This is a genomic window from Methylosinus sp. PW1, assembly GCF_000745215.1.
Taxonomy (GTDB): domain Bacteria; phylum Pseudomonadota; class Alphaproteobacteria; order Rhizobiales; family Beijerinckiaceae; genus Methylosinus.
The window spans coordinates 1,288,694-1,345,738 of record NZ_JQNK01000009.1 but is presented as its reverse complement, the minus strand read 5'-3'; the positions used below and the strand labels follow the sequence as shown (position 1 = coordinate 1,345,738).

The window sequence follows — 57,045 nt, the reverse complement described above, 5'->3', positions numbered from 1 at the left end:
CGCCTCTTGGGACTGCGGGATGTGGCGTCGGGCCGAAAAGGGATTGAGACCGCGTGCCCCCCGGCTTCGATTAGCTAGTAAGACCGGGAAAGCCGCGGATCGCGAGGACGGAGTTCAATGGGCGCTTGCATCTTCCGTCCTCCTCCTGCTGGGCTACAATGACCGCAGGCTCGCACGCGCAGTGGAGCCCGGTCAAGCTGGAACTATCGCGAAAAGCTCGCGCTCCGGGGCACCAATCAAATGCTAAGTAAGAGGCGTCTAGCCTTCGGACCAACGTCCGCACCTGGCGCATAGCCGAATTCAAACTGACCCGCCCCCAACATTCGGCGGCGCACGTCTGACTCATTGGATCATATTTTCCGGTTGCTTTGACTGACTCATTGGAGTAGCATCCTTCATGGCTCGAACCGCTCCGATCAGCGGTGTCGAAACGCCGGAATTCCTGTCGGCGATCCGCAAGCTCATGAGCGACGAGGAACGGGCGCTTCTGGTGGATTATCTCGCCTATAATCCGACGGCCGGCGATCTGATCCCCGGAACGGGCGGCGTGCGGAAGCTGCGCTGGGGATTGGAAGCGGGGCGCGGGTGATCTATTTCCACCACGACGTTGGCATGCCGCTCTTCGCGCTGACGGCCTTCGCCAAGAATGAGCGGGCCGATTTGAGCCAGCAGGACCGCAATGACTTCCGGCAGCTTACGACGCTGCTGGTCGAGGCATTCAAGAGGAGAACGCCATGAGCAAGGTTGCCGACAGCATCCGACGCGGGCTCGAGGAAGCGGTGACCTATGCCGAGGGCGGGGTGGATGAGAGCGCCTATCGCGTCCATGTGCCGGAGAAGATCGACGTAAAGGCGATCCGCACACGCCTGGACATGACGCAGGAAGAGTTCGCGGGCCGGTTCGGGTTCAGCGTCAACACGCTGCGTCATTGGGAACAAGGCTCGCGACAGCCGGAAGGACCGACCAGAGCCTATCTTCTGGTGATCGAGCGCGCGCCCAAGGCAGTCCAGAAGGCTTTGCGAGCCGTGTGATGCGTGTAGAGTGTTTTGGACACCTACGCCAGAACCGCCGTTCGCAGGTATTTTTGCGCTACAGAACGACCAACGGATTTTCTATCTTCTCATCCTGAACTTGTCGCTGCTTCATGCCCGTTTGATTTCGGAAAGAAAGCGAGCGACGGCATGGCGGATGACACGGAATCCGAGCCGGACGACCTCATACCGGCCAACGACAATCCCGGTCCTGATGGCAAACGGGAGGAACCGGACGGGGAAACGCGGCGGCAGTTGAATCAGGTGGCGCTGACCATCGCGCGGCTGATCGGACGACAGATAGCACGAGATCAGTTCGCGGCGCTCACCGCCGCGAACGACAACAGGCCCGAGGACGCACAGAGCGCCGAGGACGAGGAATAGAAGGAACGGAGACCGCCCATGACCCGCGTCGCGCTCTATGCCCGCTATTCGTCGGACAACCAGAGCGAAAGCTCGATCGAGGACCAGTTCCGCCTTTGCCGGGAACATGCGGGGCGCGAACGATGGAAGATCGCGGGCGCCTATCACGACGCCGCCATCTCGGGTTCGAGCGTGATCCTGCGGCCCGGCATCCAATCGCTGTTGCTGGATGCGCAGCGCGGCCAGTTCGACGTCGTGCTGGGCGAGGCGCTGGACCGGATTTCCCGCGATCAGGCGGATATCGCCACGCTGTTCGAGCATCTGCGTTTCGTCGGCGCTTCTATTATCACTCTCGCGGAGGGTGAGATCAGCGAGCTTCACGTCAGCCTGAAGAGCACGATGAACGCCCTGTTCCTGAAAGACCTCGCGATGAAGACCCATCGTGGTCTGCGCGGCCGTGTGGAAAAGGGCAAGGCGGGCGGCGGCCTCTGCGGCATTCCCGGCCCCGTTGGACCGGGCCTGGGGCGACACGAGCATTCGAGGCCACGTTTCGCGCGGCTCCGGCATCCTCAATAATGAACGCTATGCCGGCGTGCTGGTGTGGAACCGGCAGCGTTTCGTCAAAGACCCGGCGACCGGCAAGCGCGTCTCGCGGCCGAATCCGGAAAGCCAGTGGATCAGGACCGAAGTGCCGCATCTCAGGGTCGTGGACGATGCGCTTTGGCAGGCGGCGCGAGATCGGCAGCAGCAAATCTCGGCGATCTTCGGCCCCAACCCTGCGACCACGCGGGAAGGGCGGGAATACAACATCGCCGAGCACGCCTCCCGAGCGCGCCGCGGACCGCAATTGCGCTCGACGTGGTCCCGAGGAGCCTCCCGTCGTCTGGCGATGACCGCAGCCTTCGTCCTCATTCACTGTCCGAAAGGGTCGCTGCGCTCGCGAGCGCAGCAGCTTCGCGCCTGTCATGTGTTTCAGGACAGGGCAGGGAAGTCGTGCCGCTGCGGGTCGGGGCCGGAGGCAAGAAGATATTGCGCGACCTCGGCCGAAGGATCCGAAGGAATCGTGGGCGCTTGCCTCGATGATTCACCGAACGAACATTGATGTGCTTCAAATTCTCATGAAAGCGAAAAATGTCGACGCCTGAGCGATGGAACGGGGAGCCGCTACAGACTTCCTGACGTTCCGTATCTCACGACTCGCGCCGCACTGACGCGCGCTATTGACGCGGGAAACAAAGACGCCCGCCCCAGGTTCTGGGGCGGGCGCAATTTACCGTCGAAGGACGATCGTCAAGCGAGGAGATCGCCGACCACCTTGCCATAGACGACCGTCGGACGTTCGGCGCGCCCGGCGCGCAGATACACCGTCTTCAGATGATCGAGGCCGAGCAGCTGCAGCACGGTCGCATGCAGATCATAGGTGTCGACCGGGTTCTCGACCGTCTTGAGACCGATCTCATCGGTCGCGCCATAGGTCAGGCCGTGCTTCAAGCCGCCGCCAGCGAGCCATTGCGTGTAGCCCCAGGGATTATGATCACGGCCGTCGCCGCTCTGACCGTAGGAAGTGCGGCCGAACTCCGACGTCCACACGACGAGCGTCTCGTCCAAAAGTCCGCGCGCCGCGAGATCGGCGAGAAGCCCGGCGATTGGCTTGTCGATCGCCCGCGTGTTCGCTCCATGGTTCTCCTCGAGCTTGCGATGCGCGTCCCAGTTCTTATTGTCGTCGGCGATGGCGTCGACCGGCCCGGAGACGACCTGAATGAAACGCACGCCGCGCTCGACCAGACGACGGGCGCGCAGCAGCGTGGTGCCGTAGTCCTTGGTGGCGTCATTGTCGAGACCATAGAGCGCCTTGGTGGCCGCCGTCTCCTTGGAGAGGTCGACCGCTTCCGGCGCCGACGTCTCCATGCGATAGGCGAGCTCATAGGAGCGCGTGCGGGCCTGCAGCTCGGTGTCGGACGGCTGCTCGCCGGACTTGTGCTCATTGAGCTTCTGCAACAGATCGAGATTGTCGCGCTGCTGAGCCGCGGCGATCAGCTCCGGCTTGTCGAGATTGAGGATCGGCGACGCGCCGGGACGGAAGGCCGTGCCCTGATAGACCGCCGGCAGGAAGCCGGAACTCCAGTTCACCGAGCCGCCGCGCGGCTCGCGTTTGCCGCTGTAGAGCACGACATAGGGCGGCAGGTCCGGATTGGCGGAGCCGAGCGCATAAGTAACCCAGGCGCCGAGCGACGGCCGACCGGGCGTGACGTCGCCGGTGTTGAGCTTCAGGATCGAAATGTCATGCGTCGCGCCGACCGTGACGCTCGACTTGACGAAGGTGATCTTGTCGGCGTGCTGCGCGAGATTGGGCAGCAGGTCCGAGAACCACGCGCCGCTCTGGCCATATTGCTTCCATGTGCGCTTGGAGGCGAACAGCTTGCCGGCGCCGCCGGAGGTGGTGACCTGGAGCCCTTTCAGGAAGGACTCGGGAACCTCCTGGCCGGCGAGGCGCACCAGCTCGGGCTTATAATCATAGAGATCGAGCGTGCTCGGCGCGCCGTCCATATGCAGCCAGATGACCGATTTCACCTTGGGCGCGAAATGCGGATCCTTCTTCGTCAGCGGATCGACGAAGGTGGCCGCCGCCTGGGCGAGCGGAACCGAGAATACGCCGCCGCCCGGCATGAAGCCGTTCAGCGCCACACCGCCGAGGCCATACCCGGCGTTGAACAGCCATTCTCGACGCGTCTTGCTCATGATGACGTTCCTTTCTTCCAGATGATCGATGCGATTGTCAGAAGCGGTAGATGAACTCATTGGAATTCGCGACCGTATGCACGAGGTCGACGAAGGCGGAGGCGCGGATCGGATTGGTGATGCTCACGTCTTTTCCGGTCGGCACGGCGATCGAGAACTTGCCGTCGGAAGGCTTGGATCCGATGAGCTTCTCATGCTCGTCGAGAAAGGCCTGGAGCAGCGTTTTCTCGTATGCGTCCGGGCTGCGCGAGAACAGGATCTGATAGAGCCGTTCCAAGCGCGCGCCCTCGTCGGCTCCCGCCTCGCGAATGACGCGGCCGGCGAGCGCCTGCGACCATTGGAAGACGAGATCATTATTGACGAGCGTCAGCGCTTGCAGCGGCGTCGTGGTGACGTCGCGCTTGCTGTGCGCCTGCTGCGGATTGTTGAGGTCGAAGGTCTCGAGCAGCGGATAGGGAACGCTCCGCCGCGCGAAAATATAGAGGCTGCGCCGGTTGATCTCGTGCGGATCGTTGGACGCCTCCCAAGCCGGGCCGACGTTGAGATTGGCCGGCAGCGGCGGATACACCGCCGGACCCCCGATCGCGCCCTCGAGACGGCCGGACGCCTGCAGGAAGGAGTCGCGAATCTGTTCCGCGTCGAGTCGCTTGCGCGGGAAGACGGCGAGCAGCTTGTTCTCCGGATCGGCCGCCGCGACATCGTCGCGATGCGCGGAAGATTGCCGATAGGCGCTCGACAAGAGAATCGCGCGGTGCAGCTTCTTGACGCTCCAGCCGCCATCGACGAAGCTATTGGCGAGATAGTCCAGCAGCTCGGGATTGGTCGGCTTGTCGCCGGCCTTGCCGAAATCGCTGACCGTGCCGACGATGCCCTTGCCGAAATATTCGTTCCACACGCGATTCACGAAGACGCGCGCGGTCAGGGGATTGCTCGGGCTGGTGAGCCAATTGGCCAGCGCCGTGCGGCGGCCGGAGGAAGTGGCCGTCGGCGTGATCGCGGGGGTCTCGCCATTGGCGAAAGCCTCCGGGAAGGCCGGCTGCACTTCGTCGAGAGGACGCTCGTGATTGCCGCCGAAGTAGATGTATGTGGGCGGCGCGTCGGAATGCCCGAGCTCGGTCGCCGCGGTGAATGTGTTCGCGCCGCGCGTCGGCTTGAGCTTCTCGAACTTCTTCAAGTCCTCGGTCAGCTTCCTATATTCTTCCCATCTCGCCACGGCCTCCGGGCTGTGTTCCGGAATTTGCTTGTCTTGCGCCGTCTCGCGCAGATAGCCGGCCAAAGCCGTCTGGTCGGTGACGACATCAGCTCGATAATTGACCCAGCGGTCGAGCGCGTTCCACTCGCTCTTCGGCTTGAAGATCGATGCGCGCGCGTCGGGATTATAGCGCTCCTTATAATAGGTCGAGGCCTTTTCTCGGACAGACTCGATGATCTGCTTCTGCCTGTCGAGAATATCCTTGGCCGCGGTCTCGTATTTGGCGAGCGCCTTCTCATAGGCGATCTCCTGCTCGCCCTTGGCGGCGGGGATTTTCTCGTCGAAGGCGGTGTTGGCGAAAAAGGCCTGCAGCGAGAAATAATCTTTCTGCGTGATCTTGTCGGACTTGTGATTGTGGCAGCGCGCACAGCCGACCGTCGTGCCGAGGATCGCCGTTCCGATCGTGTCGGTGATGTCGGTCGTGATCTGATATTTGCGGCCGATGAGGTCGCGGGCATTGGGGTTGTCGGTGTAGCTCGCCAGGAAGCCAGTGGCGACCAGCGCCTTCTGATCGCCGGGCGCGATCTCGTCCGCCGCGATCTGCTCCTGAATGAAGCGCGAATAGGGCTTGTCCTCATTGAAGGACTGGACGACGTAATCGCGATAACGGAAGAAATTGGGCCGCGTCACATCGCCTTGAAAGCCCGCGCTGTCCGCATAGCGCGCGAGGTCGAGCCAGCGGCGCGCCTGCCGCTCGCCATAGCGGGGCGAGGCCAGCAGCCGATCGATGAGCTTCTCATAGGCGTCCGGCGAGGCGTCGTTCACAAAGGCTGCGACTTCCTCCGGCTCGGGAATGAGGCCCAAGACGTCCAGCGTCGCGCGACGAATGAACGCGGCGCGGTCGGCGTCCTGCGACGGAGAGAGCTTCGCCGCTTCGATCTTCGCGAGAATGAAAGCGTCGATCGGCGAGCGCACCCATGCTTTGCGCTCCACCTCCGGGATCGCCGGACGCTGCACGGGCTGATAGGCCCAATGCGGACGCGACGCGCCGCTCGAACGCGTCGCAGGCGCGACATCCGCCGCGACGGCGATCGTCGCCGTGGACGCGCCGAGCATCAGCGCCAACAACACATGCTTCAGTGGCTTTTTCATTTCGTCACCCCCAACGGCAATTCGTTTCGGCGATGTGGCCCCGACAGACGCCTCGGACCATCGGCCGGCGAGGGGATCGAGCCCTCGATTGGCCGGATGCATATTCCTACTAGGATGATATGTTTTTAACAAGCGCTGAATCTCGAAAATCTCTAAATTATGTGACAGTCAAATTAGCCGCGTCGATAATCATCTATAAAACCCTCCGGAAAGAAGGGAATGTCGCTGTCCGCGACCGATGCGTCGTCGTCTCGATCGAGATGCGAGCGCGCTTTTGCAGGCGATGTCATCCCTCGACAGCCGCCGATGAGCGGCGCGCGTGATCGCCTGGAGTAGGATGTGGCAGAGAAACCTTCCGATCTCGATTAGTGTGCGGAAGGCGGGGACGCGCGACGACCACCGATTTGCGAATCACGCGATAATGGCGGCGTCGATTCGACGGCGATTGCGAAGGTCTTCTCGATCAGGGTCGGTCCGCGACGGGCCTGAGCCGGCAATCCAGGGCGATCGCCTGAAGAAGTAGGCGACAGATCGCTCTCGTGCTGAATCAGTCGACCTCCTGTGATTCGGGCAGGAGGTCAGGTCGATGGACGAGAACGGGTCGGATTGCGCGGCTTTGGCCGAGACGACGGTGTTCCTGCAATATTTCAACGATATGCCGGACGGACGGCAGCCCGGCAAGGTGATGTATCCGCTCGACGAGATCTTGCTCTTGTCCCTGCTCGCCGTGTTGGCCGTGGCGGAGGCCTTCAGGAACAGAGCCCGGTCGAGTCCGCGTGAACTCTGATAATCCACATCCTCGACGCTGGCCGGATGGCGCAGCCGACGGGAGAGCTCCTCGGTCTCATAGAGCGCGTCCGGCGCGACGGCGGGCTCTATGACCTCCTCGGGCGCGTCGCCGGGAACGAAATATTTGGCCTCGCTGTCGCGGCGGCGGGCGAAATCGCGCGAGAGATTGATGGCGATCTGCTTCAGAAATGCCGGCGGATCGGCGACATTCTCGAACTCGTCGCGGCGAATCGCGCGCACGAAAGTCTCCTGCAGCAGGTCGAGGCGTGGTCCGGTCCCGCGCGGCGCTGGAAATAGTCGAGCAGCGCGCGCTTGTTGCGGCGAAACAGCTCGCGAAGACGTTCGGATTTCTGAATGGGCATGATCGCCTTTCGGCGGCGGAGCGGCGCGGCTGGAATCGCATGCCGGTTCGGCGTTGCGAGCGCGTCGATGCGAGAGCTTGGAATCGTGTCGAAGGTGGGCGGCTGCGGGCCGGGAGAGCTCTGGCCGCCTGCTGACGCTCAGACGAGCGCCGGCGGCGCGCGCGAAAATTGCCGGAAGCCGGTCGCTCCGGCCACCGGCCGCGCGTCGATCTCCACCGCACGGCCCGTCGTCGCGGCGTCGCGCGGGAGGAGCAGGAGGAGCGTCGCCGCCGCCAGCGTCGGGAGCCCGGCGTCGCCATGGGCGCAGGAGAGCGGGCAGTAGAGGCAATGGCCGGGCCGGTCCGGCGCGGTCGGCGCATGGCCGCCGTCGGGCGCGGCGCCGCAGAGACGGCTCGCCGCGGCGAGCGCCGGCTCAATCGGCGTGGGACGAGTCTCGGAAAAGGCGTGGGCGACGATCTGAATCAGCAGCAGCGCCGCCATCCCCCTGGTGAAGAGGGCGCGCGCGAGCCGCCACAGGCCGGGCCGAAACTTCGCCATAGCGGCAGGGTCGGCAATGGCGGAAGGAGCGTCGAGAGGCAAAACTCCCCGCGGCTGGCGCGGGGAGTCGAATTTTGTCCCTCTGTCGCCGGGGGTGACACAGCCGCGCTTTCACCATTAGTTGCAGACGAGGGGAATGCCACGAAACGATAATGGCCGCGTCCAGCGCGGACGCGGCCATTACGATCTAAGTTTCTCTCTATGTCTCGGTTCTAAAGCGCCTTTTTCAAAGCGCGGAGACTTTCGGCTTGCCGGCGGCGGGCTTTCCCTCCGGCTTGGCGGGCGCCTTGGCGTTCTCCCAGCCGCCGGGAGGCGGCGGCACGTCATTGGCGGCGTTGTCCGGCTGCTTGGGACGGAAGCCGTCGACGAGCGCCTTGGCGGCCGCCATGTCCTTGCTGTCGAGACGGGCGCGGACCTCGTCGCGTTTTTTGCCGGCGTCCTCGTCGCCCTGAGTGGCGGCGGCCGAGAACCACAGATAGGACTGCGTCAGATTCTGCGGAACGCCGAGCCCACGGGCGTAGAGAATGGCCAGATTGAACTGGCTGTCGCGCACGCCATATTCGGCCGCCTTGCGGAACCATAGCGCCGCCTGGTCGTAATCCGGCTTGCCGTCGCCGCCGCCGGCGTGCAGCACGGCGAGGTTGTGCATGGCGCGGGCGTTGCCGGCGTCGGCGGCGCGCTTGTACCAGGTGAGCGCTTTGGCGTAGTCGCGCTCGACGCCCATGCCCTTCTCATAGATGGAGCCGAGCCGGTATTGCGCCGGGGCGAGGCCCTTTTCGGCCGCCTTCTCGAACCATTGGAACGCGATTTTCGGATCGCGCGGGGCGCCGCCGCGCCCCTCGGAGTAGCGCAGGCCGAGCTCATATTGGGCGCTGGCGTCGCCGGCTGCGGCGATCTCCTTGATGACGCTGAAAACGTCCTGTCGCGGCGCGGCGGGCGCATTGGCCGCCGGCGTTCCGATCGCGCCGACCGGCATGGGATCGACCGTCTGCGCGCCGAAACGTCCGGGCGCCGGAGCCTGCGGACCGGGAGCGAAGGAGCCGACGCCGGAGCCGCCGGGCGCGAGCGCCGGAAGCCCGATCGGCCTCGGCGCGGCGGCCGGCGCCTTGGCGGGCTCGGCGGCCGAAACCGTGGCGGGAGCAGGAGTGCTCGGCTCAACGGTTGCGGCGTCCTTGGAGGCGGCGTCCTTGGCGGCCGCATCCTTGGGCTCGGCGGCCGCGTCCTTGGCGGCAGGCTCGGTGGAGGCGGTCGCCTCGCTCGGCTCCGCCTGAATGGCGGAGGCCTGCGGAGCCGGATTGTCGAGCGTGACGCGCGCGATCTGATAGGCGCCGTAGAGCAGCACCAGCACGCCGACGCCGAGCAGCAGCGGCCGGCGGCGGGATTGCAGCGCCGCGCCGACGCCGCCGCCCGCAGCGACGACGCGCTCGGGCTCCTGCTTCTGCTCGGCGGCGATCTTTTTGGCCGCCTTGCCCTGCGCGGCCTTGCCTTGCGCCGCTGCGGCCTGGGCGTCGACAGCGGCCTGCTGGGCGGCGCGGCGCGCGGCCGCGATGAAATCCTGCTGCACGGAGCCGGAGCGATCGTCGTCGCGGGACACCATCGGCTCGCGGCGCGGGCGGCGGTCGCCCGGCTCCAGCAGAATATCCTCCACATCGCCGACCGGCGCCGCGGATTTCACGCGCGCGGCGCGGCGCGGCTCGGTCCCGTCCTTGGCGCGCTGCGGCTCCGCGGCTGCGCCCGGCTTGGCCTTGCGCAGATCGGTCAGCTCGTCCTCGAACATGGAGAGACGCTCGACGACGCGCTGCAGCGTCTCATGGACGGCGGCGAGCGTCTGATTGGTGCGATGGCCGGCCTCGTCCTGGAAATGACGCAGCTCGACCAGCTCCTTCTCCAGCGCGTCCTGCAGGCCGCCGTGAAGCGTCGCATCGCGCAGCGCATCCTGCGCCGCCTCGCGCGCGGCGATCTCGGCGACGCGCATGGTGGAGCTGCGCGTCTCCTCGACCTTGGTGGAGAGCGCGCCGAGCGCGCGCTCTATGGCGGCGAAGGAATCGGCGTTCATGTCGGAGCGGTCGAGCCGTTCCGCGAGCCGGCCGATCTGCTGCTCGAGCGCGCCGAAGGCGCTGCGATCGGCCTCCGGATCGAGCGCCGCATCCATCTTCTGCGCCAGCTGTCCGACCAGCTCCGCCAATTGCAGATTGGCGTCGTCGCCGCGCCGGCGCGCGGTCGAATCGATGCGCGCGGCGAGCTCTGCGTGGACATGGTCGATGCGCTCGGCCAGCTCGCGCAATTGCTCGGAGCCGGCGGATTTCTGCGCGCTGGCGGCGACGGGCTGGAGCCGCTGCTCCAGCTTCTCGATCTTGCGGCCGAGCTCGTCGAAGCCCGGATGAACGATTCTGGCCTCTGTCGCCGCGTCGATCTTCTCGGCCAGCGAGGCGAACAGCCGCTCGAACTGATTGGGGTCGACGCCGGAGCCGCCGCGCTTGCGTTTCACCTCCGCACGCAGCTCGTCCATATTCTTGGCGATCTCGCGCAATTGCTCCGCATCGGCGGATTGCTGCGCGGGAGCGGCGGGCTGGTGGAGCCGCTGCTCGAGCTTCTCGATCTTGCGGCCGAGTTCATCCACAGGATGGACGATCTTGGCTTCGGCCGCCGCGTCGATCTTCTTGGCGAAGGAGGCGAAGAGCTGCTCGACCTTGCTCGCGTCGACGCCCGAGCCGCTGCGCTCTATGCGCGCGGCGAGCGATTTATGGACCTGCTCGATGCGCTCGTTGATCTCGTCGAAGCGCTTGCCGCCGCCCGATTTCGTCGAGATGTTGTCGAGCTTGGCTGCGAAATATTCGAGTCGGCGCTCGAGTGCGGCGAAAGAGCCGCCGATCTCGGTCGAGACGATGGAGCGAATGCTCTGCACGAGCTCGCTCACATCCTTGGCCGTGGCGACATTGGCGCCGACAGCGCTCAGCTCGTCGACCTGCGTGGTCAGCGCGGCGATGCCGGCCTCGAGCTTCTCGATCGGCAGAGGGCGGCGCGAAACCGCCTTCAGCAGCTCGTGAATCTCGCGCGTCTCGCGCGTGATCGCGTCTATGGCGGCGCGATCGGCGCCGCCGGCGGCGTGATGCTCGGCGAGCTTGTCGTTCAGCGCGCGCACTTCCTCATAGAGGACGGCGACGATGCGGCTCGGATCGAGATCGCGCAATATGGAGGCGAGATCGGCGGTGAGCCGCTCGACCGGCGCCAGCACCATCTCCTCGACGCCATAGAGGCGCTGCGCCTCGACGCGCTCGGCCAGCTCGCGCAGCGCCGATTCGACGGCGGCGACGGAGGCGCGCGGCGCGAGATCGACGAGGGCGCGGGAGAGGCCTTCGAGATCGCAGCGCAAAAGGTCGATCTGGGCGACGATGGCCGCTTGCTGCTCGCCCTGCACGCTCTGCTCGGCGCGGGACGACATCAGCTGGCGCGACAGCGACTCGATCGATTCGGCGAGACCGTCGAAGATCGCCGGCCGCGACTCGATCGCCGCTCTGGCGGTGAAAGCGCCGCCCGCCTGCTCCTCGAGCGCGCGCTGGCGCTCGGTGATCTCGGCGACGGCCTCGGCGAGCGGACGCCGCGCGGCGGCGCGACGATCGCGCTCCTGCCGGCCGTCGCGCTCCTGCTTCTCGCGTTCTTGCTTCTCGCGCTCTTGGCGTCGTCGCTCCTCGGCTTCCTCGTCCAGCCGCGCCGCAATTTCGGCGAGCCGCTGATCGAGCGCGCCGAGCGCATTCTCGAACTCATAAGCGCGATCGTCGTTGGAGAGGCTGTCGATGCGCGCCTCGAGCCGGGCCAGCGCATTGCGGATCGGCCGCACGCCCTCATCCGGGCGGGTGGCGATGCGCTCTTCTATGCGGCCGAGCCGGTCCATCACCGCGCCGATATCGTCGCCGAGGCGGGCGCGGCTCGTGTGATTGCGGTCGATCAGCTTGGCGAGGCCGGAGAGGGCGTTGGCCGTCTTGCGCTCGCTCTCGGCGGAGCGCCGCTCGAAGAGGGCGACGGCGTCGTCGACGATGGCCTTGGCGTCGACATCGGCGCGGCCGCGCGGCGCGAGCGAGCGGAAATCGTCTTCCGGCTCCTCGTCGCGCAGGTCGCGTCGCGGCGCGGCGTCGCGGCGCATGCGGCCGCGATCATTGCGTCCGTAGAGACGCGAGCGCAGCGCGCGTCGGCGCGCCGGAGCGTTCGGCTCCTCGTCGTCGACCGCGTAAGACGGCTCGTCGAAATTGGCTTTTTCTTGGATCACGTCATCGAGCCAAGCGGAAAGGCTCTTGCCCGATCGTCGTGCGGCGGCGCGCGCGACATCGCGGGTTTCGTGATCTATACCCTTGAAGCTCCAGGGAAATGCCTCTGTCATCGGATATCCGGCGGGCTCGACCCGTGTTGGCCTGGGGAAAACTGGACGAGCGACGACTCGAGAGGCGCGAATCGCGCCGGAACGCTGTGAGGGCGGGGTACGCCGTCGCCGGGGACTTTCCTTCGAAGAAGGTAAATAAATGGTTAACGCTTGCGCGGAGCCGACCGTGTGGCTCCCCTATTGCGCAGGAAGGGCCGGCTCTCTACCTATTGCTGCGCAGGACGCACGCAACGAACCCCCGATTCGCACGCATTATGAACGACTTGTCTTTCCGCGTCCAAGCGCGTTCGACGTTGCGTTTTCGTAACCGGGGCAGGCGCATGATCGTCGACGAGCCGGCCGACCACCGGGAAAACGCCTATATCGAGATATCACCTAACCGATCCGCGCAGGGAGGGCTCTCATGCCGATCTACAAGGCCCCGGTGGACGACACTCTCTTCCTCTTGAATGACGTCCTGCATTTCGAGCGCTATGGCAATCTGCCCGGATTCGCCGACGCTGCGCCCGACATTCTGCCGCAGATCATCGGCGAGGCGGGCAAAATCTGCGAGGAGCGGCTGCAGCCCTTGAACCGCAGCGGCGATGCGGAAGGATGCCGGCTGGACGCTGCAGGCGCCGTCACGACTCCCGCGGGCTTCAAGGATGCCTATCGCGAGTTCGTCGCCGGCGGCTGGGTGGGGCTGGCGGTTCCGCCCGAATATGACGGACAAGGCCTGCCTTATACATTGGCCGTGGTGATGAATGAATTCGCCTCGGCGGCCAACATGTCCTTCGCAATGTATCCGGGCCTGACGCAAGGCGCGCTCGCCGCGCTGCTGCGGCATGGCAGCGAGGAGCAGAAGCGCCTCTTCGCGCCGCCGATGGCCGCGGGCCGCTGGACCGGCACGATGAATCTCACCGAGCCGCAATGCGGCACCGATCTCGGCCTGCTCACCACCAAGGCGAGCCCGCGCGAGGACGGCTCCTATTCCATTGCCGGGCAGAAGATTTTCATCTCCGCCGGCGAGCACGATCTCGCCGAGAACATCATTCATCTGGTGCTCGCGCGCATCGACGGCGCGCCGGCAGGGGTGAAGGGCATTTCGCTTTTCATCGTGCCGAAATACGAGGTGAATCCCGATGGGACGCTCGGCGCCCGCAACGCCGTGCGCTGCGGCGCGCTCGAGCATAAGATGGGCATTCACGGCAACGCCACATGCGTGATGAATTATGACGGCGCCAGGGGCTTTCTGGTCGGCGAGCCCAATCGGGGCCTCAATGCGATGTTCGTGATGATGAACGAGGCGCGGCTCGGCGTCGCCGTGCAGGGACTCGCGCAATCGGAGGTCGCCTATCAGAATGCGGCCGCCTACGCCAAGGAGCGCCTGCAAGGACGCGCGCTCACCGGCGCGAAGAACGCCGGCGGCGGCGCCGATCCCATCATCGTGCATCCGGATATTCGGCGCGGCCTCATGGAGATGAAAGCCTTCAACGAGGCGGCGCGCGGCCTCGCTCTCGCCACCGCGCTGGACAGCGATATCGCGCATCGATCAGAGGACGCCAAGGCGCGTCAGGCGGCGGACGATCGTCTCGGCCTGCTGACGCCGGTGCTGAAGGGCGTGCTCACCGATCTCGGCTTCGAGAGCGCGGTCAAGGCGCAGCAGATATGGGGCGGGCACGGCTACATAGACGAGAATGGCGTCGAGCAATTCGTGCGCGACGCCCGCATCACCATGATCTATGAGGGCGCCAATGGCATTCAGGCGCTCGATCTCGTCGGCCGCAAATTGCCCAAGGACAATGGCCGCGCCGCAATGGCCTATTTCGCCGAGGTGAGCGACTTCATCGCCCATGAGAGCTCCGACGAGATGAAGCCCTTCGTGGAGCCGCTGAAGGCCGCGCTCGGCGATTTGCAAAAGGCCACGATCTGGCTGATGCAGAATGCGCTCGCCAAGCCCGACAATGGCGCTGGCGCGTCTTATGATTACATGCATCTCTTCGGCCGCGTGGCGCTCGGCTACACATGGGCGCGCATCGCCCGCGCCGCGCTCGACAAGAAGAAGGAGAGCGCCGGCGACGGCGCATGGCTCGACGCCAAGCTGACGACAGGCAGATTCTTCATGGAGAAGATGCTGCCCGAGACGAGCTTTCGTCTGGCGCGCATCACGGCGGGAGTCGATACGCTGATGAGCCTGCCGGCGGAGATGTTTTGACGAAGCGAATAGCGAATAGGGAGTAGCGAATAGAGAGAGACGAGCTATTCGCTACTCCCTATTCGCCACTCGCCCATCAACGGAGCTGCTTCATGCCCGAAGCCTATATCTACGACGCCGTGCGCACGCCGCGCGGTCGCGGCAAGCCCGATGGCTCGCTGCATGAGGTGTCGAGCCTCGGCCTCGCCGTCACCGCTCTTTCAGCGCTGAAGGAGAGGAACAATCTCGACGGCGCGCCGGTCGACGATGTGATTCTCGGCTGCGTCGATCCCGTCGGCGAGGCGGGCGGCGACATCGCCCGCGCCGCGGCGATCTCCGCCGGCTATGGCTATGGCGTGCCCGGCGTGCAGATCAATCGCTTTTGCGCGTCCGGTCTCGACTCGGTGAATTTCGCGGCGGCGCAGATCATGTCCGGTCAGCATGAGCTGACCATCGGCGGCGGCGTCGAGAGCATGAGCCGCGTCGGCATCGGCGCCTCCGGCGGCGCCTGGCCGGTCGATCCGACCATCGCCATTCCCTCTTACTTCATGCCGCAGGGCGTCTCCGCCGATCTCATCGCGACGAAATATGGATTTTCGCGCGATGAAGTCGACGCTTACGCCGTGCAGTCGCAGCAGCGCGCCGCCCGCGCCTGGGAGGAGAAGCGCTTCTCGAAATCCATCGCGCCGGTGAAGGACGTCAACGGCCTCACCATTCTCGATCGCGACGAGCATATGCGCCCCTCGACGGATATGCAGTCGCTCGCCGCGCTGAAGCCGTCATTCGCTTTCTTCGCCGAGCAGGCGGGCTTCGATGCGGTCGCCATTCAGGCGCATCCCGATGTCGAGAAATTGACCCATGTGCATCACGCCGGCAATTCCTCCGGCATCGTCGACGGCGCCGCGGCGGTGCTGCTCGGCTCGCGCGAGGCGGGCGAGCGCCATGGCCTGAAGCCCCGCGCCCGCGTGCGCGCCTTCGCCAATATCGGCTCTGAGCCGGCGCTGATGCTCACCGGCCCGGTGGATGTGACGAAGAAGCTGCTCGCCAAGGCCGGCATGAGCCTTTCCGACATCGACCTCATAGAGGTGAACGAGGCTTTCGCCGCCGTGGTGCTGCGCTTCATGCAGGCTTTCGGCCTCGACGATTCCAAAGTGAACGTCAATGGCGGCGCCATCGCCCTCGGCCATCCGCTCGGCGCCACGGGCGCGATGCTGGTCGGCACGGCGCTGGACGAATTGGAGCGCAGCGGCAAGTCCACGGCGCTGGTGACGCTCTGCATCGGCGCGGGAATGGGAACCGCGACGATCATCGAGCGCGTGTGAATTTCAAGCCTGCGGGAGCGACCCGATGAACCTCGTCAATTTCCGTTTCGAGACCGGCGCCGACGGCGTCGCTCTTCTCACCTGGGACAGCCCCGACCGCTCGATGAACGTCATCACCTTCGAGGTGATGGACGAATTGGAAAAAGTCATCGACGAGGTGGCGAGCAATCCTGAGATCAAGGGCTGCGTGATCGCATCGGGCAAGCCGGCCTTCTCCGGCGGCGCCGATCTCTCCATGCTGCAGAAGAGCGCGGTGGAATACGCCAAGGCCGTGCGCGAGCAGGGCGAGGAGGCTGCGCTGAAGCAGTTCTTCGAAGGCGCGCGCAGATTGTCGCTGCTCTATCGCAAGCTCGAGACCAATGGCAAGCCATTCGCCATCGCCATTCACGGCGCCTGTCTCGGCGGCGCTTTCGAGCTCGCGCTCGCCTGCCATTATCGCGTGCTCTCCGAGTCCGACAAAACCAAGGTCGGCCTGCCGGAAATCAAGGTCGGCCTCTTCCCCGGCGCCGGCGGCACGCAGCGCGTCGCGCGGCTGATGCAGACGGGCGACGCTCTGCAATTGCTGTTCAAGGGCGAGCAATTGAAGGCGTCCAAAGCCAAGGCCGCCGGACTCGTTCACGAGCTCGCGCCGGAGAATGAGATCGTCGAGCGGGCGCGCGCGTGGATCGTCGATGGCGGCAAGGGCAAGGCGCCCTGGGACGTCGAAGGCTTCAAGCCGCCGTCGGGCCGTGTGTTCTCGCCGGGCGGCATGATGGTGTGGCCGGCCGCCAACGCCATCTACCGCCGCGAGACCTTCGACAATTATCCCGCCGCCAAGGCGATATTGCACAGCGTGTTCGAGGGGCTGCAATTGCCCTTCGATCTCGGCCTGCGCGTCGAGGCGCGCTGGTTCGCGCATATTCTGCGCTCCAAGCAGGCCGCGGCGATGATCCGCTCGCTGTTCCTCTCCAAGAACGAGCTGGAGAAGGGCGCGCATCGGCCGAAGGAAATTCCGCCGGCGAAATTCGCCAAGATCGGCGTGCTCGGCGCCGGCTTCATGGGCGCGGGCGTCGCTTATGTCAGCGCGCTCGCCGGCATAGAGGTGGTGCTGATCGATCGCGATCAGGAGAGCGCCGACAAGGGCAAGGCCGTCATAGACAAGCTCGTCTCAGGCCAGGTCTCGCGCGGCCGCGCCACGGCGGCGGACAAGGAAGCGCTGCTTTCGCGCATCACGGCGACGCCCGATTATGAGAAGCTCGCCGGCGCCGATCTCATCGTCGAGGCCGTGTTCGAGGAGCGCGGCGTAAAGGCGGAAGTGACGAAGAAAGCGCAAGCGGTCGTGGGGCCGGATGTGATCTTCGCCTCCAACACCTCCACTCTGCCCATCACCTCGCTCGCCGAGACATCGCTTCGCCCCGAGAATTTCGTCGGCATTCATTTCTTCTCGCCGGTCGAGAAAATGCTGCTCGTCGAGGTGATCCGCGGCAAGAAGACCAATGATCGCGCCGTGGCGACGGCGCTCGATTTCGTGCGCGTGCTGAAGAAGACGCCGATCGTCGTCAATGATTCACGCGGCTTCTACGCCAATCGCTGCGTGCTGAATTTCGTGCGCGAAGGGCAGATCATGCTCACCGAAGGCGTGCCGCCGGCGATGATCGAGACCGCCGCGCGCATGGCCGGAATGCCGGTCGGCCCGCTCTCGCTCAATGACGAGATCGCGCTCGATCTCGCCTGGAAGATTCATCTCGCGACCAAGAAGGATCTCGGCGCAGCCGCCGTCGATCCGACGCAGGAGCGCGTGCTGCATTTCATGGTGGAGCAGGAAGGGCGCCTCGGCCGCAAGAACGGCAAGGGTTTCTATGATTATCCGGCGAGCGGAAAGAAAAGCCTGTGGCCGGGCCTCTCTGCGCTCGCCGACGAGAAGCTCGATCCAGACTCCATAGATGTTGAGGAGCTGAAGCAGCGCTTCCTCGTCGTGCAGGCGGTGGAGGCGGCGCGCGTCTTGTTCGACGGGGTCGTCACCGATCCGCGCGAGGCCGATGTCGGCTCGATTCTCGGCTTCGGCTTCGCGCCCTTCACCGGCGGCACTTTGTCATACATCGACGGCGTCGGCACGGCGGCCTTCGTCGCCATTTGCGACGAGCTCGCACAGAAATACGGCGAGCGCTTCGCCGCGCCCGCCGAGCTGCGCGAGATGGCGAAGAAGGGCGAGAGCTTCTACGGCAAATATGGCGCGCAGGCGAAGGCGGCGTGATGCGTTACAATCAGCTCGGCCGCACAGGCCTTTTCGTCTCGGAAATCTGCCTCGGCGCGATGACGTTCGGCGAGGCGGGCGGCGCCGGCATCTGGGGCGCGATCGCCGATGTCGATCAGCAGGCGGCGACGCGTATCGTCGAGCGCGCTTTTGCGGCGGGCGTCAATTTCATCGACACGGCCGATGTCTATTCCTTCGGCCGCTCGGAGAAGATGGTGGGGCAGGCGCTCGTCGATCTCGGCGTGAAGCGCAAGGACGTCGTCATCGCCACGAAATTCTATGGCGAGACCGGCGCCGGTCCCAATGATCGCGGCGCCTCGCGCGGGCATATAATGGACAGCGTCGAGGCGAGCCTCGAGCGCCTGCAGACCGATCACATCGATCTCTATCAGATCCACGGCAATGATGCGGTGACGCCGATAGAGGAGACATTGCGCGCGCTGGACGATCTCGTCTCGCGCGGGCTGGTGCGCTACATCGGCCTCTCCAATTGGCAGGCGTGGCGCATCGCCAAGGCGCTCGGCGTTTCCGAGCGGCTCGGCTTTGCGCGCTACGAGACGGTGCAGGCTTATTATTCCATCGCCGGCCGCGATCTCGAGCGCGAGATCGTCCCGCTGCTCCAGGAAGAAAAGCTCGGCCTCATGGTGTGGTCGCCGCTCGCCGGCGGCCTGCTCTCGGGCAAATATGGACCGGGCGCGCCGGAGGGCGCCGAGGGACGCCGCGTCTCTTTCGATTTCCCACCCGTCGACAAGGATCGCGCCTGGGCTTGCGTCGCGGCGATGCGCGAGATCGGCGCGAAGCATGGCGCGAGCGTCGCCGAAGTGGCGCTCGCCTATGTTCTCGCCAAGCCTTTCGTCACCAGCGTCATCATCGGCGCGAGGCGCATCGATCAGCTCGAGCAAAATCTCGCCGCGGCGAAGCTGCAGCTCGATGCGCAGGATATGGAGCGGCTCGACGCGGTGAGCGCGCTGGCGAAGGAGTATCCGGGCTGGATGCTCGAGCGTCAGGGCGCCTTTCGCCGCCCTGCGCCATTCGAGCCGAAATGAAGCGGTCATGACAGACGCGCCATCGCGCGCTAAGCTCGCGGCCATTCGCTGCAACCACGAGTCGTCATGCCAATCCTCGCGCTTCCCTTTCCGATGATCGATCCGGTTCTGATCGAGCTCGGACCGCTGCCCATACGCTGGTATGCGCTCGCCTATATCGCCGGGCTCGCGCTCGGCTGGCTCTATGCGCGCCGCCTCGTCTCGCGTGAGCATTTATGGGGAAAGGTCGCGCATCCGTCGCGCGAGAGCCTCGACGATCTGCTCGTCTATGTCGCGCTCGGCGTCATCATCGGCGGCCGGCTCGGCCATGTGCTCTTCTATGAGCGCGCCTTCTATTTCGCGCATCCCGAAGAGATCGTGAAAACCTGGAAAGGCGGAATGGCGTTTCACGGCGGGCTGATCGGCGCGATCGTGGCCATGACGCTGTTCGCGTGGCGCGAGAAGATTCTCGCGCTCACCGTCGCCGATATTTGCGCGACCGTCGCGCCGATCGGTATTTTCTTCGGCCGCCTCGCCAATTTCATCAAGCCGGAGATGTGGGGCCGCGAGAGCGATGTTCCTTGGGCCATGGTGTTTCCCGGCGCCGGCGACGCGCCGCGCCATCCGAGCCAGCTCTATGAGGCGGGGCTCGAGGGCGTGGCGCTCTATATTCTGCTCGCCATCGCCGCGCAGCGCGGCGCGCTGAAGCGGCCGGGCCTCGCCACCGGACTCTTCGGCGTCGGCTATGGCGCGGCGCGTATCGTCAGCGAATTCTTCCGCGAGCCGGATCCGCTGTCGGAGGCTTTGGACAATGGCCTCACAATGGGCATGGCGCTGTCCGCGCCGATGATCGTGATCGGCGCGGGATTGATCCTCTACGCGCTGCGCTCGCAGAAAGTCGAAGCATGAGCGCTCTGCGCGAAGACATAGTGGAGCTCATCGCGCAGGAGGGGCCGATCACGCTAGAGCGCTACATGACGCTCGCTCTGTCGCATCCCACCAAGGGCTATTACACGACGCGCGATCCTTTCGGCGCCGGCGGCGATTTCATCACCGCGCCGGAGATCAGCCAAATGTTCGGCGAGCTCATCGGCCTTTTCGCGCAAGAGGCGTGGCGCGCAGCGCGCTCGCCTGCGCCGCTGCGGCTCGTCGAGCTCGGTCCGGGCCGCGGCACGCTGATGGCGGATGCGCTGCGCGTCGCGCGCATCGCGCCGGATTTTCTCTCCGCGCTGGACGTTCATCTCATCGAGACGAGCCCTGTGCTCGAGGCGCGGCAGCGGCAGACGCTCGCCAATGCGCCGGCGCAAGTCTCCTGGAGCGCGGATGTCGCGCGCATTCCCGATGGGCCGGCGATCATCATCGCCAATGAGTTTTTCGACGCGCTGCCGGTGCGCCATTTCGTGCAGACGGAGCGCGGCTGGAGCGAGCGGCTCGTCGGCATGGACGAGCATGACGCGCTCGCTTTCGGCGTCGGCGAAAGCGTCGAGGCCGATCTCACCGTCGCGGCGCCGGAGGGCTCGATCATAGAGATCGGCGCGATCGGCGCGCGCATCATGCGCGATATCGCCGCGCGTCTTGTCGCACAGGGCGGGGCGCTGCTCGTCATCGACTATGGCTATGCGCAGACGGCGCTGGGCGAGACATTGCAGGCCGTGTCGCGCCACGCCTATGTCGATCCGCTGGAGGCGCCGGGCGAGGCCGATCTCACCACACATGTCGATTTCGCTGCGCTGGCGCGCGCCGCGACGGCGGCCGGCGCGAAAGTGCAAGGGCCGGTGACGCAGGGCGCGTTTCTACGCCAGCTCGGCGTCGTCGAGCGCGCCGAAGCTTTGAAGAAACGCGCGACGTCAGAGCAGCGCGCGGAGATCGACATTGCGCTCGCGCGTCTCATCGGCGCTGGCGATCCCAAGCGCGACATGGGCGAATTGTTCAAGGTCATCGCCGTGACGCATCCAGACATGCCGCTTCTGCCAGGGTTTTTCCAATGACCGAGACGATGGCGCCGCCGCGCGCGCTCGGCGCCGGCAATCTCGCTCTGCCGGGCATTCGCCACGCTTTCTTCACGCGCGCGGGCGGCGTGTCGGAGGGCGTTTACGCTTCGCTCAATGGCGGAGTCGGCTCCAGCGATGAGTCCGCGCGCGTCGCCGAGAATCGCGCGCGCATGGCGCGGCGCCTCGGCGCGGAGGCGCATCGTCTGCTCGTGCCCTATCAGATTCATTCGCACGACGCGCTCTATGTCGCGGAGCCTTGGGCCGAGACGGAGCGGCCGCGCTGCGACGGGCTCGTCACCAATGTCGAAGGGCTGGCGCTTGGCGTCACCGGCGCCGATTGCGGAATGCTGCTGTTCGCCGACGCAAGCGCCGGCGTCATCGGCGCCTGCCATGCGGGATGGAAGGGCGCGCTCACCGGCATGATCGAGGCGACGATCGCTCTGATGGAGACGCATGGCGCGCATCGCGCCGATATTCATGTCGCGCTCGGCCCGGCTATCGGCCGCGAGAGCTACGAGGTGGGCGGCGAGTTCGTCGAGCGGTTCCTCGCCGAGGATGCGAGCTTCGCGCGCTTCTTCGCGCCATCGACGCGCGAGGGGCATTCCATGTTCGATCTGCCATCTTTCATCACGCGGCGCGTCGAGGCGGCGAATGTCGCCTCTTTCGAGAATTTGCGCATCGACACTTATGCGGATGAGGCGCGCTGTTTCAGCTACCGCCGCAGCGTGCATCGCAAGGAGCCCGATTATGGGCGGCTGGTGTCGGCGATCGCGCTTCGGTGAGGGGCGGTCATCGCTACGCGTGTCAATCAGAAACAGGCTTTTTTCGTAAGGATTCGAGTTCCGCGCGGCAGACTTTTTCCAATGGTTGGAGGTCGCGCTGCGCGAGCTTCCACAGGACTGCGGCGGCGACTGTCTCGTAGCTATGCCGCAGCACATTGCCGATGCCGGCCACCTTGCGCCAGGGAATTTCAGGGTGACGCGCCTTCAGCTCGTCGTCGAGATGGCGGCTCGCTTCGGAAATGATCTCGACGCCTCGCTCGACGAGCCATTGCCGTCGCCAATCGGTTTCGAAATCCTCGAGCGAGGCCTCGGCCATGCACTCGTGAATATGCTCTATCGCTTCGATGATGTCCTGCAGGCGCGGAACATTCGAAGAGATCGCCATCAGAACACACGCAATGCGGTCTTTTCGATCCGCTCCCGCAACGCTTTGTGCAAGCTGTCGCGCGTCATGATGTCGACCGGGCTCCCCAGAAGGTCGTAAGCATAATCCTTTAGATCCATCAGCTCGAAAAGGCCGAGCTCGCCTTTTCGATAGTCGAAAAACAAATCGACATCCGATGTGGAGTCAGCTTCGTCGCGAGCGGTCGAGCCGAACAAATAGAGACTGAGCACGCCGAGCCGCCGCAACTCGGCTTCATGCGCTCTCAGTCGTTCTATGGCTTCGTCGCGTCTCATGGCTTTCTCTATCTGCTCACGCCCGCGCCTTCTCCATCATATCGACAAAGCGCGCGAAGAGATAATGGCTGTCCTGCGGGCCGGGGGAGGCCTCGGGGTGGTGCTGCACGGAGAAGGCCGGGCGGTCGGCCAGCGCAATGCCGCAATTGGAGCCGTCGAACAGCGAGCGATGCGTCTCGGCGACATTGGCCGGCAGGCTGTCGCGATCCACGGCGAAGCCGTGATTCATCGAGACGATCTCCACCTTGCCGGTGGTGAAATCCTTCACTGGATGATTGGCGCCGTGATGGCCCTGCGGCATTTTCTGCGTCTTCGCGCCGACGGCGAGCGCCATCATCTGATGGCCGAGGCATATGCCGAAGGTGGGAACCTTCGCCGCCAATAGCTCGCGAATGGTGGGCACGGCGTATTTGCCGGTCTCGGCCGGATCGCCCGGCCCGTTGGAGAGAAACACGCCATCGGGCGAGAGCGCGAGAATATCCTTGGCGCTGGTCGTCGCTGGCACGACGATCACCTCGCAGCCGGCCTCCGCCAGCAGCCGCAGAATATTGCGCTTCACGCCATAATCCACGGCGACGACGCGGAACTTCACGCCCTCGCGCTTGCCATAACCCGTGGCCTGCCGCCAGACGGTCTCGTCCCACTCATAGCGCGCGGGCGCGGTGACGGAGGGCACGAGGTCCATTCCGTCTATGCCCGGCCAGGCGGCGGCCTCGGCGCGCAGCGCGGCGAGGTCGAACACGCCGTCTGGCGCGAAGGCGATGACGGCGTTCTGCATGCCCTTCTCGCGGATCAGCGCCGTCAGCGCGCGCGTGTCCAGGCCGCAGAGGCCGATGATCCCCCGCGCCGCGAGCCATTCGCCGAGCGGCCGCAGCGCGCGATAATTGGACGGATCGCTCGAGGGCGCCGCGACGATCACGCCGCGCACGCCGGAGCTTCTGTCGAGATCGACGGTCTCGACATCCTCGTCATTGACGCCGACATTGCCGATATGCGGAAAGGTGAAGGTGACGATCTGCCCGGCGTAGGAAGGATCGGTGAGGATTTCCTGATAGCCGGTCATTGCGGTGTTGAAGCAGACCTCGCCGACGGCCGAGCCCACGGCGCCGAAGCCGAAGCCGAAAATCGCCTCGCCGCTGGCGAGGACCAGAACCCCCGTGTGGACCGGAACCGTCCAACCCGTCGCTGCGTCTTGATCCGGGCTCATCCGCGCTCTATGCCTCACCCTCATCCGCCGGCGCGCCGCCATCGGGCGCCCGCCATCCCTCGAAAAATCTAGATTGCCGCGATCCCTTCGGATCGCAAGCACGTCTAGAACATTTCACTGCGAAGTGGAAATACAATGCGCGAACGTTTCACGGCCGACCTCAAGGCGGCGATGAAGAGCGGTGAAAAGCAGAAGGTCGAGACGATCCGCATGATCACCGCGGGGCTCAAGGATCGCGACATAGAGGCGCGCGCCACGGGCAAGACGCTGGGCGACGACGATATTCTCGCTCTGCTGCAGAAAATGGTGAAGAGCCGCCAGGAATCGGTGGAAATCTACGAGAAGGGCGGCCGCCCCGAGCTCGCCGAGAAGGAGCGCGCCGAGATCGCCGTGATTACGGAATATCTGCCCCAGCAGCTCGGCGAGGCCGAGGTCGCCGAGGCGATAAAGGCCGCCATCGCCGAGACCGGCGCCGCCTCGATCAAGGATATGGGCAAGGTCGTCGCCGCGCTCAAGGCGAAATATACGGGCCGCATCGATTTCGGCAAGGCCAGCGCCGCGGTGAAGGCGGCGCTCGGGGGCTGAGGGCGATCACGGCGCTCGGCGGCTTCGCGCGGGGCGTAACGCTTTCACAGCGCACCGATTTTCTTCTTCGTGAAGAGTCGGGGCGCTGTTCTGCGTGAAAAATGTCTTCCATTATATTCAAAAGCAGTATTTATTTCGTAATCGGCATACGGTGTTCTTTTTATCGTAATTCGTGAGCGGGCGACGCGTATGGACCGCAAGAATGCAGCAATCGAAGAAATAAGAATCCTTCAAGGAATTATCGCGAGGCATGAGAACCTCGCATTTCGTGTCAAAGGGTTTTTTGGAACCGTTGTCGCTGGTTCCGCCGCAGCGGTCTACTCTCGATTTATCACTGTCGATAGGGTCGAGTTCGTCGAACTCGCCATCATGGTCTACGCCGCCTTTTCGATTTGGCTGCTCTACCACCGGGCGGTGGTGGTGAAGGCCGGCAAGCGGGTGGAAGCCATAGAGGCGGGCTTGGCGGCGACCGCGCGTGGCGACCCGGAAGCGCATGACTGGCAGCTCTATAAGACGCTGGGCTCGATAGGTCCTAAAGATATCGGTCCCGCGCTCGATTTTCAGGCGGCGGTTCCACTCGTTGCCGGCTTGGTCATCCTCGTCGTGTTCGTGTTGGTCGCCCCGGTGAGACCGTCCTCGAGCAGCGCCGTTCCGATCGAAAGTCCGAGATGTCCCGCGGTCGAATGCGTGCAGCGGAACGCGCCTTACTCGGGCGATCCTTACAATTTCGACGCATCCTTCGCGTTGACGCTCGCGTCGATTTTGACGGGAAGCGTCCTCATCGGATTGCGCAGAGGCGTCGCGCCGACGACGGCTGGATTCGCGCTATTCGCGATGGCGGGTGGCATCCAGGCGGCGGTCGTGAAAAATCTGAAGGTCGATAGTTTTCTGAAGGCGAATTTTGAAAATCTCGTCAAAGCGCAATTCGAATTGCAGGTCCCTGTCGAGTCCAAGACGGGGGATCGCTTTGTCTCTACTCGGTTGGGCGCGATAACGAATTTCAAGAAAGGCCGCGCCTCCTTCGATCACGAAGGGTTCGACGACGATGCTTTGCGCGCGGCAGAGCGCGAGCTCGAGAGCATTTGCGCGCGATGGAAAAGCGCCACGCCGCCGGATGGCGCTGGGGTCGTCTTGATCGTCGGGGCGACGGACCGTCTTCCTTTGTCAGGCGAGACGAAAGCGCGTTACGAGGCCAATGCCGGTCTCGCGCGGGCGCGCGTCGAGGCCGTGAGAGCGCGTCTCGACGAGGATTGTTGGAAAGCGGGCGCGAAGGCGCCCGATCGAGACAATATTATTGCGCTCGTCTCCGGCCCGCGCGTGACGCCGTCGTCCGCGGAGATTGCGCGAGCGACGCGGCCGCTCGGAGTTCCTTCCGACCGCCGCGTCGATATCTGGCTGATGACGAGCACGCCGGCCGCACGCGAGAAGGCGGACAATGGCGGAGGCTTCGATTTTTGATCGAGGCTACAGCCCGCGTCTCACTCCGCCGGCTCGGCCACGCGCGTCTCATAGTTGAGCACCGGCGCGAGCCAGCGCTCGATCTCGGCGGTGGAGACGCCCTTGCGCGCGGCGTAATCCTCGACCTGATCGCGCTCCACTTTGGCGACGCCGAAATAATGCGCCTGCGGATGCGCGAAATAGAGGCCGCTGACCGATGAAGCCGGCGTCATCGCGTAGCTCTCCGTCAGCGTGACGCCGGTGCGCTTCGTCGCCTCCAGCAGATCGAAGAGCGTCGCCTTCTCCGTATGGTCGGGCTGCGCCGGATAGCCGGGCGCCGGGCGAATGCCGCGATAATCCTCGCCGATCAGCTGTTCCGGCGTCAGCGTCTCATCCGCCGCATAGGCCCAGAACTCGCGGCGCACGCGCGCATGCATGCGCTCGGCGAAAGCTTCGGCGAGGCGATCGGCCAGCGCCTTCACCATGATCGCCCCGTAATCGTCATTGGCGCGGGCGAAGCGCTCGGAAATCTTCGCCTCCTGCGCGCCGGCGGTGACGACGAAGGCGCCGATGTAATCCGCCTTGCCGGAGCCCTCCGGCGCGACGAAATCGGCGAGCGCGACATTGGGCTTGCCGTCGCGGCGCGTGAGCTGCTGGCGCAGCGTGTGCAGCGTCGCCAGCCGTTCGACGCGTCCCTCGCCCGTGTAGAGCGCGATATCGTCGCCCACGGCGTTGGCGGGCCAGAAACCGATGACCGCCTTGGGATTGAACCAGCGCTCCTCGACGATGCGCGTCAGCATCGCCTGCGCATCGTCCAGCAATTGCCGCGCTGCCGGCCCGCGCTCGGGATCGTCGAGCAGAGCGGGATAGCGGCCCTTGAACTCCCAAGTCTGGAAGAAGGGCGTCCAATCGATATAGGGAACCAGCTCCGCGACATCATAGGAAGCGAAGACGCGCGCGCCGAGAAAGCTCGGCTTCGGCGGCTCGTAAGCGCTCCAATCGATCTTCAGCGCATTGGCGCGCGCGGATGCGAGAGAGACGCGCTGCTTGTCGGCCTGCGCGCGCGCATGGGCCTCGGCGACCTTCTCATATTCCACACGCGTCTTGGCGACATATTCCGCGCGAGACGATTGCGACATCAGCGCCTGCGCGACGCCCACGGCGCGCGAGGCGTCGGTCACATAGACCGCCTGGCCCTTGGTGTAATTGGGGCTGATCTTCACCGCCGTATGCACGCGGCTCGTCGTCGCGCCGCCGATGAGCAGCGGGGCGTCGAATCCTTCGCGCTCCAGCTCGGAAGCGACGAAGCACATTTCGTCGAGCGAGGGCGTGATGAGGCCGGAGAGGCCGATGATATCGACCTTTTCGGCCTTCGCCGTCTCGAGAATCTTGGCGGTGGGCACCATCACGCCGAGATCGATGATCTCGAAATTATTGCAGCCGAGCACGACGCCGACGATGTTCTTGCCGATGTCGTGAACATCGCCCTTCACTGTCGCGAGAAGAATCTTGCCGGCGGTGGAGCGCGTCTCCTTGTTCTCCTCCATGAAGGGCAGGAGATGCGCCACCGCCTGCTTCATCACGCGCGCGGATTTCACCACTTGCGGCAGGAACATTTTGCCCTGGCCGAAGAGATCGCCGACGACATTCATGCCGGCCATCAGCGGACCTTCGATCACATCGAGCGGGCGCGTGCTGGCGAGCCGCGCCTCTTCCACATCCTGCTCGATATAATCGGCGACGCCATTGACCAGCGCATATTCCAAACGCTTCTCGACGCTGGTCTCGCGCCACGCCGCGTCCTTCTCGGCTGTTTTGGCGCCCGCGCCTTTGAAGCGCTCGGCCATTTCGACGAGGCGCTCTGTCGCGTCGGGACGACGGTTCCGCACCACATCCTCGCAGGCCTCGCGCAGCTCGGGGTCGATCTTCTCATAGACGGCGAGCTGGCCGGCGTTGACGATGCCCATATCCATCCCCGCCGCAATGGCGTGATAGAGGAAGACGGAGTGCATCGCCTCGCGCACCGGCTCATTGCCGCGGAAGGAGAAGGAGAGGTTCGACACGCCGCCGGAGACATGCGCATGCGGCAGCGTCGTCTTGATCGCGCGCGCCGCGTCGATGAAATCGACGCCGTAATTGCTGTGCTCCTCGATGCCGGTCGCGACCGCGAAAATATTGGGATCGAAGATGATGTCTTGCGGCGCGAAGCCCACTTCCTCGACGAGGATCTTGTAAGCTCGGCCGGAGATTTCCACCTTGCGCGCGAAAGTGTCGGCCTGGCCCGCCTCGTCGAAGGCCATCACGACGACGGCGGCGCCATAGCGCTTCACCTTGGTCGCCGCCTCGATGAATTTCTCCTCGCCTTCCTTCAGCGAGATCGAGTTGACGACGCCCTTGCCTTGCAGACATTGCAGGCCGGCCTCGATCACCTCGAATTTCGACGAATCCACCATCACCGGCACGCGGGCGATGTCGGGCTCGGCGGCGAGGAGATTCAAGAATTCGACCATCGCCTTTTTGGAGTCGAGCAGGCCTTCGTCCATATTGACGTCGATGACCTGCGCGCCATTGGCGACCTGATCGCGCGCCACATCCAGCGCCGCGGCGTAATCGCCGGCGGTGATGAGCTTGCGGAACTTCGCCGAGCCGGTGACATTGGTGCGCTCGCCGACATTGACGAAGGGAATGTCCTTGGTGAGCGTGAAAGGCTCGAGGCCGGCGAGGCGCAGCAGCGGCGCGATCGTCGGAACAGCGCGCGGCGCGACGCCCTTCACGGCGCCGGCGATGGCGGCGATATGCGGCGGCGTCGTGCCGCAGCAGCCGCCGACGACATTGACGAGGCCGGACTTCGCGAATTCGCCGACCAGCTCGGCCATATATTCCGGGCTCTCGTCATAGAGGCCGAATTCATTGGGCAGGCCGGCGTTGGGGAAGGCGCAGATGCGCGTGTCGGCGATGCGCGAAACCTCGGCGATGTGCTGGCGCATCTCGCGCGCGCCGAGCGCGCAATTGAAGCCGATGGAGAAGGGCTTCGCGTGCTGAATCGAGTTCCAGAAAGCGGCGGCCGTCTGGCCGGAGAGCGTGCGGCCGGAAAGATCGGTGATAGTGCCGGAGATCATCACCGGAAAGCGCGTGCCGACCTTCTCGAAAGCATCCTCCACCGCATAGATCGCCGCTTTGGCGTTCAGCGTGTCGAAGATCGTCTCGATCAAGAGAATATCGGCGCCGCCCTCCAGCAGGCCGAGCGCCTCCTCGAGATAGGCGGCGCGCAAATCTTCGAAAGTGACGGCGCGAAAGCCGGGATTGGAGACATCCGGCGAGATGGAGGCGGTGCGATTGGTCGGCCCCATGGAGCCGGCGACGAAGCGCGGCACGCCGGTCTCGCGCGCCACCTCGTCGGCCGCCGCGCGAGCGAGGCGCGCGCCTTCGTAATTGAGCTCATAGACGATATGCTCGAGCCCGTAATCGGCCTGCGCGATAGAGGTGCAGGAGAAAGTATTGGTCTCGATAATGTCGGCGCCGGCCTCGAGATAGGCGCGATGAATCGCCTTGATCGCCGCCGGCTGCGTCAGCGTCAGCAGATCATTGTCGCCGCGCAAATCCTTCGCATGATCCTTGAATCGCTCGCCGCGGAAATCGTCCTCGGTGAATTTATGGCGCTGAATCATCGTGCCCATGGCGCCGTCGAGCACGAGAATGCGCTCGCTCGCCGCCTTCTCCAGCGCCGCCTGAATCTTCGGTCCGTGGGTCTTGTCGAAACTCATGCTGCGGCTTTCTCGGTGACGGGGCGCACGCCCAGAAGATGACAGATCGCGAAGACGAGATCGGCGCGATTATTGGTGTAGAAGTGGAATTCTCTCACGCCATTCTCGGCGAGGCCCAGCACCTGCTCGGCGGCGACCGCTGCGGCGATGAGACGGCGCGTGACGGGATCGTCGTCCAATCCCTCGAAGCGATGCGCGAGCCAATTGGGCACGCTCGCGCCGGCCTTGCGCGCGAAATTCGCCGTCTGCTTGAAGTTCTGCACCGGCATGATGCCGGGCACGATCGGAATCTTTATGCCTCGCGCGCGCGCCTTGTCGAGAAAGCGCAAATAAATATCGTTCTCGAAGAAGAATTGCGTGATGGCGCGCGTCGCGCCGGCGTCGATCTTGGCCTCGAGCGCGTCGAGATCGTCGTCGATCGTGCGGCTCTCGGGATGGCCTTCGGGATAGGTGGAGACGGAAATCTCGAAATCGCCGATGGCGCGAATGCCGCGCACCAGCTCGGTGGAGCTGCGATAGCCTTGCTGATGCGGCTCGAATCGCGTGCCGACGCCGGTCGGCGGATCGCCGCGCAGCGCGACGATATGGCGAACGCCGGCGTTCCAATAATCGCGCACGATCTCGTCGATCTCCGCGCGCGCGGCGGAGACGCAGGTCAGATGCGCGGCGGGGAGAATGTCGGTCTCGGCGGCGAGGCGCGCGACGATATTATGCGTGCGCTCGCGCGTGGAGCCGCCGGCGCCGTAAGTGACGGAGACGAACTTGGGCTTCAAAGGCGCGAGCCGCGCGATCGACTCCCACAGCTGCGCCTCCATCTCCGGCGTCTTCGGCGGGAAGAATTCGTAAGAAATATCGAAATGGCCCGGAGGCCACAGGCTGCGATTGTCGGACATCATGCGGTCTCGAAGCTGGCTTTGGGCAAAGGATCGGCGATGACGCGAGGATCTTGCGCCAGCCATAGGGATACGGTGAGCTTCGCGCCGTCGTCGGCGGAAGGCGCGAGATCGCGATGGCGCAGAATCTCGAGCCCGGCCTGCTCCAGCAGATTCGTGACTTCCTGCTGCGAGAAGCCGAGGCGGCGATGCGCATGCTCGTCGCGCAAGGTCTCCTCGCGATGCGGCGCGAAATCGACGACCAGCAGACGGCCGCCGGGCGCGAGCGTGCGCGCCGCCTCGCGCAGCGCGCGGCCGGGATCGTCGAGATAATGCAGAACCTGATGCACGATGACGAGATCGCAGCTGTTGCGTTCTATCGGCAGCGCATACATGTCGCCTTGGCGCAGCTGCACATTGCGCGCGCCGGCTTTTTCCAGCCGTCCGCGCGCGACGCCGAGCATTGCGGAGGAGAGATCGACGCCCACGGCCTGCTCCGCCTGCGGCGCGAATAGTTCCAGCATGCGCCCGGCGCCGGCGCCGAGATCGAGCAGGCGGCGCAGCGGCGCCTCGCCCACCGCCTCGCGCATGGCGGCCTCCACCTGAGCCTCCGGCACATGCAGCGAGCGGATCGCGTCCCATTCGGGCGCATGCTCGGCGAAATACCGGGCGGCGGCGTCGGCGCGGGCCTGCCGCACCTCGGCGAGACGGGCGCGGTCGCCGGCGATGCGCGGGTCCAGCGGATCGAGCCAGGAGACGACGCTGCGGGCGATCTCGCCGGGCGCATCGGCGGAGGCGAGGCGGAAGAAGGCCCAGGCGCCCTCGCGGCGGCGCTCCACCAGGCCGGCCTCGACCAGCAGCTTCAAATGGCGGGACACGCGCGGCTGCGACTGGCCGAGAATGGCCACGGCCTCGCTCACCGTCAGCTCCGTCTCGGCCAGCAGGTCCAGCAGGCGCAGGCGCGTCTCCTCGCCCGCCGCATTGAGGGCGGCGAGCGCGGGCTCGAGAAGAAGAGGTCGCCTCACATCGGACATTTGGCGTCGGCCACGGGCTTCGCTGATTAGATATAAAGATATCTATATGCGTCGTCTCGCTGGAAATCAAGATGCCGCCCGCCCTGCGCGGCCGAGCTGGAAAAGCGAGCCGCCGGACATAGATGAGACCGCGTTGGGGTGAGCATGTGGCGTCGGCTAGGACATACGTCTCGAAATTCGGCGCCGCTGCCCGACGCCGCTTATGTCGAGCTGGTCGATATGGTGGCGCGGCCGGTCATGCCGGTGGCCTTCATGGGCATAGCGCTCGCCTGTGTCGGCCTGCTGCTCGCGTCGCGCAAGCAGGATTGGGCGTTGCTGGCGCTGACGCTCGCCGGCGTCGCTGTGGATATAGCGAGCGTTTTCCTGGTTCTCGCCTATCAGAGGCGCGCAGCGCAGGCGACGATTCTCGCCGATGAGGCGAGGGTCTGGGAGCGCCGCTACGCCATCGGCCTCTTCTCTTTCGCCGCTCTGCTCGGCGCGATCAATGCGCGCGCGCTCATGATGGCGCATCCCCCGGAATCGTCGCTGGTGCCGATGCTGACCTCGGGCCTCGCCTTCGTCTTCGCCGGCGGCGTCGTGTCCAATGTCGCCTTCCGTCCGCGTCTTTGCGCGGTCGGCCTCGCCCTGTCGGCGACGCCGACGGTCATCGGCCTCGTCGTTCGCGCGACGGAGGCGAGCGATATCCACATTCTCTTGGGCTTCGTCCTGCAGGCGGTGCTTCTTTCCGCCTTTGCCGTCGTCGGTCTCTTTTGGGCGGCCGAGACGCATGCGGCGACGCGCCGACAAATCATCTCCAAGCTCGATTTCGCGAAAATGGCGCGGCATGACGATTTGACCGGCCTCGCCAATCGCGTCGAGCTGCGCGAGCGTTTCGACGAGGCTTCGACGCGCCTCGGGCCGAATGAATATTTGGCGATTCACTGCCTCGACCTCGACCGTTTCAAGGCCGTCAACGACGCCTATGGCCATCTGACCGGCGATCTCCTGCTCTGCGCCGCCACCGCGCGCCTGCTGACCATGGTGCGGCGGGAGGATACGGCGGCCCGGCTCGGCGGCGACGAGTTCGTCGTCCTCCAGACTGGCGTCCGCCACCCGGACGAGGCGCTGCTGCTGGCGCGCCGCATCGTTCGCGTCCTCGGCGCGCCTTACGAGATCGAGGGCCGCAGCATTCAGATCGGCGTGAGCATCGGCGTCGCGCTCGCGCCGCGCGACGGGCTGACGCTCGAGCAGCTCGTCACGCGCGCCGATGCGGCGCTCTATCGGATGAAGCGCGGCGGAAGGGGAGGGGTCGTCTTCGCCGAGGAGCCGCCGCCGCCCTCGGCCGCCAATGATTCGTGAGCGCGGAAAAGGGCGCCGAAAGCTGCGGCGCCCGCCGCCCCGGCGGGATGCGTCATGCGGCAATTTCCGGCAAAGCGCCGCGCTTTCCGGCGCGTGCGATTGACAGGCCGGCGGCCGCATAAGCTAATCGCCCGTCGCCGCTTTCCCGGCGTCGCCCCGAGGAGGCGAAGCAGCTCCCGTGTCGATCAAGGTCGCGCTCCACCATCTCACCCATTACAAATATGACCGGCCGGTCGCTCTCGGGCCGCAGGTGATCCGGCTGCGGCCGGCGCCGCATTGCCGCACCCGCGTGCCGAGCTATTCGCTCAAGATCGCGCCAGCCAATCATTTCATCAACTGGCAGCAGGACCCGCACGGCAATTGGCTGGCGCGCCTCGTCTTTCCAGAGAAGGCGGAGGAATTTCGCGTCGAGGTCGATCTCCATGCCGAGATCGCCGTCTACAATCCCTTCGACTTCTTCGTCGAGCCCTATGCCGAGACCTTCCCCTTCGCCTATCCAGAGGAGCTGCGCGCCGAGCTCGCCTCCTGCCTCGAGGTGGAGCCGCTCGGGCCGCTGGCCAAGGCCTTTGTCGAGAGCGTGCGTCCGCGCGAAGACATCCGGCTGATCCCTTTCCTCGTCGAGCTCAACGCCCGCCTGCAGCGCGACATTCGCTATGTCATCCGCATGGAGCCCGGCGTGCAGACGCCGGACGAGACGCTCGTGGCCGGCACCGGCTCCTGCCGCGATTCGGCCTGGCTGCTCGTGCAGGTTCTGCGCAGCCTCGGCCTCGCGGCGCGTTTCGTCTCCGGCTATCTCATCCAGCTGAAGGCGGACGTCGATCCGATCGAGGGACCGACCGGAACCGATAAAGACTTTACCGATCTGCACGCCTGGGCCGAGCTCTATGTCCCCGGCGCCGGCTGGATCGGCATGGACGCCACCTCCGGCCTCTTCTGCGGCGAGGGGCATCTGCCCTTGTGCAGCGCGCCGCATTATCGCTCCGCCGCGCCGCTCTCCGGCGTCGTCGAGCCGGCGGAGGTCGATTTCGGCTTCGAGATGTGGGTGCAGCGCATTCGCGAGGCGCCGCGCATCACCGCGCCTTTCTCGGACGAATCCTGGGCGAGGCTCGACGCGCTCGGCGAGAAGGTCGACGAAGATATCCAGGCTCAGGACATGCGCCTCACAATGGGCGGCGAGCCGACCTTCGTCTCCATCGACGATTTCCAGGCGCCGGAATGGAACACCGCCGCCGTCGGCCCCACCAAACGCGCCCGCGCCGACGATCTGGTGCGGCGTCTGCACGACCGTTTCGCCAAAGGCGGCTTTCTGCATTACGGGCAGGGCAAATGGTATCCGGGCGAGAGCCTGCCGCGCTGGGCCTTCGCCATTTATTGGCGCAAGGACGGCAAGCCGGTGTGGCGCGATCCCGAGCTGGTGACGCGCATCGGCTCGACCAAAATCCCCACCGCGCAGCAGAGCGAGGCGTTCGTCACCGATCTCTCCGAGCGTCTGGGGCTGGGGCGGCGCTACGTCATCCCGGCCTATGAGGACCCGTCGCATTGGCTGCTGAAGGAAGGCTCTCTGCCCGTCAATGTCGATCCGCTCGATTCGAAGATCGACGATGCGGAGGAGCGCGTCCGCATGTTGCGGGCTTTCGAGCGCGGCCTCGCCAATCCGGTCGGCTATGTGCTGCCCGTGCAGCGCTGGAACGCCCGCGCCGAGCGGCGCTGGGTGTCGGAGCGCTGGCCCTTGCGGCGCGGCCGGCTGTTCCTCGCGCCGGGCGATTCGCCGATCGGCCTGCGCCTGCCGATCAGCTCGCTGCCCTGGATTCCGCCGAGCGCCTATCCCTATAGCTGGCAGCAGGACCCGACCGAAAAGCGCGGCCCGCTGCCGGACCCCGCGCATCTGCTGCAAATCTACGAGAGCCGCGCGCTCGACGATCGTCAGGAGGTCAGCGAGCAGTTCCAGGTCGAAGGCGCGGTGCGCACGGCCCTCGCCATAGAGCCGCGCGACGGCGTTCTCTGCGTCTTCATGCCGCCGGTTACGACGCTCGAGGATTACCTCGAGCTGCTGACCGCGGTGGAGGCGACCGCCAAGGCGATGAATCTGCCGGTTCACATCGAGGGCTATCCGCCGCCGGTCGATCCACGCCTCGAGGTCATCAAGGTCACGCCGGACCCCGGCGTCATCGAGGTGAACATCCATCCGGGCGACACATGGCGCGACGCCGTCGCCACCACCACGGGCCTCTATGAGGACGCCCGGCAATCGCGGCTGACGGCCGATAAATTCCTGATCGACGGCCGCCAGACTGGCTCCGGCGGCGGCAATCATGTCGTGCTCGGCGGCCGCACGCCTTTCGATTCGCCCTTCCTGCGCCGTCCGGACCTGCTCAAGAGCCTGGTGCTCTATTGGCAGCGCCATCCTTCGCTCTCCTATCTCTTCTCGGGCCTCTTCATCGGCCCCACGAGCCAGGCGCCGCGGCTCGACGAGGCGCGTCACGATTCGCTCTATGAGATGGAGATCGCGCTCGCCAATGTGCCGGAGGCGGGGACGACGAATTTCCCGCCCTGGATCGTCGATCGCCTGTTCCGCAATCTGCTCGTCGACGTCACCGGCAACACGCATCGCGCCGAAATCTGCATCGACAAGCTCTATTCGCCCGACAGTCCGACCGGCCGGCTCGGCCTCGTCGAGTTCCGCTCTTTCGAGATGCCGCCGGACGCGCGCATGAGCCTCGCGCAGCAATTGTTGTTGCGCGCGCTCGTCGCCTGGTTCTGGCGCGAGCCGCAGAGGGGCGGGCTGGTGCGCTGGGGGACGGCGCTGCACGACCGCTTCATGCTGCCGCATTTCGTGTGGCGCGATTTCCTCGACGTGCTCGGCGATCTGCGAGGGGCGGGCTACGCTTTCGAGCCGGAATGGTTCGAGGCGCAGAAGGAGTTCCGCTGTCCGCTCGCCGGCCGCGTCGAGCATGGCGGGGTGGAGCTCGAGATTCGGCAGGCGCTGGAGCCCTGGCATGTGCTGGGGGAGGAAGGCGTCGCCGGCGGCACGGCGCGCTTCGTCGATTCCTCGGTGGAGCGCGTCGAGGTGAAGGCCAAGGGCTTCGTCCCCGGCCGCCATGTGATCGCCTGCAATGGCCGCCGCGTGCCCATGACCAGCGCCGGCGCCTCGGGGGAGGCGGTGGCGGGCGTCCGCTTCAAGGCCTGGCAGCCGGCCTCCGGCATGCAGCCGACCATCCCTGTCCATTCGCCGCTGACCTTCGACGTCATAGACAGCTGGAGCGAGCGCTCGCTCGGGGGCTGCGTCTATCACACCGCGCATCCGGGCGGTCGCAACTACGATACGTTTCCGGTAAACTCGCATGAGGCGGAGGCTCGCAGGCTGGCGCGGTTCCAGGATCACGGCCATACGCCCGGCAGGGTGAGGCCGCCGCGCGAGGAGCCGGCGGGAGAGTTCCCGCTGACTTTGGACCTGCGGAGGAGTTGTGCCGGCTGAGCGGACGATTGATGCGACGACGGGAGAGGCGGCGCGCCGCGTCGCCGCCTGGATCGCCCGCTATGCGCCGCCGAAGGGCGTGCCGGACGAGCTGGTCGGCTCGGACGGACGCGTGCGTCCGCATTGGGCGAGCCTGCTCGACACGCTCGGGGGCCTCAGCCGCGAGGACATTGACGATCGCTTCGCCGCCGCCGGACGGCGCATCCGCGACATGGGCGTCTCCTATCGCGTGCTCGGCGAGACCAAGGAGCGCACCTGGCCGCTGAGCCGGCTGCCGCTGCTGCTGCCGCAGGCCGAGTGGCGGGAGATCGCCGCGGGCGTCGCCCAGCGCGCCGAGCTGCTCGACATGGTGCTGCGCGACGCCTATGGCGAGCAGCGCCTCGTCAAAGAGGGCGCGCTGCCGGCGGCGGTCATCGCCGGCTCGCCCGATTATGTCCGCGCCATGAGCGGCGCGACGCCGCCGGGCGGACGCTGGCTGCGCTTCTACGCCGCCGAGATCGGCCGCGGACCGGACGGGCGCTGGTGGGTGCTGGGCGATCGCGCCCAGGCGCCTTCGGGCGCGGGCTATTCGCTGGAGAATCGGCTGGTGATGGCGCGTACCTTTCCGCGCCTCTATCGAGACATGAAGGTCGAGCGGCTCGCGCCCTTCTTCCGCGATTTCCGCGGCGCCCTCGCCAAGGCCGCGCAGCAGAAGGACCCGCGCATCTGCCTGCTGACGCCCGGCCCGTTCAGCGAATCCTATTCCGAGCAGGTGAGCCTCGCGCGCTATCTCGGCTTTCTTCTGGTCGAAGGCGCCGATCTCGTCACCAGCGAGCGCAAGCTGCATGTGCGCACCATCGCCGGGCTGAAGCGCGTCGATGTGGTTTGGCGCAGGGTCGACGCCGATTGGTGCGATCCGCTGGAGCTGAACGCCGCGTCGCAGCTCGGCGTGCCGGGCCTGCTCGACACGATCCGCGAGGGCAATGTCACCATCGCCAACATGCCCGGCGCGGGCCTCATCGAATCGCGCGCTCTGCTCTCCTTTTTGCCGGCCATCGCCCGCCGGCTGCTCGGCGAGGATCTGCGCCTCGCCAATATCGCGACATGGTGGTGCGGCCAGGACGAGGCCCGCGACGCCGTGCTCGCCTCGCTCGAGGACCGCGCCGTCGCGCCCGCTTTCGGCGAGCATCTCGCCGGCTTTCCGGGCCGCCGCGTGGCGCTGGGCGCGGAGTTCGACGCCGCCGAGCGCGCGCGTCTCACCGAGGCGATGCGCGCCCGCGGCATGGATTATGTCGGCCAGGAGGTCGTGCAGCTCTCGACGACGCCGGTCTGGCAGGATGGCGCGCTGGTTCCGCGCCCATTTGCGCTCAGAGTCTTCGCCGCCGCCACGGCGGATGGCTGGCGGGTGATGCCGGGCGGCTTCTGCCGCGTTTCGGATCGTCTCGACGTGCGCGCCATCTCCATGGGGGCGGGCGCGCAATCGGCCGATGTCTGGGTGCTGGGCGATCGGCCGACCGACAATTCCACCCTGCTGCCGACGAGCGACGACATAGAGATCGTCCGCATGGTCGGCGATCTGCCGAGCCGCGCCGCCGACAATCTCTTCTGGATGGGCCGCTATTTCGAGCGCGCCGAGGCGACGCTGCGGCTGGTGCGCTCGCTCTGCAATCGCCTGACCGAGGCGGACGCCCCCAATTACAGCGGCCGCCAGCCGATCGAGCGGCTGGAGCGCGTGCTGCTCGCCTGGGGCGCCGCGCCGACGCGTGACCCGCGCCTCTCGGCGGCCGAGCTCGCTCTCGCCGCCGCCGGCGGAACCGAGACAGCCGGCTCCGCCCTCTCCATCGCCCGCGCCGCCAAGCATGCCGCCTCCATCGTGCGCGAGCGCCTGTCGCAGGACATTTGGCATCTCGTCCGCCTGCTGGAGGCGCGGCTCGACGATTTCTCGCAAGGCCCCGCCTCGGAGCCGGAAGTGCTCGAGGGCGTCGAGCAATCGCTGCATGTGCTGGCGGCGCTCTCCGGCCTCATCGACGAGAATTTCAACCGCGTCGCCGGCTGGTGCTTTCTCGATCTCGGCAAGCGCGTCGAGCGGGCGATCAACGCCTGCCGCTTCTCCCGCCAATTCGCCGATGAGGGCGCGACTATCGACAGTCTCGACACTCTGCTCGAGCTGATCGATTCGCAGATCACCTATCGCTCCCGCTATCTCGCCGGCGCCGCTCTCGCGCCCGTGCTCGATATGGCGGTGCTCGATCCTTATAATCCGCGCTCGGTCGGCTTTCAGGTGGCCAAGATCGAGGAGCATCTCTCCTCTCTGCCGACCCTGCGCCACGACGGATTGCTGGAGGCGCCGCGCCGTCTCGCCGTGAAATTGCGCGCCGAGATAGAGGTCGCGAACGCCGCCGAGCTGGACGCCGCCAAAATCTTCGCCATAGAGCAGCGCTTGATGAGCCTTGCGGATGCGCTCGCCGCCCGCTACTTCCTGCAGGGCTCCAATGCGGCGCATTTCGAAGAGCCGATCCGGTTAGCGTGATCTACGACATCACCCATGTGACGACCTACAGCTACGAGGCGCCCGTCGCCGCGGCGCGCTGCGCTTTGCGCCTATTGCCGCGCGACGACGCCGGCCAGCGCGTGGTCTTCGGCCGCATCGACATCACGCCTTCTCCGCACGACTGGCGCGAGCGCGTCGATTTCTACGGCAATCGCGTCGCCGAGGCGCAGCTCGACGCTCCCCATGTGAAGCTCGGCATTGCGATGAGCGCGCGCGTGCGCGTCGAGCGCGCCGCCCCGCCCGCAGAGGCGCTGACGCCGCCTTGGGAGGTCGTCCGCCGCCAAGCGCTGGAGGCGCCCTCGCTCGGCCCCGACGCGCCGGCGCATTTCATCTTTCCGAGCCGGCTCGCCCCCCTCTACGCGCCCGCGACGGCGTATGCGCGCGAGAGCTTTCCGCCCGGCCGCCCGATGCTGGCCGGCGCGGCGGAGCTGATGCGGCGCATCCATCGCGATTTTCTCTACGATCCCAACGCCACCCATGTCGCAATGCCGCTGGCGCAGGCCTTCGACAAGCGCAGCGGCGTCTGCCAGGATTTCACCCACATCATGATCGCAGCGCTGCGCGGCCTCGGCCTGCCGGCGGCCTATGTCAGCGGCTATATCCGCACCATACCGGCGCCCGGCGCCGCCAAGCTCGAGGGCGCCGACGCCTCCCACGCCTGGATTTCCGTCTGGTGCGGGCGCGAGTTCGGCTGGCTCGGCGTCGATCCGACCAACGCCATTCTGGCTATGAACGACCACGTCGTCATCGCGCGAGGCCGCGATTACGCCGATGTCTCGCCGATCGACGGCGTGATCTTCGCCGCCGGCAAGCAGAAGCTCGATGTGCGCGTCAGCGTCACGCCGATAGAAGAGGCCGCCTGACGTAATTTCTTTTTATTGGTGATCCCTATGGTTGAGAGTGGCATTCCACCGTTCAAATGGGCTCCCGGTTTCGCTGAAACCCTTGCTGAGATTGCCAACAATTGGGCTCATATTGAATTTGCAATGAACCAGTCGATTTGGATATTGAGTGGCCTTTCTAGTGAAGCTGGGGCGTGCATCACTTCGCAAATCTTCACATTGCAGGGACGCCTCGCGGCCGTAAAAAGCCTTCTCGAGTTGGTGGAGGCACCGAAGCCTCTACTGAAACAAGTCAACAAATTTTCAGAGAACGTGAGAGGGGCGACCGAAAAGCGAAACCGTGCGCTTCATGATATGTGGCTTGTTGATATTCGTGACGAAAATATTATGGCGCGTATGGAAATTACGGCGCCTGGACATTTAAGTTTCGAGCCAAAGCCTCATGACTTGTTAAAAATTCAGAATGACCTTGCAGTCGTCGCTGCGGCAAGGAAAGAGGCATTTGCTATTCGTAATGCAATTCAACAGCTTCCGACATTGCCGACGCGATCAAAATCAATACGCGATCCGATGGATGGCACTTATTAGGATTCGGACAGTCATGTCCTCTCGCTGCCCAATGCGAAGTCAATTGCAAATTTGCCTGAGCAGCCGGTCGATCTTCGTCAGCTCCGAGTGATGCAGCAGCAGCACCTCATTGGAGGCGGCGAGCTGCGCCGCGCTCGCCGTATAGCCCTTGGTGGCGACGACGATTCCACGCTCGGCCTCCTCATGGGCGATGGCGGCGACGATCTCCTGCACGGCCCTGTTGCCGACCGGCTTCGAATATTTCTTGCACTGGACGACGATCCTGCGCCCGCGTTTCTCCGCGACGATATCGACGCCCTGATCGCCGCTCAGCCGCGTGACCCGCGCGCTCCAGCGCGCCTCGCGCAGCAGGGCGGCGCAGAAATGCTCGTAATCCTCCGGGCTCATCGCCTCGCTATATTGCGGAAAGGCGATCTCCTCATAGGCCAGCACGGCGAGATGCAACACGCCGACAAAAGCGAGCGCCATCGCCCCGGCGCCGGCGACATGCGGCCAGAGCCAGCCTGCGGCGGCGGCGCAGACGATGATGAAGGCGAGGCATCGTCTCTTTCTGCTGCGCGTCATCGCTGTCGAGATCGCCTTTCGCCCGGCCGAAAAGGGCGGCGCCGCCATGCAAGGGGAGAAAGGTTAATTTGCCGCGAAGAGACAGTCCTCTCTGTTCAGAAGCCTTCTGTCTGAAATGACTTCCAGCTGAACGGCTCGGTGCATTCCTCCCTCTCCCCGCAAGGCGCCGCGAGCGGGGAGAAGGAAGGCGGCGAATGCCGCGCGAGCCAAGCAGCCGCCGTCTCGAAGGACATGGAAAGCGTCGCGCGCGGTCTAGGGGCGGGTTGCGCGTTTCCAGGCGCCGACGGGACTGCGCCCCTGCGACCCTCTCGCTCTGGACATGGCGCGTCATCCGAACCAAAGTGAGCCGGCTCCTGCACCGCACAAAGCCTTGGACGCCGCCTTGTCTTCCGCGCAGCCCTTCATCGTCGCCCGCGATCCGCTCGCCCCGCCGCCGGGGCTCGAAGGGGCGGTCGTCGCCATCGGCAATTTCGACGGGCTGCATCGCGGCCATCGCGGCGTCATCGCCCATGCGCAGGCGCTGGCGCGACAGCTCGGCAAGCCCTGCGCCGTGCTCACTTTCGAGCCGCATCCGGCCGATTGCTTCGCCGGAAAATCGGTGATCTTCCGCCTGACCCCGCCGGACGCCAAGGCCGCGCTGCTGGCCCGCCTCGGCCTCGACGGCATGATCATCCTCACCTTCGATCCGGCTTTCGCCGCCCGTCCGCCGCGCGAGTTCACCGAGGAGATTCTCGGGCGGAGCCTCGGCGTCTCGGCTGCGGTGGCGGGCTATGATTTCTGCTTCGGCGCCAAGCGCGCCGGCAATCCGGATTTTCTGCGCGCCGAAGGCGAGCGCCTGGGCTATCGGGTCGAGATCGTGCCGCGAATCACGCAGGACGAGGCCGGCAGCCTCGAGGCGGTCTCCTCCACCGCGACGCGCGAGGCGCTCGCCGCCGGCGACGTCGCGCTGGCGACCAAGCTGCTCGGCCATCCCTATTTCGTCGAGGGCGTCGTGACCCGCGGCCGCCAGCTCGGCCGCACGCTCGGCTTTCCGACCGCCAATATAGCGCTCGACCCCTCCAGCAAGCTGCGCCACGGCATTTACGCGGTGACGCTTGAGGCGGACGGCGTTGTGCGCGAGGGCGTCGCCAATTTTGGCCGCCGGCCGACGGTGGAGGCGGAGGGCGCGCCGCTGCTCGAGGTTTTCGTCTTCGATTTCGACGGCGATCTCTACGGCAAGACGGTGGAGGTCGCCTTCATCGGCTTCATCCGCGGCGAGGCGAAATTCCCTTCGCTCGACACGCTCACCGCGCAAATGCGCGAGGACGCGGCGAAGGCGCGCGAGATTCTGGCCGCGAGACCTACAGTCCCCGCGTCCTGATGCGAGGGGCTGGGCCATATCAGCCGAGCAGAGCGGCGAGAATCGTCTCGAATTCTTCGGCGAGCGGGCCGGTTGAAGGCTTGCGTCCGGCGCGGGCGTACCAATAGCCGGCGTTGCCGAGATCGCCTTCCGCGCGATGCAGAAACGCATGCACCCACATTGCGTCCGCCTCGCCGGACGTATCGACGCATTTATGCGCGCCGTCCCAGTCGCCTTTGGCGTTTTTCCACAGTGCGAGCAGCGGCGGCGAGAGGGCAGGGGGCGTCGCGGCGGCGAGGGAGGCGTGGAATTGGGCGGGGGTCATGGGGCCGACGCGGGCTCGGGGCGCCGCTCCTGCGAAAGAGCGGAAGCCGGCTCGGGAAAGGCGGCGAACGCCACGATGCATGCGGCGACTCCGCAAGCGGCGATAGCGGCGATCATCGGCAGAGCCGCGCCATTGGCCGTTGCGCCGACGATGAAGGAGGCGAATGTTCCGGCGCCGAATTGCAGCGCTCCCAGCAGCGCCGAGGCCGTGCCGGAAATCGCGCCATAGGATTCGAGCGCCATGACGCTGCAGATTGGCATGACGACAGCCCTGGCTGCGATGATGATGAAGAGCGACGCGGCGAGGGTGATGAGACTCGCGCCGCCGGCCATTTCGACCGCCGCCAGCAAGACAGCCGTCGCCGCATAGATCACGACAGAGGCGCGCACGATCGTTTGCGGCTGGAAACGGCCCATCAGCAGCGGCGCAGTCTGCGCGGCCGCCATCAGGCCGATAGAGTTGACGGCGAAGACAGCGCTATAGGCGGCGGGCGTCAGGCCATGCAGCGAAATGAAGACGAAGGAGGAGCCGGCGAGATAGGCGAAAAATCCAGCCTGCGAGAATGCCGTCACCGCCACATAAGGGAGAAAGCGGCGGCTGGCGAGAAGATGCACGTAGTTTCGGACGGCGTCGAGCGGGCGGCTGGCGGCGCGAAGCTCTTCCATGCGCGTCTCCGGCAATGCGATCCACACCAGGACGAGATCGGCGACGCCGAACAGCGCCAGCGCGCCGAACAGAGCCTGCCATGGCGCGACGGCGATGATCGCCGAGCCCAACAGAGGCGCGAGAATCGGCGCGACGCCGAAGACGAGCATCATCATCGCGATGAGCTTGGCGGCCGTTTGTCCGGTATACATGTCGCGCACAATGGCGAGGCCCATCACCATGCCGGCCGAGCCGCCGAGCCCATGGATGAAGCGCCAGGCGGAGAGCTGCTCGGCCGTCGCGGCGGTGATGCTGCCGATCGAGCCGACGATGAACAGCATGAGTCCGGCGTAGATGACCGGCTTGCGGCCGACGGAGTCGGAGATCGGGCCGTAGAAGAGCTGGCCGATCATGAGGCCAGCGAAGAAGGACATGAGGCTGAACTGCACCTGTCCTTCACCGATATTCAGACTCGCCGCGATCTGTGGCATGGCCGGCAGATACATATCGATCGACAGTGGTCCCAGAGCGCCGAGGGCTCCGAGAATAGGCGCTATGCGCCTGGAAGACGTGTCTCGCATGAGTGGCGTTTCACCTGTTCGCCCGGCGCTCGCTATGCGTTCGCGCCGAGCTCGAAGGCTCGAGGAGTGGATCGAGCCCGAAGGTTGAAGATGACGGATCGTCCCTATTTAGATCGATCTAAGATATATCTTAATGTCGGCGGTCGTCAAGCCTTTCATTCGAGCCCCCTACCACGGCGCCCCGAACGCCTGCTATCTCTCCGCCATGACCCTCATCTACAAGCTTCTCCCCGCTTCCCTCTGGCGTGAGGCCGAGGCGGCGGGCGTTTTCGCCGGCGCCGGGATCGATCTTGCCGACGGCTATATTCATTTCTCGACGCGCGCGCAGGCCGAGGAGACGGCGGCGCGCTATTTCAACGGCGTCGCCGATCTTCTGCTCGTCGCTGTGGAAGCCGAGCCTCTCGGCGATGCGCTGAAGTGGGAGCCCTCGCGCGGCGGCGATCTCTTCCCCCATCTCTACGGAACGCTGCCGGTCGCGCGCGTCGCGAAGGTCGCGGCTTTGCCGATGCGCGCGGATGGCGGCCATGATTTCGCGGGGCTCATCGAATGATCGAGGTTTTTTTCGGCGATCTCGCCACCGCGCTGTTTCGCCGACTGCCGCCGGAGACGGCGCATCAGGCGACGATCGCGGCCTTGCAGCTCATGCCGGCGCCGAAGCCGCCGCGCGACGATCCGCGCCTCGCCGTCAGCGCCTTCGGCCTCGATTTTCCCAATCCGATCGGCCTCGCCGCCGGCTTCGACAAAAACGCCGAGGTTCCCGACGCCATGCTGGCCATGGGCTTCGGCTTCGCCGAGGTCGGCACGCTGACGCCCAAGCCGCAGGCCGGCAACGCGCGTCCGCGCGTGTTTCGGCTGCCCGAGGATCGCGGAATCGTCAATCGCTACGGCTTCAACAATGTCGGCCATACGCTCGCCTATGAAAGGCTGCTGGCGCGGCGCTCGCGCGGCGGAATCGTCGGCGTCAACATCGGCGCCAATAAGGACGCCGCGGACCGCATCGCCGATTATGAGCGCGGCATTGCGGCCTTCTCCGAGCTGGCGAGCTATTTCACCGTCAATGTCTCCTCGCCCAACACGCCGGGCCTGCGCGATCTGCAGGAGAAGACCGCGCTCTCCGAGCTTTTGGCGCGCGTGCTCTCGGCGCGCGAGCGGGCGAGGCGCCGGCGCCCGGTTCTGCTGAAGATCGCGCCGGATCTCTCGCTCGCGCAGCTCGACGATGTGGTGAGCGTCGCGCGCGCGCGGGAGATCGACGGGATGATCGTCTCCAACACGACGCTGGCGCGGCCTCAGACTTTGGCCTCGCCTTTCGCGAAAGAGGCGGGCGGGCTCTCGGGCGCGCCGCTCTTCGATCTCTCGACGAAAATGCTCGCCGAGACGTTTCTGCGCGTCGAGGGGCAGTTTCCGCTCATCGGTGTCGGCGGCGTCGATTCGGCCGCTGCGGCGCTCGCCAAGATCGAGGCGGGGGCGAGCCTGGTGCAGCTCTATAGCGCGCTCGTCTATGAGGGGCCGGGACTGGTCGGGCGCATAAAGAGCGGGATTTTGGAGACGCTGGAGCGCGAGGGCGCGACGCTGGCGGCGCTCGTCGGACGGCGGGCGGGCGCGAAATAGCGGGAGCGCCCCCTCCCTCACCCTCCCCCGCTATTCGCGGGAGAGGGAAGGCGGCGGCGTTTCGCGTAATTTTGATAAAGGGCGGAATCTGCTCCCTCTCCCGCGATAGCGGGGGAGGGCTGGGGAGGGGGTCTTCCCGCGCTGATGGAGGCGAAGCATGTCGGCCGACGATCCCTTCGATCTACGCCGTTTCGTCGAGGCGCAGGCTTCCGTCATCGAGACGGCGATCGCGGAGCTCGCCGCCGGGCGCAAGCGAACGCATTGGATGTGGTTCGTCTTTCCGCAGCTCGAGGGGCTGGGCTCCAGCGCCATGGCGAAGCGCTATGCGATAAGCTCGGCGGCGGAGGCGCGCGCGTTTCTCGCACATGAGATTTTGGGCGAGAGGCTGCGCGCCGGCACGCGCCTCGTTCTCGCCGCGGAGCGTCCGCTCGCCGAGATTTTCGGCGCGCCGGACGATCTCAAGTTCAAATCCTCGATGACGCTCTTCGCCGAGGCGGCGCCGCAGGAGACGCTGTTCGCCGAAGCGATCGCGCGCTGCTGCGGCGGCGCGCGGGATGCGGCGACGCTGCGCCGCCTCGCTCAATAGGCGGCGCGGCCTGCGACAGGGCGCGGAGGGGCGCGCAGGGCGCCGTCCGCGCCGATCTCGATGATCGGGCAGGAATAAGGGTGCGAGGGCTCGAAGGCGGGCTCGTCCTCGCCGGCGCGATGGACGGCGATGCAGGCGAGTAGCGCGCCGCTCGTCAGCAGGCCGGCCGCGTCGAGATCGGCCATCGCCGCGCGCGGCGCGACGAGGCGCAGAGGGCCGAGCGCGTCGAGCGTCGCGAGGAAATCGGCGGCGTCGAAAGGCGCGAGGAAATGCAGCGCCGCGCCGGAGAGCAGCGCGGCGAGCGGCCCGGCGACGAGGCCGCCGATCGTGCCCGGGGAGACCAGCGACAGCAGCGGCGCCGAGCCATTGACATGCGCCTTGGCGATGAGGCCGAGGCCGCTGGAGACGAGCCCCGCCTGCTCGTGGAAATGCGGCGCGCCATATTGGTCCAGCGCGCCGATCAGCACTTTCTTGCCCGGCGCGGCGCGCGTCGAGGCGGGCGAATCATTCTCGCTGCGCGAGCGCGGACCGAAATCGACGGCCCCGTCTATGGTCCCGTCGAGCGATCCGATGAGCCTTATCGAAGGCGCTTGCGCGGCGACGCCGAAGACCAGCTCCTCGAGGCTCTCGCCGCCGATCGAGGCCGGCGCGATGAGCGCCGCGGCCGCGACGGCGCGCGCGCCGGCCGCCAGAGCGCCGACCGAGAGGCCGAGCGGCGCCGCCACCGGCTCGAGGCCGGCGGAGATGATTCCGATGAGCGCGATCAGCGTCGCGCTGCTCGGCGCGGCGAAGAGAATGATGCGCTCGCCGGGCTGAAAATCGAAGCTGCGCAGATCGGCGCGAAAGGCGGCGACGCGGCGGTCGAGCTCGGCGTGGTCGATCGCCGCGCCGGTCGAGGCGTCGGCGGCGGCGAGGCGCATGGGGCGCAGCCGCGCCGCGCCGGCGATCAGCGCGTCGAGGCCGAACATGGTCAGCGGATGCGCGCGCGAGAGCGCGCGGCCGGAGTTGTCGGCGAGCGTCACGGCTCCGTCCTCCACCATGTCTCGAGCGTGGCGCCAAACAAGGGAGAGTAGCGGGGCAATTTCGACGGCCTCGCGATTTTCGTCGAGTGAGCGATCCATTGCGTCGAGGAGTGATAGAGCGGCACGATGTAAAAACCGGAGAGTAGCGCGCGGTCGTAGGCGCGCACGGCGGCGACGAAATCCTCGCGCCCGCGCGCGGACAGCAGCGCTGCGATGAGCGCGTCTATCGCCGGAGAGGAGGCTCCCGCGAGATTATAGGAGCCTTCTTGCGCGGCGCTTGCGGAGCCCCAGCGCATGCGCTGCTCATTGCCGGGCGAGGCGGAGGCGGTCCAGGTTCCGAACATCACGTCGAATTCGAACTTCTGGCGGCGACGCTGATATTGCACCTCGTCGACGAGGCGTACGCTCGCGGCGACGCCGATGCGCTGCAGCGAGGAGGCGAAGAACAGCGCCAGACGCTCCTGATCGCGATTGGCGACCATGATCTCGAAGGAGAGCGGATCGCCATTCTTCATCAGCCGATTGTCGACGAGCCTGTAGCCGGCCTCGCCGAGCAGCTCCAGCGCGCGGCGGGCGGGCTCGCGGTCGCGGCCGCTGCCGTCATGCACGGGCGGGCGCCAGCGCCCTTCCAGAATGTCCTCGCGCACGGCGCCGGGGAAGGGGGCGAGCAGGGCGCGCTCCGCCTCGCTGGCCGGGCGGCCGGTGGAGGCGAGCTCCGATTCGTCGAAGAAGCTCTTGGTGCGCGTGTAGAGGCCGGAATAGAGATTGGCGTTGATCCATTCGAAATCGAACATCAGGCCCAGCGCCTCGCGCAGGCGCGTGTCCTGGAACATGGGCCGCCGCGTGTTGAAGACGAAGCCTTCCATGCCCTTGGGGCCGGGGCTCGGCAGAGTCTCCACGGCGACGCGCCCGTCGCGCACGGCGGGGAAATCATAGCCGCTGGCCCAGCGCGTCGTGTTGGACTCCTCGCGATAATCGACGACGCCGGCCTTGAAGGCCTCGAACAGCGAATTGGCGTCGCGGAAATAATTCACGTCGATCTGATCGAAATTATAGAGCCCGCGCTGCATCGGCAGGTCCTTGCCCCAATAGGACGGATCGCGCTTCAGCACGAGCCGCGCGCCGGGCTCGACCTCCTCGACCACATAGGGGCCGGAGCCGATCGGCGGCTTCAGCGTGGCGTCGGTGAAATGCTCGACATCGGTGGCGTGCTTGGGCAGCACGGGCAGAAAGCCGAGGATCAGCGGCAGCTCGCGATCATTGGCGCCGGTGAGGTCGAAGCTGATCGTCTGCGCGTCCGGCGTCTCGACGCGATTCACCAGCCCATAGGCGCTGCGCTGCTGCGGACGGCCCTTGGCCTTCAGCAGATCGAAGGAGAAGCGCACATCCGCCGAGGTGAGCGGCGCGCCATCGGAGAAGCGGGCGCGCGGGTCGAGACGGAAGGTCACATGCTCGCGCGAATCATCGACATCGATCGAGCGCGCCAGCACGCCATAGACGGTGAAGGGCTCGTCGAGCGAGCGCGCCATCAGCCGCTGAATGACATTGCCCTCCAGCCCTTGCGCGGTCGAGCCGGCCTTGAGGTTGAAAGGATTGAGGCTGTCGAAGGCGCCCTGCAGGCCGATTCGCAGCCGGCCGCCCTGTTTCGCCTGCGGATCGGCATAGGGCAGATGGTCGAAATCGGCCGGGAGAGCCGGCTCGCCATGCATTGCGAGGCCGTGGCTCTCGGCGGCGACGGCGCTCGCGCCTTGCGCCCCTGCGAAGAACAAGGGGAAAAGCGTGGCGAGAATTGCGGCGCGAATCGCTCGAATCGTCATGGGCAGACCATATTCAAGGGCGGGTGGACCGGGACAAGACGTCTTGGACGGACTCGGGGTATTCACATATGTTCTTGGAAATACGAGGGCTGCGCAGGCTTGGGCGTCTCGCCGCCCGGCGCGGGGCGGTCTCGCTCGAGGCTCGCGCAGGCCGCTGGAATTCGGCGCGTCGATTTTGTATGAGGCTCCGTCTACCTTTCGCCCCGTCCCAGGGCGAAGACCGAGGACGGGGAGGTAAGAGGCTCTTTCCTCGCGCGAATGACGCCCCGTGCGCCCACTCGATCGTGCACTACTCGAAAGGACGACTTATGCCAATTCAATTTCCGCGGATCGTCGCTGCGGTTCTGACGGGGGCTCTCCTCGTTTCGGCGGGCGTGGCGCAGGCTCAGCAGAAGCCGGCTCCCAAGCCTGCGGCGCCGGCTCCCGCCCCCGCGGCTCCGGCGCAACCGGCCGCGCCCGCGCAGCAGCAGGCTCCGCAAGGGCCGATCAAGGCCGATCTCGTCCCCGTGCAGCCGGAGTGGACCAAGGTTTGCGGCGCGGATCAGCAGTCGAAGAAGGAAATCTGCTACACGACGCGCGATTTCGGCGCTCAGGCCGATCAGCCTCTGCTGGCGCTCGCCGTCTATGATCCCAAGGGCGACGACAGCAAGATCATCCGTCTGCTGCTGCCGCCGGGCTTGCTGCTGAAGCCGGGCTTCCGCTTCGCCGTCGGCGCAGGCGCGTTGGACGCCGGCGAGTTCGAGATCTGCTTCCCCAATGGCTGCTTCGCGCAGGCCAAGGTCAAGACGGCGCTCATCGACCAGATGAAGAAAGCCGACAAGATGACCATAGTGGTCAAGAATCAGGTCAACAATGAAGTGACCTTCCTTCTGCCGCTGACGGGCTTCGGCAAGTCCTTCGACGGCCCGCCCGTCGACCCCAAGGTGCTCGAGGAGCAGCAGAAGAAGCTGCAGGAAGAGCTGCAGAAAAAGGCCGACGAAGAGCGCAAGAAGCTCGAGAGCCAGCAGAAGCCGGCCGCGCCCGCCGGGAAGTGACATTCGCAGGCGCCGGCGTTTCGATCTCCCGATGGGGGCGAGCGCCGGGGCTCGTCCCCTCGGCCGTCATTGCGAGAAGCGCAGCGATGAAGCAATCCAGGGGCCGCCCCGCGGCTCTGGATTGCTTCGCTTCGCCCGCAATGACGGAGTGGGTTCGAATTCGAGATGACGGCGTCATGCCCGGCAGGCCGCGGCCCGACCGGGAATTCAGAGCAACGACGCCTCTCTTGCGGCCGTCTCAGTGCCGCTTGGCCGATTTCACGCGATAATAGCCGTCGGAGGAGCGCTCGAAGGTCTCCTCGACCTGCGGATGGCGCACCGGATCGCCGGAATTGTCGGGCAGGAGATTCTGCTCCGAGACATAGGCGACATATTCCGTCTCCGAATTCTCGGCGAACAAATGGTAGAAGGGCTGGTCCTTGCGCGGCCGGACTTCCTCGGGAATGGACAGCCACCATTCTTCCGTATTGGCGAATTCGGGATCGACGTCGTAGATCACGCCGCGGAACGGATAGCGACGGTGCTTGACGACCTGCCCGATCGTGAATTTGGCGCTACATTCTCTCGTCATATCGATCGACGCCATCTGTTACGCTTCATACCGATAGAAACGGTAGCGCAGCGCCGCCATTGGCGTCAACGCTGTAAAGCGCGGGCGGCCGGCCGCCCGCGCGCAGGACTCAGAAACCGTAGATCGCCGCATAATCCGGATCATTGGCGGCGACCTGACGGGCGAGATCGACGACGACCTTGCACTGCTTCCAGGTGGCGTCGTCCTGCATGCGGCCGTCGATCATCACCGCGCCGGTGCCGTCCGGCATCGCCTCCAGCACGCGGCGGGCGAAGGCCACTTCCGCCGGATCCGGCGAGAAGACGCGCTTAGCGATGGCGATCTGCGTCGGATGCAGCGACCAGGCCCCCGCGCAGCCGAGCAGGAAGGCGTTGCGGAATTGCGATTCGCAGGCCGGCGAATCGGAGAAATCGCCGAACGGCCCGTAAAACGCCTTGATTCCCGCCGAGGCGCAGGCGTCGACCATTTTGGCGATGGTGTAATGCCACAAATCCTGCTGATAGGAGGGGCGCAGGCCCTGGCCCGGATCGGCGTCCGCCAGCACGCGATAATCGGGATGGCCGCCGCCGACGCGCGTCGTCTTCATCGCCCGCGAGGCGGCGAGATCGGCCGGGCCGAGGCTGATGCCATGCATGCGCGGGCTCGCCGCGGCGATGGCGTCCACATTCTTCACGCCTTCGGCCGTCTCCAGAATGGCGTGAATGAGAATGGGCTTGGTCACGCCATTGCGGGCCTCGAGCTGGGCGAGCAGCTGATCGAGATAATGAATGTCCCAGGGGCCTTCGACCTTGGGCAGCATCACCACGTCGAGCTTATTGCCGACGGCGGCGACGATCTCGATCAGATCGTCGAGAATCCAGGGCGAGTTCAGCGAATTGATGCGCGTCCACAGGCCGGTGGAGCCGAACTCCGTGGATTTGGCCATCTCGATGAAGCCTTTGCGGGCGGCTTCCTTGGCGTCGGCGGGAATGGCGTCCTCGAGATTGCCGAGCACCACATCCACTTGGCGGACGAGCTCGGGCACCTTGGCGCGCAGCTTCTCCAAATGGGGCGGCACGAAATGGATCATCCGCTCGACCTTGACCGGAAGCTCGCGCAAGGGCGCCGGCGCGCCGATGGCGAGCGGGCGGTAGAATTGATTGGGGAGTTTCATCGTGCGGCTCTTTCTCGTAAGGGAGTGGCCGCAGCGATAGCCGGTCTTTTCCGCGGAGGGAATAGGGCGCGCCTGCGCTCGCGTTCTCTCTAAGGCGCGGCTTTCGCCTCGATTTCCGCGAACTGCTAATTTTCTTCTACATGACACAATCTGCGCTTGACGCGGCGGTAACGCGCCATTAGGTTCCGCCCACTTTCGACAGGCAGTAAGTTCACGTCGTCGCAAGCGCCGCGCTCGCGACCCTTCGAACTTATACGCTGTCGGCCTCACCTGAGACTGCCAAGCAGTTGGTAATCATGGGGCGCGCGAGCGTCCTCCAGGAAGGCACGACCCCGGAAACGGGGTCCTCTGCATGAGGAGCGCCTTGGGCCGGAGGGCCGAGGGCGCTCAGCTCGCTTGCGTTCTAGCGAACGTGGGCGGGGTATTGATTATTCGCCAATTCGCCGGGCGCGCAAATCGTGCGTCTGATCTGGAGCGAAGGAACTGGAATGCCGACGATCAGCCAGTTGATCCGCAAGCCGCGGCAACCGAAGACCTACCGCGAGAAGTCCCGCCATCTCGGGGCCTGCCCCCAGAAGCGCGGCGTCTGCACGCGCGTCTACACGACGACGCCGAAGAAGCCGAACTCGGCTCTCCGCAAGGTCGCCAAGGTGCGCCTGACCAATGGCTTCGAGGTCATCGGCTACATTCCGGGCGAGGGTCATAACCTCCAGGAGCACTCGGTGGTCATGATCCGCGGCGGCCGCGTGAAGGACCTTCCCGGCGTGCGCTATCACATTCTGCGCGGCGTGCTCGACACGCAGGGCGTCAAGGACCGTAAGCAACGCCGTTCGAAATACGGCGCGAAGCGTCCGAAGTAAGGAGCGAGAGACATGTCGCGTCGCCATCGCGCCGAGAAGCGGGAAATCATCGAGGACGCCAAGTTCGGCGATTCCGTCGTCACCAAGTTCATGAACTCGATCATGTACGACGGCAAGAAGTCGGTCGCCGAGGCGATCGTCTACGGAGCCTTCGACATCATCGAGGCCAAGGCCAAGAGCGATCCTCTGCAGGTGTTCAAGTCGGCGCTCGAGAATGTCGCGCCGGCGATCGAGGTTCGCTCGCGGCGCGTCGGCGGCGCCACCTATCAGGTGCCGGTCGAGGTCCGCAACGAGCGTCGTCAGGCGCTGGCGATCCGCTGGATCATCACGGCGGCGCGCGCCCGCAACGACAAGACGATGGTCGATCGTCTTTCGGCGGAGCTGCTCGACGCCTCCAACAACCGCGGCAATGCGGTGAAGAAGCGCGAGGACACGCACCGCATGGCGGAAGCGAACCGCGCCTTCTCGCACTATCGCTGGTAACCCTTTTCGTCGCCCTCTGATCGAGGACATCTCAAATGCCCCGTAGCCATCCCATCGAAGACTATCGCAACTTCGGCATCATGGCCCACATCGACGCGGGCAAGACGACGACGACCGAGCGTATTCTGTACTACTCCGGCAAGAGCCATAAGATCGGCGAGGTGCATGAAGGCGCCGCGACGATGGATTGGATGGAGCAGGAGCAGGAGCGCGGCATCACGATCACCTCCGCCGCGACGACGACCTTCTGGAACGGCAAGCGCCTGAACATCATCGACACGCCCGGCCACGTCGACTTCACCATCGAGGTGGAGCGCTCGCTGCGCGTGCTCGACGGCGCCGTCTGCGTTCTCGACGGCAATCAAGGCGTCGAGCCGCAGACCGAGACCGTGTGGCGTCAGGCCGACAAATATGCGGTTCCGCGCGTCGTCTTCGTCAATAAGATGGACAAGATCGGCGCCGATTTCTATCGCTGCGTCGACGATATCGTCACCAAGGTCGGCGGCAAGCCGGTCTGCCTGCAGCTGCCGATCGGCTCCGAGAATCTGTTCAAGGGCATTGTCGATCTGGTCCGCATGAAGGCGGTGGTCTGGGACGACGAGGGTCTCGGCGCGAAATATCACGACGAAGAGATCCCGGCCGATCTGCTGGACAAGGCGAAAGAGTATCGCACCACGCTGATCGAGGCGGCGGTCGAGCTCGACGACGACGCCATGGCCGCCTATCTCGACGGCCAGGAGCCGAGCGAGGAGACGCTGAAGAAGCTCGTCCGCAAGGCTGTTCGTCAGACCGCCTTCCATCCGGTGTTCTGCGGCTCGGCCTTCAAGAACAAGGGCGTGCAGCCGCTGCTCGACGCGGTCGTCGACTATTTGCCGTCGCCGGTCGATCGCGAGGCGATCAAGGGCGTGGACATGAACACCGGCGACGAGCTGGTGCGCAATCCGTCCGACAGCGAGCCTTTCTCCATGCTCGCCTTCAAGATCATGGACGACCCCTTCGTCGGCACCATCACCTTCTGCCGCGTCTATTCCGGCAAAATCGACTCGGGCACCACCGTGCTCAACTCGACCAAGGACAAGAAAGAGCGCGTCGGCCGCATGCTGCTGATGCACGCCAATAACCGCGAGGACATCAAGGAAGCCTATGCGGGCGACATCGTCGCTCTCGCCGGCCTCAAGGAGACCCGCACCGGTGACACGCTCTGCGACACTCTGAAGCCTGCGATTCTGGAGCGCATGGAGTTCCCGGAGCCGGTCATCGAGATCGCCATCGAGCCGAAGTCCAAGGCCGATCAGGAGAAGCTCGGCATCGCGCTCCAGAAGCTCGCCGCCGAGGACCCGTCCTTCCGCGTCTCGACCGATCAGGAGAGCGGCCAGACCATTCTGAAGGGAATGGGCGAGCTGCATCTCGACATCAAGGTCGATATTCTGAAGCGCACCTATAAGGTCGACGCCAATATCGGCGCGCCGCAGGTCGCCTATCGCGAGCGGCTGACGAAGCGCGTCGAGATCGACTACACGCATAAGAAGCAGACCGGCGGCACCGGCCAGTTCGCCCGCGTCATCATTATTTTCGAGCCGAACGAGCCCGGCGCCGGCAATGTCTTCGAGTCGAAGATCGTCGGCGGCTCGGTGCCGAAGGAATATATCCCCGGCGTCGAGAAGGGCATCAACAGCGTGATGGGGTCCGGCATTCTCGCGGGCTTCCCCGTCGTCGACGTCAAGGCGACGCTGATCGACGGCGGCTTTCACGACGTCGACTCGTCGGTGCTCGCCTTCGAGATCGCTTCGCGCGCCGCCTTCCGCGACGCGCTGCAGAAGGGCGGCTCGGTGCTGCTCGAGCCGATCATGAAGGTCGAGGTGGTGACGCCCGAGGAATATACGGGCTCGGTCATCGGCGACATCAACTCGCGGCGCGGGCAGATCCAGGGTCAGGACATGCGCGGCAATGCGGTCGTCGTCGATGCGATGGTGCCGCTCGCCAACATGTTCGGCTATGTCAATCAGCTGCGTTCCTTCACCCAGGGACGCGCGAACTACACGATGCAATTCGACCACTACGACCAGGTCCCCGAGGCGGAGTCGAAGAAGGTTCAGGCGAAATACGCCTGATCGTCTCAACGTCGCGGAATCAGTCTCTAAAGGAGTGTGGCCATGGCCAAGGAAAAATTCTCACGCACGAAGCCGCATTGCAACATCGGCACGATCGGTCACGTGGACCATGGCAAGACGTCGCTGACGGCGGCGATCACCAAGGTCCTGGCCGAGACGGGCGGCGCGACCTTCACGGCCTATGACCAGATCGACAAGGCCCCGGAAGAGCGCGCGCGCGGCATCACCATCTCGACGGCCCATGTCGAGTATGAGACCGCCAATCGCCACTACGCCCACGTCGACTGCCCCGGCCACGCCGATTATGTGAAGAACATGATCACCGGCGCCGCGCAGATGGACGGCGCGATCCTCGTCGTCTCCGCCGCCGACGGCCCGATGCCGCAGACCCGCGAGCACATTCTGCTCGCCCGCCAGGTCGGCGTGCCGGCGCTGGTCGTGTTCCTGAACAAGGTCGACATGGTCGACGATCCGGAGCTGCTCGAGCTCGTCGAGCTCGAGGTTCGCGAGCTGCTGTCGAAATACGAGTTCCCCGGCGACGATATTCCGATCACCAAGGGCTCGGCCCTGGCTGCGCTCGAGAATAAGACGCCCGAGATCGGCCATGACGCGATCCTGAAGCTGATGCAGACGGTCGACGAATATATCCCGCAGCCGGAGCGCCCGAAGGATCAGCCCTTCCTGATGCCGGTCGAGGACGTGTTCTCGATCTCGGGCCGCGGCACGGTGGTGACGGGCCGCGTGGAGCGCGGCATCGTCAAGGTCGGCGAGGAAGTCGAGATCGTCGGCATTCGCCCGACGGTGAAGACGACCGTGACCGGCGTGGAAATGTTCCGCAAGCTGCTCGATCAGGGCGAGGCGGGCGACAATATCGGCGCGCTGCTGCGCGGCACCAAGCGCGAGGACGTGGAGCGCGGCCAGGTGCTGTCGAAGCCGGGTTCGGTGAAGCCGCACACCAAGTTCAAGGCGGAAGCCTATATTCTGACGAAGGAAGAGGGCGGCCGTCATACGCCGTTCTTCACCAACTATCGTCCGCAGTTCTACTTCCGCACGACGGACGTGACCGGCATCGTGACGCTCCCCGAGGGCGTGGAGATGGTGATGCCGGGCGATAATGTGGCGATGGAGGTGAACCTCATCGTTCCGATCGCCATGGAGGAGAAGCTGCGCTTCGCCATCCGCGAAGGCGGCCGCACCGTCGGCGCCGGCGTCGTCGCTTCGATCATCGAATAAGGAATTTGGACCGCGGGGCGTCGCGCCTCGCATTCGTAGAAACGGCCTGCGAGCCTTCACGGCTCGCGGCCCAGAGCGCGCCGCGGCTCGCGGTCCAAGAGGAAGACGCTGATGAACGGACAGAATATCCGGATTCGCCTCAAGGCGTTCGATCACCGGATTCTCGATACGTCGACGAAGGAGATCGTCTCCACCGCCAAGCGCACGGGCGCTCAGGTGCGTGGTCCGATCCCGCTGCCGACCAAGATCGAGAAGTTCACGGTGAACCGCTCGCCGCACATCGACAAGAAATCGCGTGAGCAGTTCGAGATCAGGACTCACAAGCGCGTGCTCGATATCGTCGATCCGACCCCGCAAACGGTGGACGCGCTGATGAAGCTCGATCTCGCCGCCGGCGTCGACGTCGAAATCAAGCTCTAATAAAAATGAACCGGGCGCCTCTCGCGACGAGAGCGATGCGCCTTTCGAAGGAAGAGATCATGCGGTCTGGCGTCATCGCGCAAAAGGTCGGAATGACCCGCGTCTTCACCGAAGCGGGCGAGCATGTGCCGGTCACGGTGCTGAAGCTCGACGGCTGCCAAGTCGTCGCCCATCGGACCAAGGAGCAGAACGGCTACACCGCCGTGCAGCTCGGTATCGGCCACGCCAAGGTGAAGAACGTCTCCAAGGCCGAGCGCGGCCGTTTCGCCGTCGCCAA

The 57,045-nt window shown here is 65.5% G+C and carries 49 protein-coding genes (1 of these 49 running past the window's edge); 31 read left to right on the top strand and 18 right to left on the bottom strand.

Annotated elements, in window-relative coordinates; genetic code table 11:
* The first annotated feature begins 397 nt into the window (after positions 1–397).
* The 6 genes from K369_RS16030 (at position 398) to K369_RS28285 (ending at position 2,496) form a co-directional block, all read left to right on the top strand.
* Positions 398–589, top strand: coding sequence for a hypothetical protein (locus K369_RS16030; protein ID WP_051949336.1), 192 nt, complete (start codon positions 398–400; stop codon positions 587–589).
* The gene (locus tag K369_RS27235; protein WP_198033139.1) at positions 586–738 is read left to right on the top strand and encodes a hypothetical protein; all 153 of its coding nucleotides are present in this window, start codon (positions 586–588) and stop codon (positions 736–738) included. The genes K369_RS16030 and K369_RS27235 overlap by 4 nt, the downstream gene beginning before the upstream one ends.
* Positions 735–1,031 (top strand): DNA-binding transcriptional regulator, encoded by a 297-nt coding sequence (locus K369_RS16025; protein WP_036292421.1) that lies wholly within the window; start codon positions 735–737, stop codon positions 1,029–1,031. Before K369_RS27235 ends, K369_RS16025 begins: the two co-directional genes overlap by 4 nt.
* 150 nt (positions 1,032–1,181) lie before the next feature.
* Complete coding sequence (locus tag K369_RS16020; protein WP_036295473.1) at positions 1,182–1,415, top strand: hypothetical protein; 234 nt, start codon at positions 1,182–1,184, stop codon at positions 1,413–1,415.
* A gap of 18 nt (positions 1,416–1,433) precedes the next feature.
* Positions 1,434–1,970: a recombinase family protein gene (locus tag K369_RS25660; RefSeq protein ID WP_371033318.1), complete on the top strand. Its 537-nt coding sequence runs from the start codon at positions 1,434–1,436 to the stop codon at positions 1,968–1,970.
* Positions 1,852–2,496: a recombinase family protein gene (locus K369_RS28285; protein ID WP_371033326.1), complete on the top strand. Its 645-nt coding sequence runs from the start codon at positions 1,852–1,854 to the stop codon at positions 2,494–2,496. Before K369_RS25660 ends, K369_RS28285 begins: the two co-directional genes overlap by 119 nt.
* A 188-nt stretch (positions 2,497–2,684) precedes the next feature.
* Here the strand turns inward: K369_RS28285 and K369_RS16010 are convergent, their stop codons facing one another.
* The 5 genes from K369_RS16010 to K369_RS15990 form a co-directional block, all read right to left on the bottom strand.
* Entirely contained in the window at positions 2,685–4,133 is a 1,449-nt protein-coding gene (locus K369_RS16010) for a DUF1501 domain-containing protein (protein ID WP_198033138.1), read from the bottom strand.
* A 37-nt stretch (positions 4,134–4,170) separates the two neighbouring features.
* Complete coding sequence (locus K369_RS16005; protein WP_036292420.1) at positions 4,171–6,477, bottom strand: DUF1549 and DUF1553 domain-containing protein; 2,307 nt, start codon at positions 6,475–6,477, stop codon at positions 4,171–4,173.
* Between the two features lie 411 nt (positions 6,478–6,888).
* The gene (locus K369_RS27230) at positions 6,889–7,506 is read right to left on the bottom strand and encodes an RNA polymerase sigma factor (RefSeq protein ID WP_051949335.1); all 618 of its coding nucleotides are present in this window, start codon (positions 7,504–7,506) and stop codon (positions 6,889–6,891) included.
* A 260-nt stretch (positions 7,507–7,766) separates the two neighbouring features.
* Positions 7,767–8,165 carry a hypothetical protein gene (locus K369_RS15995; protein WP_036292419.1) on the bottom strand — a complete coding sequence of 133 codons (399 nt, stop codon included), beginning with the start codon at positions 8,163–8,165 and terminating at the stop codon, positions 7,767–7,769.
* Positions 8,166–8,391: 226 nt separating this feature from the next.
* Positions 8,392–12,540, bottom strand: a complete 4,149-nt coding sequence (locus K369_RS15990; RefSeq protein WP_036292418.1) for an SEL1-like repeat protein — start codon at positions 12,538–12,540, stop codon at positions 8,392–8,394.
* Between the two features lie 403 nt (positions 12,541–12,943).
* On the opposite strand from K369_RS15990, the gene K369_RS15985 reads away from it, so the two are divergent.
* The 7 genes from K369_RS15985 (at position 12,944) to pgeF (ending at position 22,066) form a co-directional block, all read left to right on the top strand.
* On the top strand, positions 12,944–14,734 hold the full coding sequence (locus K369_RS15985) for an acyl-CoA dehydrogenase C-terminal domain-containing protein (protein WP_036292417.1): 1,791 nt from the start codon (positions 12,944–12,946) through the stop codon (positions 14,732–14,734).
* A 92-nt stretch (positions 14,735–14,826) separates the two neighbouring features.
* The gene (locus K369_RS15980; protein ID WP_036292415.1) at positions 14,827–16,035 is read left to right on the top strand and encodes an acetyl-CoA C-acetyltransferase; all 1,209 of its coding nucleotides are present in this window, start codon (positions 14,827–14,829) and stop codon (positions 16,033–16,035) included.
* A 25-nt stretch (positions 16,036–16,060) separates the two neighbouring features.
* Complete coding sequence (locus K369_RS15975) at positions 16,061–18,268, top strand: 3-hydroxyacyl-CoA dehydrogenase NAD-binding domain-containing protein (RefSeq protein WP_036292414.1); 2,208 nt, start codon at positions 16,061–16,063, stop codon at positions 18,266–18,268.
* Positions 18,268–19,314, top strand: a complete 1,047-nt coding sequence (locus tag K369_RS15970) for an aldo/keto reductase (protein WP_036292413.1) — start codon at positions 18,268–18,270, stop codon at positions 19,312–19,314. The genes K369_RS15975 and K369_RS15970 overlap by 1 nt, the downstream gene beginning before the upstream one ends.
* Positions 19,315–19,380: 66 nt before the next feature.
* Positions 19,381–20,202 (top strand): prolipoprotein diacylglyceryl transferase, encoded by an 822-nt coding sequence (gene lgt, locus K369_RS15965; protein WP_036292412.1) that lies wholly within the window; start codon positions 19,381–19,383, stop codon positions 20,200–20,202.
* Positions 20,199–21,281, top strand: coding sequence for a class I SAM-dependent methyltransferase (locus K369_RS15960; protein ID WP_036292411.1), 1,083 nt, complete (start codon positions 20,199–20,201; stop codon positions 21,279–21,281). The genes lgt and K369_RS15960 overlap by 4 nt, the downstream gene beginning before the upstream one ends.
* Positions 21,278–22,066 (top strand): peptidoglycan editing factor PgeF, encoded by a 789-nt coding sequence (gene pgeF, locus K369_RS15955; RefSeq protein ID WP_084570695.1) that lies wholly within the window; start codon positions 21,278–21,280, stop codon positions 22,064–22,066. The genes K369_RS15960 and pgeF overlap by 4 nt, the downstream gene beginning before the upstream one ends.
* 22 nt (positions 22,067–22,088) lie before the next feature.
* Here the strand turns inward: pgeF and K369_RS15950 are convergent, their stop codons facing one another.
* From K369_RS15950 to carA, 3 genes are read right to left on the bottom strand one after another with little or no spacing between them, the layout of a single operon-like run.
* Positions 22,089–22,451, bottom strand: a complete 363-nt coding sequence (locus tag K369_RS15950) for a DUF86 domain-containing protein (protein ID WP_036292410.1) — start codon at positions 22,449–22,451, stop codon at positions 22,089–22,091.
* A complete protein-coding gene (locus K369_RS15945) occupies positions 22,451–22,744 on the bottom strand; it encodes a nucleotidyltransferase family protein (protein ID WP_036292409.1) in 294 nt (97 codons plus the stop codon). Before K369_RS15945 ends, K369_RS15950 begins: the two co-directional genes overlap by 1 nt.
* A gap of 16 nt (positions 22,745–22,760) precedes the next feature.
* Positions 22,761–23,951: a glutamine-hydrolyzing carbamoyl-phosphate synthase small subunit gene (gene carA / locus K369_RS15940; RefSeq protein ID WP_036292408.1), complete on the bottom strand. Its 1,191-nt coding sequence runs from the start codon at positions 23,949–23,951 to the stop codon at positions 22,761–22,763.
* Between the two features lie 135 nt (positions 23,952–24,086).
* On the opposite strand from carA, the gene K369_RS15935 reads away from it, so the two are divergent.
* Positions 24,087–24,536: a GatB/YqeY domain-containing protein gene (locus tag K369_RS15935; RefSeq protein ID WP_024881032.1), complete on the top strand. Its 450-nt coding sequence runs from the start codon at positions 24,087–24,089 to the stop codon at positions 24,534–24,536.
* A 369-nt stretch (positions 24,537–24,905) separates the two neighbouring features.
* Entirely contained in the window at positions 24,906–25,994 is a 1,089-nt protein-coding gene (locus tag K369_RS15930) for a hypothetical protein (RefSeq protein WP_036292407.1), read from the top strand.
* A 20-nt stretch (positions 25,995–26,014) separates the two neighbouring features.
* Here K369_RS15930 and metH read toward each other — a convergent pair whose 3' ends face one another.
* The 3 genes from metH to K369_RS15915 are packed head-to-tail and all read right to left on the bottom strand — an operon-like array spanning position 26,015 to position 31,643.
* Entirely contained in the window at positions 26,015–29,737 is a 3,723-nt protein-coding gene (gene metH, locus K369_RS15925) for a methionine synthase (RefSeq protein ID WP_036292406.1), read from the bottom strand.
* Positions 29,734–30,630 (bottom strand): methylenetetrahydrofolate reductase [NAD(P)H], encoded by an 897-nt coding sequence (gene metF, locus K369_RS15920; protein ID WP_156968045.1) that lies wholly within the window; start codon positions 30,628–30,630, stop codon positions 29,734–29,736. Before metF ends, metH begins: the two co-directional genes overlap by 4 nt.
* On the bottom strand, positions 30,630–31,643 hold the full coding sequence (locus tag K369_RS15915) for a metalloregulator ArsR/SmtB family transcription factor (protein ID WP_036292404.1): 1,014 nt from the start codon (positions 31,641–31,643) through the stop codon (positions 30,630–30,632). The genes metF and K369_RS15915 overlap by 1 nt, the downstream gene beginning before the upstream one ends.
* A gap of 144 nt (positions 31,644–31,787) precedes the next feature.
* Here K369_RS15915 and K369_RS15910 point away from each other — a divergent pair, with 144 nt between their 5' ends.
* The 5 genes from K369_RS15910 to K369_RS26590 all read left to right on the top strand — a co-directional run bounded on the left by K369_RS15910 (position 31,788) and on the right by K369_RS26590 (position 40,416).
* Positions 31,788–32,981 (top strand): GGDEF domain-containing protein, encoded by a 1,194-nt coding sequence (locus tag K369_RS15910; RefSeq protein ID WP_036292403.1) that lies wholly within the window; start codon positions 31,788–31,790, stop codon positions 32,979–32,981.
* Between the two features lie 178 nt (positions 32,982–33,159).
* Complete coding sequence (locus K369_RS15905; protein ID WP_036292402.1) at positions 33,160–36,456, top strand: DUF2126 domain-containing protein; 3,297 nt, start codon at positions 33,160–33,162, stop codon at positions 36,454–36,456.
* Positions 36,446–38,965: a circularly permuted type 2 ATP-grasp protein gene (locus K369_RS15900; protein WP_036292400.1), complete on the top strand. Its 2,520-nt coding sequence runs from the start codon at positions 36,446–36,448 to the stop codon at positions 38,963–38,965. The genes K369_RS15905 and K369_RS15900 overlap by 11 nt, the downstream gene beginning before the upstream one ends.
* Entirely contained in the window at positions 38,962–39,849 is an 888-nt protein-coding gene (locus K369_RS15895; protein WP_036292399.1) for a transglutaminase family protein, read from the top strand. The genes K369_RS15900 and K369_RS15895 overlap by 4 nt, the downstream gene beginning before the upstream one ends.
* Positions 39,850–39,876: 27 nt before the next feature.
* Positions 39,877–40,416, top strand: a complete 540-nt coding sequence (locus tag K369_RS26590; protein WP_156967947.1) for a hypothetical protein — start codon at positions 39,877–39,879, stop codon at positions 40,414–40,416.
* A gap of 39 nt (positions 40,417–40,455) precedes the next feature.
* On the opposite strand, the gene K369_RS15890 is transcribed toward K369_RS26590, so the two are convergent.
* Entirely contained in the window at positions 40,456–40,980 is a 525-nt protein-coding gene (locus K369_RS15890; RefSeq protein ID WP_245278219.1) for a restriction endonuclease, read from the bottom strand.
* A gap of 370 nt (positions 40,981–41,350) precedes the next feature.
* Here K369_RS15890 and K369_RS15885 point away from each other — a divergent pair, with 370 nt between their 5' ends.
* Complete coding sequence (locus tag K369_RS15885; protein WP_036292397.1) at positions 41,351–42,340, top strand: bifunctional riboflavin kinase/FAD synthetase; 990 nt, start codon at positions 41,351–41,353, stop codon at positions 42,338–42,340.
* A gap of 19 nt (positions 42,341–42,359) precedes the next feature.
* On the opposite strand, the gene K369_RS15880 is transcribed toward K369_RS15885, so the two are convergent.
* Positions 42,360–42,644, bottom strand: coding sequence for a hypothetical protein (locus K369_RS15880; RefSeq protein WP_036292396.1), 285 nt, complete (start codon positions 42,642–42,644; stop codon positions 42,360–42,362).
* A complete protein-coding gene (locus tag K369_RS15875) occupies positions 42,641–43,870 on the bottom strand; it encodes a multidrug effflux MFS transporter (RefSeq protein ID WP_036292395.1) in 1,230 nt (409 codons plus the stop codon). The genes K369_RS15880 and K369_RS15875 overlap by 4 nt, the downstream gene beginning before the upstream one ends.
* A 205-nt stretch (positions 43,871–44,075) precedes the next feature.
* Between K369_RS15875 and K369_RS15870 the strand changes: the two genes are divergently transcribed.
* The 3 genes from K369_RS15870 to K369_RS15860 all read left to right on the top strand — a co-directional run bounded on the left by K369_RS15870 (position 44,076) and on the right by K369_RS15860 (position 46,064).
* A complete protein-coding gene (locus K369_RS15870) occupies positions 44,076–44,420 on the top strand; it encodes a DUF952 domain-containing protein (protein ID WP_036295466.1) in 345 nt (114 codons plus the stop codon).
* Positions 44,417–45,478 (top strand): quinone-dependent dihydroorotate dehydrogenase, encoded by a 1,062-nt coding sequence (locus tag K369_RS15865; RefSeq protein WP_036292394.1) that lies wholly within the window; start codon positions 44,417–44,419, stop codon positions 45,476–45,478. Before K369_RS15870 ends, K369_RS15865 begins: the two co-directional genes overlap by 4 nt.
* A gap of 157 nt (positions 45,479–45,635) precedes the next feature.
* A complete protein-coding gene (locus K369_RS15860; protein ID WP_036292393.1) occupies positions 45,636–46,064 on the top strand; it encodes a DUF1810 domain-containing protein in 429 nt (142 codons plus the stop codon).
* Here the strand turns inward: K369_RS15860 and K369_RS15855 are convergent.
* On the bottom strand, positions 46,058–47,086 hold the full coding sequence (locus K369_RS15855; protein WP_245278218.1) for an AMP-binding protein: 1,029 nt from the start codon (positions 47,084–47,086) through the stop codon (positions 46,058–46,060). The two genes, K369_RS15860 and K369_RS15855, sit on opposite strands and share 7 nt — an antisense overlap.
* Positions 47,083–48,903 (bottom strand): extracellular solute-binding protein, encoded by a 1,821-nt coding sequence (locus K369_RS15850; protein WP_036292391.1) that lies wholly within the window; start codon positions 48,901–48,903, stop codon positions 47,083–47,085. The genes K369_RS15855 and K369_RS15850 overlap by 4 nt, the downstream gene beginning before the upstream one ends.
* Positions 48,904–49,211: 308 nt before the next feature.
* On the opposite strand from K369_RS15850, the gene K369_RS15845 reads away from it, so the two are divergent.
* The gene (locus tag K369_RS15845) at positions 49,212–49,937 is read left to right on the top strand and encodes an invasion associated locus B family protein (RefSeq protein WP_036292390.1); all 726 of its coding nucleotides are present in this window, start codon (positions 49,212–49,214) and stop codon (positions 49,935–49,937) included.
* Positions 49,938–50,175: 238 nt separating this feature from the next.
* On the opposite strand, the gene hspQ is transcribed toward K369_RS15845, so the two are convergent.
* Entirely contained in the window at positions 50,176–50,523 is a 348-nt protein-coding gene (gene hspQ / locus K369_RS15840; RefSeq protein WP_245278217.1) for a heat shock protein HspQ, read from the bottom strand.
* 94 nt (positions 50,524–50,617) lie between these two features.
* Positions 50,618–51,661 carry a CoA ester lyase gene (locus K369_RS15835; RefSeq protein WP_026599372.1) on the bottom strand — a complete coding sequence of 348 codons (1,044 nt, stop codon included), beginning with the start codon at positions 51,659–51,661 and terminating at the stop codon, positions 50,618–50,620.
* 488 nt (positions 51,662–52,149) lie between these two features.
* On the opposite strand from K369_RS15835, the gene rpsL reads away from it, so the two are divergent.
* The 6 genes from rpsL to rplC form a co-directional block, all read left to right on the top strand.
* Positions 52,150–52,521: a 30S ribosomal protein S12 gene (gene rpsL, locus K369_RS15830; protein ID WP_003610013.1), complete on the top strand. Its 372-nt coding sequence runs from the start codon at positions 52,150–52,152 to the stop codon at positions 52,519–52,521.
* 12 nt (positions 52,522–52,533) lie between these two features.
* Entirely contained in the window at positions 52,534–53,004 is a 471-nt protein-coding gene (gene rpsG, locus K369_RS15825) for a 30S ribosomal protein S7 (RefSeq protein WP_018266642.1), read from the top strand.
* A gap of 35 nt (positions 53,005–53,039) precedes the next feature.
* On the top strand, positions 53,040–55,115 hold the full coding sequence (gene fusA / locus K369_RS15820) for an elongation factor G (RefSeq protein WP_036292389.1): 2,076 nt from the start codon (positions 53,040–53,042) through the stop codon (positions 55,113–55,115).
* A 42-nt stretch (positions 55,116–55,157) separates the two neighbouring features.
* On the top strand, positions 55,158–56,348 hold the full coding sequence (gene tuf / locus K369_RS15815) for an elongation factor Tu (protein ID WP_018265311.1): 1,191 nt from the start codon (positions 55,158–55,160) through the stop codon (positions 56,346–56,348).
* 111 nt (positions 56,349–56,459) lie between these two features.
* Complete coding sequence (rpsJ, locus tag K369_RS15810) at positions 56,460–56,768, top strand: 30S ribosomal protein S10 (RefSeq protein ID WP_003613511.1); 309 nt, start codon at positions 56,460–56,462, stop codon at positions 56,766–56,768.
* Between the two features lie 59 nt (positions 56,769–56,827).
* A protein-coding gene (gene rplC / locus K369_RS15805; RefSeq protein ID WP_036295463.1) for a 50S ribosomal protein L3 crosses the window boundary here: on the top strand, positions 56,828–57,045 show its 5' portion. 496 nt of this gene lie beyond the right edge of the window; the window shows 218 of its 714 coding nt (coding positions 1–218); its start codon is at positions 56,828–56,830; its stop codon lies off the right edge, out of view.

Coding starts and splice junctions, on each gene's coding strand:
- K369_RS16030 (WP_051949336.1), top strand. CDS start 398: ATGGCTCGAACCGCTCCGATCAGCGGTGTCGAAACGCCGGAATTCCTG.
- K369_RS16025 (WP_036292421.1), top strand. CDS start 735: ATGAGCAAGGTTGCCGACAGCATCCGACGCGGGCTCGAGGAAGCGGTG.
- K369_RS16020 (WP_036295473.1), top strand. CDS start 1,182: ATGGCGGATGACACGGAATCCGAGCCGGACGACCTCATACCGGCCAAC.
- K369_RS25660 (WP_371033318.1), top strand. CDS start 1,434: ATGACCCGCGTCGCGCTCTATGCCCGCTATTCGTCGGACAACCAGAGC.
- K369_RS16010 (WP_198033138.1), bottom strand. CDS start 4,133: ATGAGCAAGACGCGTCGAGAATGGCTGTTCAACGCCGGGTATGGCCTC.
- K369_RS16005 (WP_036292420.1), bottom strand. CDS start 6,477: ATGAAAAAGCCACTGAAGCATGTGTTGTTGGCGCTGATGCTCGGCGCG.
- K369_RS15995 (WP_036292419.1), bottom strand. CDS start 8,165: ATGGCGAAGTTTCGGCCCGGCCTGTGGCGGCTCGCGCGCGCCCTCTTC.
- K369_RS15990 (WP_036292418.1), bottom strand. CDS start 12,540: ATGACAGAGGCATTTCCCTGGAGCTTCAAGGGTATAGATCACGAAACC.
- K369_RS15985 (WP_036292417.1), top strand. CDS start 12,944: ATGCCGATCTACAAGGCCCCGGTGGACGACACTCTCTTCCTCTTGAAT.
- K369_RS15980 (WP_036292415.1), top strand. CDS start 14,827: ATGCCCGAAGCCTATATCTACGACGCCGTGCGCACGCCGCGCGGTCGC.
- K369_RS15975 (WP_036292414.1), top strand. CDS start 16,061: ATGAACCTCGTCAATTTCCGTTTCGAGACCGGCGCCGACGGCGTCGCT.
- K369_RS15970 (WP_036292413.1), top strand. CDS start 18,268: ATGCGTTACAATCAGCTCGGCCGCACAGGCCTTTTCGTCTCGGAAATC.
- lgt (WP_036292412.1), top strand. CDS start 19,381: ATGCCAATCCTCGCGCTTCCCTTTCCGATGATCGATCCGGTTCTGATC.
- K369_RS15960 (WP_036292411.1), top strand. CDS start 20,199: ATGAGCGCTCTGCGCGAAGACATAGTGGAGCTCATCGCGCAGGAGGGG.
- pgeF (WP_084570695.1), top strand. CDS start 21,278: ATGACCGAGACGATGGCGCCGCCGCGCGCGCTCGGCGCCGGCAATCTC.
- K369_RS15950 (WP_036292410.1), bottom strand. CDS start 22,451: ATGGCGATCTCTTCGAATGTTCCGCGCCTGCAGGACATCATCGAAGCG.
- K369_RS15945 (WP_036292409.1), bottom strand. CDS start 22,744: ATGAGACGCGACGAAGCCATAGAACGACTGAGAGCGCATGAAGCCGAG.
- carA (WP_036292408.1), bottom strand. CDS start 23,951: ATGAGCCCGGATCAAGACGCAGCGACGGGTTGGACGGTTCCGGTCCAC.
- K369_RS15935 (WP_024881032.1), top strand. CDS start 24,087: ATGCGCGAACGTTTCACGGCCGACCTCAAGGCGGCGATGAAGAGCGGT.
- K369_RS15930 (WP_036292407.1), top strand. CDS start 24,906: ATGGTCTACGCCGCCTTTTCGATTTGGCTGCTCTACCACCGGGCGGTG.
- metH (WP_036292406.1), bottom strand. CDS start 29,737: ATGAGTTTCGACAAGACCCACGGACCGAAGATTCAGGCGGCGCTGGAG.
- metF (WP_156968045.1), bottom strand. CDS start 30,630: ATGTCCGACAATCGCAGCCTGTGGCCTCCGGGCCATTTCGATATTTCT.
- K369_RS15915 (WP_036292404.1), bottom strand. CDS start 31,643: ATGTCCGATGTGAGGCGACCTCTTCTTCTCGAGCCCGCGCTCGCCGCC.
- K369_RS15910 (WP_036292403.1), top strand. CDS start 31,788: ATGTGGCGTCGGCTAGGACATACGTCTCGAAATTCGGCGCCGCTGCCC.
- K369_RS26590 (WP_156967947.1), top strand. CDS start 39,877: ATGGTTGAGAGTGGCATTCCACCGTTCAAATGGGCTCCCGGTTTCGCT.
- K369_RS15890 (WP_245278219.1), bottom strand. CDS start 40,980: ATGACGCGCAGCAGAAAGAGACGATGCCTCGCCTTCATCATCGTCTGC.
- K369_RS15880 (WP_036292396.1), bottom strand. CDS start 42,644: ATGACCCCCGCCCAATTCCACGCCTCCCTCGCCGCCGCGACGCCCCCT.
- K369_RS15875 (WP_036292395.1), bottom strand. CDS start 43,870: ATGCGAGACACGTCTTCCAGGCGCATAGCGCCTATTCTCGGAGCCCTC.
- K369_RS15870 (WP_036295466.1), top strand. CDS start 44,076: ATGACCCTCATCTACAAGCTTCTCCCCGCTTCCCTCTGGCGTGAGGCC.
- K369_RS15865 (WP_036292394.1), top strand. CDS start 44,417: ATGATCGAGGTTTTTTTCGGCGATCTCGCCACCGCGCTGTTTCGCCGA.
- K369_RS15860 (WP_036292393.1), top strand. CDS start 45,636: ATGTCGGCCGACGATCCCTTCGATCTACGCCGTTTCGTCGAGGCGCAG.
- K369_RS15850 (WP_036292391.1), bottom strand. CDS start 48,903: ATGACGATTCGAGCGATTCGCGCCGCAATTCTCGCCACGCTTTTCCCC.
- K369_RS15845 (WP_036292390.1), top strand. CDS start 49,212: ATGCCAATTCAATTTCCGCGGATCGTCGCTGCGGTTCTGACGGGGGCT.
- hspQ (WP_245278217.1), bottom strand. CDS start 50,523: ATGGCGTCGATCGATATGACGAGAGAATGTAGCGCCAAATTCACGATC.
- K369_RS15835 (WP_026599372.1), bottom strand. CDS start 51,661: ATGAAACTCCCCAATCAATTCTACCGCCCGCTCGCCATCGGCGCGCCG.
- rpsL (WP_003610013.1), top strand. CDS start 52,150: ATGCCGACGATCAGCCAGTTGATCCGCAAGCCGCGGCAACCGAAGACC.
- rpsG (WP_018266642.1), top strand. CDS start 52,534: ATGTCGCGTCGCCATCGCGCCGAGAAGCGGGAAATCATCGAGGACGCC.
- fusA (WP_036292389.1), top strand. CDS start 53,040: ATGCCCCGTAGCCATCCCATCGAAGACTATCGCAACTTCGGCATCATG.
- tuf (WP_018265311.1), top strand. CDS start 55,158: ATGGCCAAGGAAAAATTCTCACGCACGAAGCCGCATTGCAACATCGGC.
- rpsJ (WP_003613511.1), top strand. CDS start 56,460: ATGAACGGACAGAATATCCGGATTCGCCTCAAGGCGTTCGATCACCGG.